Genomic DNA, 41,463 nt, shown 5'->3' on the forward strand with positions numbered 1-41,463 from the left:
TCCTGTCCAAGGACGAAGGCGGTCGTCATACACCATTCTTCAACAACTACCGTCCACAATTCTACTTCCGTACAACGGACGTGACTGGTTCGATCGAGTTGCCGAAAGACAAAGAAATGGTCATGCCAGGCGACAACGTCTCCATCACAGTCAAGCTGATCAACCCGATCGCGATGGAAGAAGGTCTCCGCTTCGCGATCCGTGAAGGTGGTCGTACTGTTGGTGCTGGTGTCGTTGCTAAAATTATTGAGTAATAGAAGTAGCAACAATTAGTTCTAAATAAATATAGCGACTTGCCAAGGTCGCTATATTCATCAAGTGGTTCTAAGCTGTAGGGGTGTAGCTCAATTGGCAGAGCGTCGGTCTCCAAAACCGAAGGTTGTAGGTTCGATTCCTACCGCCCCTGCCATCAACAAGGCCGCAGGGCGCCGAAAGTAAATAAAGTATGTCTAACCAATCTGTACAAACAGTCAGCACTTCGAATGATAAGTACAAAATCATTCTTGCGGTAGTTGCTGCGGTTGCTGGTGTTGCTGCTTTTTATGTTCTTGTTAGTCAGCCAGCTTATATACGTGCTGCTGCATTGATTGCAGGTTTGTTGGTGGCAGTTGCTTTGATCTCGGTGTCTGAAACAGGTCGTAACTTCGTTTTGTTTGCTAAAGAAGCTGTGCGTGAAACGAAGAAAGTAGTTTGGCCGACTCGTAAAGAGGCTGGTCAGATCACTGCTGTGGTATTCGGTTTTGTGTTGGTGATGGCTATTTTCCTCTGGGGCACTGACAAGTTTCTCGAGTTTCTGCTGTATGACGTAATTCTTGGATGGAAAAAATAATGACTGAGCACATTCAGGAAAATCAAGAAGGTACGGAGCCAGCGGTTTCTGTGCCTAAAAGCGCTAAAAGATGGTACGCAGTTCATGCCTATTCTGGCATGGAAAAAAGTGTACAGCGCGCATTGACTGAGCGTATTGAGCGCGCAGAAATGCAAGACAAGTTCGGTCAGATTCTGGTGCCCACCGAAGAAGTGATTGAAGTAAAAAATGGTAAAAAAGCGGTAACTGAGCGTCGTTTGTTTCCTAGTTATGTATTCGTTGAAATGGAAATGACAGACGACACTTGGCATCTGGTAAAAAATACTAGCAAGGTTACGGGCTTTATCGGTGGTAAGTCTAATAAGCCGTCGCCAATTCCTCAGCACGAAGTCGATAAGATTTTGCAGCAGATGCAAGATGGCGTTGAAAAGCCAAGGCCAAAAGTACTGTATGAAGTAGGTGAGGTTGTTCGTATTAAAGACGGTCCATTTACTGATTTTAACGGCAATGTTGAAGAAGTGAATTACGAAAAATCAAAAGTTCGCGTGACGGTCACTATTTTCGGTCGTGCGACTCCGGTTGAGCTTGAGTTTGCTCAAGTCGAAAAGGTATAAAGAATTAGCGCTTTTCAGTGCGTGATGCCATTGTAGGTGGGTGTTTAAACTGAAGTGAAGTAACAGAGGAGCCCAGTAAAGCAGAAATGCCTTGTTGGGCGCTACTACTCAATTAATGAAGGAGCCATCATGGCAAAGAAAATCATCGGTTTTATCAAGCTGCAAGTCCCAGCTGGTAAAGCAAATCCATCCCCACCTATCGGTCCAGCATTGGGTCAACGTGGTCTGAACATCATGGAATTCTGCAAAGCGTTTAACGCACAGACGCAAGGTGTTGAGCCAGGTATGCCTATCCCTGTTGTGATCACTGCGTTTGCGGATAAGTCTTTCACGTTTGTGATGAAGACACCTCCAGCAACTTATCTGATCAAAAAAGCCGCTGCGATCACTAAAGGATCCGCTAAGCCGCATACAGATAAAGTCGGTAAATTGACACGTAAGCAAGCAGAAGAAATCGCGACTTTGAAGCGTCCTGATTTGACAGCCGCTGATATGGACGCAGCAGTGCGTACGATCGCTGGTTCTGCTCGCTCCATGGGTATCACGGTAGAGGGATTGTAATGGCTAAGTTATCCAAAAAAGCAAAATTGCTTAAAACCAAAGTAGATCGTCTGAAAGTATATTCTTTCGATAACGCGATTGCTTTGATCAAAGAATGCGCTACTGCGAAATTCAATGAATCCATCGACGTTTCCGTGCAACTGGGCGTAGATCCTAAAAAATCTGACCAGGTTGTTCGTGGTTCTGTTGTGTTGCCTGCCGGTACAGGTAAAACTGTTCGCGTAGCGGTATTCGCACAAGGTGCTAAAGCTGAGGAAGCTAAAGCGGCAGGTGCTGATATCGTTGGTATGGAAGATTTGGCAGAGCGCATCAAAGCTGGCGATATGCCATTTGATATCGTTATCGCATCCCCGGACACAATGCGTATCGTTGGTACGTTGGGTCAGGTTCTCGGCCCACGTGGTCTGATGCCAAATCCAAAAGTTGGTACGGTCACGCCTGATGTTGCTACTGCAGTTAAAAATGCAAAAGCTGGTCAAGTGCAATATCGTACTGATAAAGCCGGTATCATTCATTCGACAATCGGTCGCAAATCTTTTGCTGATGCTGATTTGAAAGCGAACTTGTTGGCATTGGTTGAAGCTTTGAATAAAGCAAAGCCAGCTTCCAGCAAAGGTGTGTATCTGCGTAAAGTATCTCTGTCGTCCACAATGGGCGCTGGCGTACGTGTAGATCACGGCAACTTGGCTGCGTAATAAAGAATTAAGTCCATACATTTAAAAATGTATGGCGAATCTTTGGGCTGTCCGACCAAGTAATTAGGTGGGCAGAGAGTCAAAGACCGTTGGGCTTTATGTGTTGAATTCGTACTAAGGCATAAAGTTAAATCGCAAGAGAGTTATCTTAAGTACCCAACGCAGATGGTGTACCCGATCAAGTTTTGTAGTTACATACTGGCCTTCCAGTAAAACTCCTAACTTCGGACGCCGTGTTCGAAACGATATGAGGGCTTTACTTCATCCTGATGTAAAGACTGAATATCATAATTGGAGGTTGACCGTGAGTCTCAATCTGAATGATAAAAAAGCTGTCGTCGCTGAAGTCTCTGCAAAAGTTGCAACTGCACAGACTATCGTCGTAGCTGAATATCGTGGTATCCAGGTCGGTCATTTGACGCAATTACGTGCTAACGCACGTGCTCAGGGCGTGTACATGCGCGTGTTGAAAAACACACTCGCACGTCGTGCTGTCGAGGGAACTGCATTTGCAAGCCTCGCTTCTGAAATGACTGGCCCGTTGATCTATGCGATCTCGGAAGATGCTGTTGCTGCTGCTAAAGTTGTACAAGACTTCGCAAAAAGCAATGACAAGCTGGTTGTCAAAGCAGGTAACTATGCTGGTAAATCGCTGGATAAAGCTGGCGTTATCGCATTGGCAAGCATTCCTAGCCGTGAAGTATTGTTGGCGCAAGTGTTGGGTATGATGCAGGCTCCTGTATCTGGCTTCGCACGTGCTCTGGCAGCTCTCGCCGCAAAGAAAGAATCTGATTCACCTGCAGCGCCGGTAGCGGAAGTTACTGAAGCAGTTGCTGAATAAGATTTTTCGTCAAATACCGTATTAATGTAATTTATAAATTGGAGTTTCAAATGGCAATTAGCAAAGACGATATCCTGGAAGCCGTAGGCGCGATGTCCGTAATGGACTTGAACGACTTGGTTAAGGCATTCGAAGAAAAATTCGGCGTTTCCGCTGCTGCAATGTCTGCTGGTCCAGCTGCTGGTGCTGCTGCCGCTGCTGTTGAAGAGCAAACAGAATTCAACGTAATTCTGTCTGAAGTTGGCGCAAACAAAGTTGGCGTTATTAAAGCAGTTCGCGAAATCACTGGTCTGGGCTTGAAAGAAGCTAAAGATCTGGTTGATGGTGCACCAAAAGCTGTTAAAGAAGCTGTTGCAAAAGCTGATGCTGAAGCAGCTAAAAAGAAATTGGAAGATGCTGGCGCGAAAGCTGACATCAAGTAATTTCGCGGTATTATGGCAGGTCTCAGGATTTGCCTAAGTCAAAGACAGGAATCCTCTCGGAAGAGAAGGTTCCTCTTTGGCTTCTTTGTCGTTCATATTTTGTTGTTTCGGTAATACTTTTTGCCGGTTTTGAAGTTCCCGAGGTTAAGGGCTGAGACTTGAGGTTTCTTTTTGTAATGTTGAATTACCATTGGAATCCTGAATTCTCCATCCTTCCTTGTCACTAACGGAGTGTCCATGCACTACTCATTTACTGAGAAGAAGCGCATTCGTAAGTCTTTTGCGAAACGCGCTAACGTTCACAACGTTCCGTTCCTGCTGGCGACCCAGCTCGAGTCATATTTGGGCTTTTTGCAAGCCGACAAAATAGCGTCGGCACGTAAAAATGAGGGCTTGCAGTCAGCCTTCACGTCCATTTTTCCGATCGTGTCGCATAACGGGTTCGCACGTCTCGAATTTCTATCCTATGTTTTAGGTGATCCTGCTTTTGACGTCAAGGAATGTCAACAGCGTGGTCTCACTTTCGCATCTCCTTTACGTGCCAAGGTGCGTTTGGTGATTTTGGATAAAGAATCTCCAACCAAACCTGTCGTCAAAGAAATGAAAGAGCAAGAAGTCTATATGGGTGAATTGCCGCTCATGACGACAACCGGTTCTTTCGTAATTAACGGGACTGAACGCGTTATCGTGTCTCAGTTGCATCGTTCCCCGGGCGTGTTTTTTGAACATGACCGCGGCAAGACACATTCTTCCGGTAAATTGCTGTTCTCAGCACGGATTATTCCTTACCGTGGTTCTTGGCTCGACTTTGAATTCGATCCAAAAGACATTTTATTCTTCCGTATTGACCGTCGTCGCAAGATGCCAGTCACTATTTTGTTGCGTGCTATTGGCATGAATAATGAGCAGATTCTTGCTAATTTCTTCGTGTTTGATAATTTCACCCTGCATAACGATGGCGCTGAAATGGAATTCGTTTCTGAGCGTTTGCGTGGTGAAGTTGCACGTTTTGATATCGCTGATAAAGCTGGCAAAGTGATTGTCGCCAAAGATAAGCGTATCAATGCAAAGCATGTGCGTGAAATTGATGCTGCAGGGATCAAGCATATTTCTGTACCTGAAGACTACCTGCTTGGTCGCGTTATTGCGAAAAACATTATTGATGGCGACACTGGTGAAGTGATTGCGAACGCTAATGATGAGTTGACCGAAGAGTTGTTGGGTCGTCTGCGCGATGCAAAAGTCAGCACGATTCAAACTCTGTACACAAATGATCTGGATCAAGGCTCATACATTTCCCAGACTTTACGTACGGATGACACCTCAGACCAGATGGCTGCCCGTGTCGCGATTTACCGTATGATGCGTCCTGGCGAACCACCAACAGAAGATTCTGTTGAAGCCCTGTTCAATGGCTTGTTCTACAGCGAAGAGCGTTACGACTTGTCCGCAGTAGGCCGTATGAAGTTCAATCGCCGTATTGGTCGCGATGAACTGACAGGCGCAATGACTCTGTCGAACGAAGACGTATTGGCTGTGATTAAGATTCTGGTTGAGTTGCGCAATGGTCGCGGCGAAGTCGATGATATCGATCACTTGGGTAATCGTCGTGTACGTTGCGTCGGCGAATTGGCTGAGAACCAATTCCGTGCTGGTCTGGTACGTGTAGAGCGTGCTGTCAAAGAGCGTCTGGGTCAGGCTGAAGCCGACAACCTGATGCCGCATGACCTGATCAACTCCAAGCCTATCTCTGCTGCGATTCGTGAGTTCTTCGGTTCTTCCCAGTTGTCCCAGTTTATGGATCAGACCAACCCATTGTCAGAAATCACGCATAAGCGTCGTATTTCCGCGCTGGGACCTGGTGGTTTGACACGTGAGCGCGCTGGCTTTGAAGTCCGTGACGTTCATCCAACCCATTATGGCCGCGTCTGCCCGATTGAAACACCAGAGGGACCAAACATTGGTCTGATCAACTCACTGGCCTTGTATGCGCGTCTGAACGAATATGGCTTCTTAGAAACGCCATACCGTAAAGTGGTTGACAGTAAAATCACTCAGCAAATCGATTATCTGTCCGCTATCGAAGAAGGTCGTTACATCATCGCTCAGGCAAATGCAACAATTGACGGCAACGGCACACTGGTTGATGAACTGGTCTCCGCGCGTGAAGCTGGCGAAACGATTCTGGTTTCTCCGGAACGTATCCAGTACATGGACGTTGCAACTGGCCAGGTGGTTTCTGTTGCGGCATCGTTGATTCCATTCCTTGAACACGATGATGCGAACCGTGCGTTGATGGGTGCCAACATGCAACGTCAGGCAGTTCCTTGCCTACGTCCAGAGAAAGCATTTGTCGGTACTGGTATTGAGCGTACCGTTGCAGTCGACTCCGGTACGACGGTACAAGCATTGCGTGGTGGTAAAGTAGATTACATCGATGCTGGCCGTATCGTGATTCGCGTGAATGACGTTGAAGCACAAGCCGGTGAAGTCGGTGTTGATATCTACAATTTGATCAAGTACACACGTTCCAACCAAAATACCAATATCAACCAACGTCCTATCGTTAAGGTTGGTGACATGGTTGCGAAGGGTGACGTATTGGCTGACGGCGCTTCCACCGATCTGGGTGAGTTGGCGCTGGGTCAAAACATGCTCGTTGCGTTCATGCCTTGGAATGGTTACAACTTCGAAGATTCGATCCTGATCTCTGAAAAAGTAGTCGCTGATGACCGGTACACCTCGATTCATATCGAAGAATTGTCGGTTGTTGCCCGTGATACTAAATTAGGTGCAGAAGAAATCACACGTGATATCTCTAATCTGGCTGAGAATCAATTAGCACGCCTGGATGAAGCAGGTATCGTCTACATCGGTGCCGAAGTCACTGCTGGTGATACTCTGGTGGGTAAAGTGACGCCAAAAGGCGAAACCCAACTTACACCAGAAGAAAAACTGCTGCGCGCGATTTTCGGTGAAAAAGCTTCTGACGTTAAAGACACATCTTTGCGCGTACCATCCGGCATGGTCGGTACTGTCATCGATGTGCAAGTGTTCACTCGCGAAGGCATACAGCGCGACAAACGTGCTCAACAAATTATTGATGATGAGCTGAAGCGCTATCGTCTTGATTTGAATGATCAGTTACGTATTGTTGAAGGCGATGCATTTGAGCGTCTGGAACGTATGTTGATCGGTAAAGTCGCTAATGGTGGCCCGGCTAAATTGGCTAAGGGTAGCAAGATCACTAAGGAATATTTAGCTGATCTGGATAAATATCACTGGTTTGATATTCGTCCGGCGGATGATGATGCAGCTAAAGCTTTGGAAGCGATTAAAGATTCCATCGCTGAAAAACGTCATCAGTTCGACCTCGCTTTTGAAGAAAAACGTACTAAGCTGACACAGGGCGATGAACTGCCGCCAGGCGTGCAAAAAATGGTCAAGGTCTACCTTGCTGTTAAGCGTCGTCTGCAACCTGGTGACAAAATGGCGGGTCGCCATGGTAACAAGGGTGTGGTTTCCCGTATCGTTCCTATCGAAGACATGCCTTATATGGCTGACGGTACACCAGCCGACATCGTGTTGAACCCATTGGGTGTTCCGTCACGGATGAACGTTGGTCAGGTTTTGGAAGTGCATCTGGGTTGGGCGGCTAAAGGTCTGGGCTTGCGTATCGGCGAGATGCTGAAAGCAAAGGCTAAGGTTGAAGAGTTGCGCGGTTTCCTGAAGCAGATCTATAACGAGTCCGGCAAGACAGAGGATATCGATGGCTTGTCCGATGCGGATATTCTGGCGTTGACTGCCAACCTGAAAAACGGTGTGCCTTTCGCGACGCCGGTATTTGACGGCGCGCATGAGTCTGAAATTCGCCGCATGCTGGATCTTGCTTATCCTGACCATATCGCTAAACAACTCGGCATGACGCCATCGAAAAATCAGGTCACCCTGTACGATGGTCGCACTGGCGAAGCGTTTGAGCGTAGTGTCACCGTTGGCTACATGCACGTACTGAAATTGCACCATCTGGTTGATGACAAGATGCATGCGCGTTCTACAGGCCCTTACTCACTCGTTACACAACAACCACTCGGCGGTAAAGCTCAGTTCGGTGGTCAGCGTTTCGGTGAGATGGAGGTCTGGGCTCTTGAAGCGTACGGCGCGTCTTATGTGTTGCAAGAGATGCTGACAGTGAAGTCCGATGACGTGAATGGACGTACCAAAGTGTACGAAAATCTCGTCAAGGGTGATCACGTTATCGATGCAGGCATGCCGGAATCCTTTAACGTTCTCGTTAAAGAAATCCGCTCACTGGGTATCGACATCGATCTGGAACGCGAATAAGCGAGTATGCGGTAGGAAAAAATCAACCACGGGTTTGATCGTGGTTGATTTGTAAGCCTGGTTCAGTAACAAATTTTTCACACCAACTGGAGTGATACATGAAAGCCCTGCTCGATTTATTCAAGCAAGTTCAGCCAAATGAACAATTCGACGCGATCAAAATTGGTCTTGCGTCACCAGAAAAAATCCGTTCATGGTCCTACGGCGAAGTTAAAAAGCCGGAAACCATCAACTATCGTACTTTCAAGCCAGAACGTGACGGTTTGTTCTGCGCCAAAATTTTTGGCCCGATCAAAGATTACGAATGCCTTTGCGGTAAATACAAACGACTGAAGCATCGTGGCGTGATCTGCGAAAAATGCGGCGTTGAAGTGACTCTGGCGAAAGTGCGTCGTGAACGCATGGGTCATATCGAACTGGCTTCGCCTACAGCGCATATCTGGTTTCTGAAATCTCTGCCATCCCGTCTGGGTATGGTACTGGACATGACGTTGCGTGATATCGAACGCGTTCTGTATTTTGAAGCCTATGTTGTGACCGATCCAGGCATGACTCCGCTGAAAAAATGCCAGATCATGTCGGAAGACGATTACGCTGCAAAATACGAAGAACACGGTGATGAATTCACCGCATTCATGGGTGCTGAAGGTATTCGTGAGTTGCTGCGCTCCATCGACATTGACCGTGATGCAGAAACCCTGCGTACCGAGTTGAAAGAATCGAAATCTGAAGCCAAGATCAAGAAATACGCGAAACGCCTGAAAGTACTGGAAGCATTCCAGCGCTCCGGTATCAAGCCAGACTGGATGATCATGGAAGTGCTGCCGGTTCTGCCGCCAGAGTTACGTCCATTGGTTCCGCTCGATGGCGGTCGTTTTGCGACTTCCGATCTGAATGATCTGTATCGCCGTGTTATTAACCGTAATAACCGTCTGAAGCGTTTGATGGAATTGCGCGCTCCGGAAATCATTACGCGTAACGAAAAACGTATGCTGCAAGAAGCGGTCGATTCATTGTTAGACAATGGTCGTCGCGGTAAGGCAATGACAGGCGCGAATAAACGTCCTCTGAAATCTTTGGCAGAAATGATCAAAGGTAAGGGCGGTCGTTTCCGTCAAAACTTGCTGGGTAAGCGCGTCGATTACTCCGGTCGTTCCGTTATCGTGGTCGGCCCGCAACTGAAATTGCATCAGTGCGGTTTGCCAAAATTGATGGCTTTGGAATTGTTCAAACCATTCATTTTCAATAAATTGGAATTGATGGGTTTAGCGACAACGATCAAGGCAGCGAAAAAACTCGTTGAAATTCAAGAACCAGTGGTTTGGGATATCTTGGAAGAAGTGATTCGTGAACATCCAATCATGTTGAACCGTGCACCAACGCTGCATCGTCTTGGTATTCAGGCGTTTGAACCAGTCCTGATCGAAGGTAAAGCGATCCAATTGCATCCACTCGTCTGCGCAGCTTTCAATGCCGACTTTGACGGTGACCAGATGGCGGTTCACGTACCTTTGTCTATCGAAGCACAGATGGAAGCCCGCACATTGATGCTCGCTTCTAACAATATTCTGTTCCCATCCAATGGCGAACCGTCTATCGTGCCTTCGCAGGATATCGTTTTGGGTCTGTACTACGCGTCTCGCGAAGCTATTAACGGCAAAGGCGAAGGCATGATGTTCCCTGACGTTTCAGAAGCGATCCGCGCCTGGGACAACAAGGAAGTCGAGCTGGCAACACGTATTACTGTTCGTATCACTGAATATCCAAAAGACCTGGCAACTGGCGAATTCGTTAAAACGATCAAACGTTACGAAACCACAGTTGGCCGCGCGATTTTGTCAGAAATTCTGCCAAAAGGTTTGCCATTCACCGTGCTGAACCGCGCGTTGAAGAAAAAGGAAATTTCCAAACTGATCGATACATCGTTCCGTAAATGTGGCTTGCGTGCAACGGTCGTTTTTGCTGATCAACTGATGCAGATGGGTTTCCGACTCGCGACACGTGCAGGTATCTCGATTTGTATCGATGACATGCTGGTACCACCGCAAAAAGTCACATTGTTGGCAACAGCTGAACATGAAGTCAAACAAATCGAACAGCAATACGCTTCCGGTTTGGTCACTGCTGGCGAACGTTACAACAAAGTGGTCGATATTTGGGGTAAGACCGGTGATGAAGTCGGTAAGGCGATGATGGAACAACTCAAAGTTGAACCAGTCACCCGTCGTGATGGCACTGTCGGTACTCAGGAATCTTTCAACGCGATTTATATGATGGCCGACTCCGGTGCGCGTGGTTCTGCCGCCCAGATTCGTCAGTTGGCAGGTATGCGTGGTCTGATGGCGAAACCGGATGGTTCTATTATCGAAACACCGATTACCGCGAACTTCCGCGAAGGTCTGAACGTTCTCCAGTACTTTATTTCTACTCACGGTGCGCGTAAAGGTCTGGCCGATACGGCCTTGAAAACAGCGAACTCCGGTTACCTGACACGTCGTCTGGTTGACGTAACCCAAGATCTGGTCGTAATCGAAGATGATTGCGGTACAGCGAATGGCGCGTCCATGAAAGCGATTGTTGAAGGCGGTGAAGTGAATGTGCCTTTGCGTGATCTGATCTTGGGTCGTGTAGCTGCCAACGATATCGTCAATCCGGAAACACAAGCGAATCTGTACGATGCAGGCACTCTGCTCGACGAAAACGCGGTGGAAGAAATCGAACGCCTCGGTATCGACGAAGTCAAAGTCCGTACACCATTGACATGCGACACACGCTACGGGTTGTGCGCAATGTGTTACGGTCGTGATCTGGGTCGTGGTTCTCTGGTCAATGCGGGTGAAGCAGTCGGTGTTATCGCTGCTCAGTCGATTGGTGAGCCGGGTACTCAGTTGACGATGCGTACGTTCCACATCGGTGGTGCGGCATCCCGTGCAGCGATTGCTTCTTCTGTTGAAGCTAAGTCTAACGGGACGATTCGTTTCACAGCAACGATGCGTTACGTCACGAACGGTAAAGGTGACCAGATCGTTATTTCCCGGTCAGGCGAAGTCTTGATCACGGATGACCACGGTCGTGAACGTGAACGTCATAAAGTACCTTACGGTGCAACCCTGATCGTCAAGGACGGCCTGGTGATCAAAGCTGGTACAGCCTTGGCAACCTGGGATCCGTTGACACGTCCGATTATCACTGAGTACACAGGTACCGTGAAATTCGAAAACGTCGAAGAAGGCGTCACTGTTGCGAAGCAGGTTGATGAAGTAACCGGTTTGTCTACTCTGGTGGCGATCGATGCGAAACGTCGTGGTAGTGCAGCAGGTAAAACACTTCGTCCACAAGTCAAGCTGTTGAACGAGCAAGGTGAAGAGGTCAAGATCTCTGGCACTGAGCACGCAGTAACAATCGGCTTCCAGGTAGGTGCGCTGATTACCGTCAAAGACGGCCAGCAAGTACACGTGGGTGAAGTATTGGCGCGTATTCCGACTGAATCACAAAAGACTCGTGATATTACCGGTGGTCTGCCACGCGTTGCTGAATTGTTCGAAGCACGTTCACCAAAAGATGCAGGTATGTTGGCTGAAGTCACTGGTACGGTTGCGTTTGGTAAAGAAACCAAAGGTAAGCAACGCCTGGAAATCACCGACATGGACGGCGAGAAGCATGAGTTCCTGATCACCAAAGACAAACAAGTCTTGGTACACGACGGTCAAGTCGTGAACAAAGGTGAGATGATTGTTGACGGCCCGGCCGATCCACAAGATATCCTGCGTTTGTTAGGCATCGAAGCGCTGGCACGCTACATCGTCGATGAAGTACAGGACGTGTACCGTTTGCAAGGCGTTAAGATCAATGACAAGCACATCGAAGTGATCGTGCGTCAGATGTTGCGTCGTGTTGTTGTGGTTAATCCGGGCGATGCGAATTACATCGTCGGTGAACAAGTTGAGCGTTCTGATCTGTTGGGTGAAAACGATCGTGTGGCTGCTGCTGGCGGTATTCCTGCAACGTATGAAAATATCTTGCTGGGTATTACTAAAGCGTCTCTGTCGACAGATTCCTTCATTTCGGCAGCGTCCTTCCAGGAAACAACACGCGTCCTGACAGAAGCAGCGATCATGGGCAAGAAAGACACCCTGCGCGGTCTGAAAGAAAACGTCATCGTTGGTCGTCTGATCCCGGCTGGTACAGGTCTGGCGTTCCACCGCGCTCGCAAGTTGAAAGAAACTTGGGAAGCCGATGAACGTACAGCCCTGCTGCAAGCTGAAAAAGCGGCATTCGCGCCTGCACCGGAAGTTGCCTCTTCCGATGTGGCAGACGGTGACGCGTAACATCGGTTGACGAGATAATCGTCAGCAAAACGGCACCGCAGCTAGTCTCCGGTGCCGTTTTTTTATATTTATCCAGCAAATTAAAAACTCAATGAACCGTATTTTTAATACCAGCCAAATTCTGTTACTGCGTGATCACTGTGGATCGCAAGTGGATGTCGAAGTCGTGCAGGAAACAGGGTCGACCAATGCGGATCTGTTGGCTAGGATTGACCATTTATATGCACCTGTCCTGCGTGTCGCTGAGAGTCAGACCGCAGGACGCGGTCGCGCTGGACGCGTCTGGCATTCAGTACCGGGTGGCATGCTCACCTTTTCCCTGGCGTGGCGTTTTACCAAAAGCGCACAAGCTTTGTCTGGCCTGCCGCTGGCGATAGGTGTGGTCATCGCCGAAGTGCTGATCAGCTTAGGCGTACTGGTGCAATTAAAATGGCCTAACGATGTTCTCAAAGAGAATAAAAAGCTTGCCGGGATCCTAATCGAGACCGCAGCTGACCATGTGGATAACGATGCGATGTGGGCGGTCATCGGAATAGGTTTAAATTTACGCGTACCAGATGTTTTAGAGGTGGAAATCGGACAGGCGGTAGCAGACGCGCCATGGCTGGCGCAAATGGACCGGAATCTCCTGTTAGCACACTTGTTAAATGCCTTAGCAAGAGCGCTCGGTGAATTTCAGCAGCAAGGATTTGCCGCGTTTATGTTGCGTTGGAATGCTTTGCATGCTTATGCAGGGCAGGCTGTCAAAATAGTCGATAGAGGCGTGGTTTTGCACGAAGGAACGGCGCTTGGCGTCGATGAGTCAGGATGCCTGTTGCTGAAAACAGAAGGTGGTCAAGTCACTGTGCTTGCCGGTGATGTATCCTTACGTCCGCTTAGTTGAGTACGTTTTTTAGATACACAAATATGAATACGTAGGCTGGATGCGGCTTTCAGAGGCATTTCGTGCTAACAGGCTCGCCTGGATTGCGGATTCCTTTTTGGCACTTATAAAAAACCTCCACATTGAAATATTACATTGGTAGGGCTGACACGAGAACCAAGACCAAAACCTCTCACCACAGAGAGACGGAGGCAAAGGGAAAAGACAGGACTAAGTGGTTTCATCAACTATCGACCAAAGGGTTTTTAGAAGCTCCCTTTTGAACATTTCTGTTGATAAGGCTGAGTTTGCCTATCTGAGTGATCGATAGAAATTGTTCACTTTCTCGTTCCCCTCCGGAGTAAAGAAATTTTGGTTTATGTGTGAGTCCTGATAATGACAACATACTTAAAGGTCATGCCACCATGCTGTTATTGATTGATGCCGGCAACACCCGCATTAAATGGGGGATACCGGAGCTGTCCGGCACACCGGTGGCGTTGCCGCCGGTATGGCAGCATCAGGGTTCTGTCAGCCATGCCGAACTCGACAATCTTGCCGAGATTTTGCGCCAGTTTGTCATTACACAGATCCTCATTTCCAATGTCGCAGGAGCTGAGGTCAAAAGCCGTATCGCCGACCAGTTAGCCTTAGCCGCTCCCGCGGTACAACCCGAATGGTTCGCGTCATCCGGTTATGCAGCGGGTCTTCACAATGCCTATCTTCAGCCTGCTCAGTTGGGGGCAGACAGGTTTGCCGCCGCAATTGCCTCACACGCCTTATATCCAGGTCACAATCTCATCGTGGCGACCTGTGGTACAGCGACCACGATTGATGCAATCAGTGCCGACGGCATATTTCATGGCGGGATGATTTTGCCCGGTCTGAAACTTATGGCGATGTCGCTGGCAAAAAATACCGCACAGTTACCGCAAGTAGCAGAAAGCATCAACCTGGACAATCTGTTTGCCAACCACACTGAGAACGCGATTGTCAGCGGCTGCATCAATGCGCAGACCGGTGCGATTGAGAGAGCGGTGGCGAGATGGGCAATTCAGCGCAAGCAAGACGTGATCTGTCTCATTTCTGGTGGCGCGGCAACATATCTGCTGCCCCATCTTGGCATCACCTGCCAGCATGTGGATAATCTGGTCTTGACCGGATTGGCGCTTGTCGCCTCATCAACGAACGCACCTGGCGACGTGCCTGCTAATGCTGCGCTCCCTAACAAGAACAGATAAACCTATGCTGAGATTTTTTTTCTGGAGTTTGCTGGTACTCAACGCAGCTCTGCTGGCGTTCAATTTAGGTTATCTCGGTACCTGGGAGATGGATACGCACGAGCCACAGCGCATGACGAAGCAGCTTCAGAGCGACCAATTGCAACTGATCTCGGCCAGTCTCGCCATGGCGCCTTCCGAAGTTCCGGCGGAGAAAAAGAATGATATCGTCGCCTGCCTCGAGATCGGTAATTTCCCGCAAGCAGATGCCCCAAAAGTGGAAGAAAAACTGAAGACTCTCGCTTTAGGTGAGCGTCAATCGCGTATTAATGTGATGGATGTCGCTACCAATATGGTGTTCATTCCATCGCAAGGCAGTAAAGAAGGAGCAGAGAAAAAAGCCGGCGAATTACGTCGTCTTGGCATTACCGACTTTTTCATCGTACAAGATCAGTCAAACCTGCGATTTGGTATTTCGCTAGGCGTGTTTAAAACGGAAGAAGCAGCCAAAGCACATCTCGCCAATTTAAATAACAAAGGCGTACACAGCGCCCGTATCGGCCCGCGCACCATTACTACTAACAAGTTCGCCTACCAGCTGCGTGCCCTCAATGCCGATGAAAAATCCCGCTTTGACGTCATCAAACTCGATTTCGCAGCACAAGAAGTCCGCAACTGCCAGGCCACACCATATAGTCGGAATTAAGCCCTGACAGGATCGTGAGATTGTTTAAGGTACGAATAGTTAATCATGCGCTTAATTTATTGCAATGTTCTTGATTTTTTGCAGTTGTACAGAGCTAGGACGTCATTCGTTTTAGATAAATTAGCGTACGCGCTGTATTTCGTTTAGCGTCACTAGCCACCTCGGGCTGAGATTCTGGCATCAGTTTTGCTTCATAGTATTTTTTCTGATTACGATTGATTTTGGTATGTGCAATCCCAGACATTTTTCACTCGCATGTCGTAGGGCTTGTCTGACCATTTGTGTTTCAATTTACATCGCCAAAAAATCTGTAAAAATATCACCTTTAAGTGTTGCTGGAATGGTTAGCTTCAGTAATACTTTATTGCGCCTAAAAAATAGTTATTTTTGTGCCCCCCTAGACTGTCCTGATGTCATAGCGCGATTCTGGATTTGCTGAAGAAACATTCCAATAATGTAAGGTAAGTAAGATGAACAAACTCCTTTCGCAAAAAAGCCGGATGAAGCATTTTTCCAAACAGTTTCAACAAGCTGTAAAGGGTGAGATCAGACTGGACCGGACGCAGCTAATTGAGGTCGGCGGACGCTTAACGCCGGTGTTGCAACATGGTTCTACCGTCATTAACATGGATTTTTCTCTGGTAGATGGATTTTTCAGGCAGACGGGCACAGCCGCTACTGTTTTCGTCAAAGATGGCGACGATTTTGTGCGAATTTCTACTTCAATCAAAAAAGAAAACGGAGATCGGGCGATCGGCACACCGCTGGACCGCGCCCATCCGGGCTACAAACGGTTGATCCAGGGAGAGTCATACATTGGTTATGCGACTTTGTTTGGAATTCAGTACATCACACAATACAACCCGGTCAAAGACGCTTCTGGCGCGATCATTGGGATTCTATTTGTCGGTATCAATGTCAGTAATCAGGCGCAGATGGGTATTAGTACCAAGGTGTCCCTGACGGTGTTTGGCCTAGTCAGCTTATTAGTCCTAATTTTTATCGCTGTTCTGAGTGGTAATCTGCAAGAACTAGCACCTCAGCAAAGCGAAAAAGTTGCCAGCCTGCGTAATTGGGCAATGCTGACAGCCATCGTTGCCGTCGGCGTATTGTCAGTGCTGATGAATAGCTTGATTAAGGCGATGGTAAGTCGTCCGTTGCAGGATGCGATGAGGGGAGCGCAAAAATTAGCTGCTGGTGATTTAACGATGTTATTGCATATTGGCCGTCGCGACGAGATTGGTCAATTGATGCAATCGATCAATGGCATAGGTACAGGATTGACCGGCGTTGTCGGAAGCGTTCGCAGCGGTACTGATCAGTTGACGGTCGTGACGAGCGAAATCGCCAGTGGTAACAATGATCTTTCGGCCCGTACCGAATCACAGGCCAGTTCACTTGAAGAAACCGTTTCCACCATGGAACAACTGACAATGACGGTGAAGCAGAATGCGACCAACGCACAGCGAGCCAATCAACTGGTGTCGTCCGCATCGCAAGTCGCTACGCAAGGGCAGCAAGTAGTATCGCAGGTGGTCGATATGATGAGCACGATTCAGCAGAGTTCCCGCAAAATCGGCGACATCATCGGGACAATTGAGAGTATCGCATTTCAGACGAATATTCTGGCCTTGAACGCCGCCGTAGAGGCAGCCCGCGCCGGTGAGCAAGGTCGAGGTTTTGCCGTTGTCGCGTCAGAGGTCAGGAATCTGGCGCAGCGCTCATCTGGCGCCGCGAAGGAAATTAAAACGCTGATTGGCGAATCGGTGAGCCAGGTAAACACAGGAAACCAGCTGGTAGAAAAAGCAGGAAAAACCATGGGCGATATCGTCGTGTCGGTACAGGACGTAGCGGAGATCATGACCCAAATTACAGAGGCCGGCAACGAACAGAGCGTGAGTATCAGCGAGATCAATCTCGCCATCGTACACATCGATGAGATGACGCAGCAAAATGCGGCTCTTGTAGAGCAAGCCGCCGCGGCAGCCTCCAGCCTGCATGAACAAGCTGCCAAATTATCACAAGTGGTGGGCACCTTTAAACTTGCGCACGCAGTCCGCTAAGCGACTTTTCTGCTGCGCTGATCTACCTGCCGTTGCTTCAATTATCTGTGGTCTGCCTTCCTGACAGACCTGATATCTTATGTTCTTTGTATCTCCTCTGGGGTAACCTCCTCATACCCTGACTTGTGGGCATTGAGCTACATTGCGAGAAGAAATCAGAAGAAGTTTGTATCCCTGCCGACAATAGATTATGCTAAAACCGCCAGCAAATAACGGCGATTATCCAGAACGATAAAAAGGAGACAACATGAAAATAGCATACAGATATATTTTTACAGTTTTACTCAGCTTACTCTTCACCCACACCACGTTCGCCTCTGAACATGGCTCCGCTCAGGAAGCAACGGATCTGGTGAAAAAAGTCATCACGTATTACAAAGCAAACGGTAAGGACAAAACTTTTGCGGAGATCAATGACCCTAAGGGACAATTTATCGTCAAGGATTTATATATTTTTGCCGGTGCGTTAAAGAGCGGCGGACCAACCATGGCACACGGTGCAAATCCTAAGCTGATCGGCAAATCGCTGGGCGATCTGAAAGATGTTGACGGTGTCTATTTTGTCCGAAAAATGAATGAGGTCGCCAACAGCAAAGAAGGCAAAGGCTGGGTCGACTATAAATGGCCGAACCCGACTACCAAAGAGCTGGAAAAGAAAAGTACTTATGTAGAGCGGATCGATGATCTGTACTTTGCTTGCGGTATTTATAAGTGATTCCGCAATAGCGACACGGCTTCCAGGCTGAAATGCCTTGGGAAGCCGCGTCAATGCTGCGATGAAGGCTTATCAATTCCTCATTGATATTGCTTAATGAAAAAAAACGTCCGTTCTTTGATCTTTTACTGCCCTCACGGTCCTGTCTTTCATGGCGATTACTTGGTTGAAATCAACGGCGTTTTCTTTATCCATTGAAACCAGTTTGCGCAGCATATCTACTTTGTTTTTTTCACAGGCATCGAAATAGTAGCAAGACGATTGAACTTCAACGTCTTGTTCATTGCATGTCATACCTAAATCGCAGCCAACCAGACGCCAAGCCAAGCCAAGCCATAGGCGTTTTCGTCAGTTGGAGACGGTGGCTTTCCCCCATTGATTGTGTTTGTCAGTCCCATTTGATTTCCCCATTGAGTGATCAAAAATTGATCACCCGTGATCAAAACTGCTTTTGAAGCACTTTCCCTTTGAGCTACGCTTTTTGCTTCACTCAACTTTTTATTGATCTGTAATAGAGGATCGAGTGACACATTCGGATTTTTTCCTAAACTTACCAGCTCAGCTCAGCTCTAGCTTCGCTTGGCGATATGCCGGAACATCGATCCTGAAGAAATGAGAGCGCCTTTTGCTTGTCAGAAGCTAATTGATGGCTTTCAAATTGATCATATTTCAAGGTTGAGGAGGTCTCCAATTCTTTAGTCAACGGCATTTTTAGGCATTCAACAAGCGCTATCTTGGTTAAAAATAAACCGCCTTCTGATGGTTTTGTTTTGGCAATCGCAATAAAAGCTCTCAAGTTCCTGGATTGACCAAACTGCGCTAGAAGTTTTTGAGATTCTGATTTATCTGTCGTTGAGATTGCTTTCCCCGGCGGCTCTGGAATGACTTCGGCAAACCATTTATTTGGTTTTACACTTGTTTGAGAGTGTGAATCATCCAGCGTGAACATTGGCGTGATGCGCGCCTCCTCATTAAAAATAAAATGATAGGCAAATACACCGCCTAGAACGACCAGGGCAAAGAAAGCAATTTTTTTCATGATACCTTCAACCTAAAACTGATTAACCATTGGCGCAGGCTTTCGGTTTTACAACGCCATCACTACGCGTAATGTTTTCAGTTGGAGACATTACAATTTCAGGCACATTTGATGCAGACATAAATCCCCTCCAAATCCAAGTTTCCGTACCACCATCAGCGTAAGTGACGTTAAATTTTGTTCCATTCGGCACTTTAGTACCCGCGCCTGCAGCTAAATTAGCTTGTCTAAATTTTTTTCGGTAGCCAACCGGCGCTCAACGAAAAAGCCACAAGGTTCACACCCTGTGGCTTTAATTAAACTACTTGATGAAATTAAACAGCGACTGCTTAGGTTTTCGGTTTAAACGCAGTGAATTCGCCATTTTGAACAATTTCAGTTAAGCGCTTCTGTAACTGCAAAACCTGTTGAAATTGTTTTCCGTCCTTATCTCCAGACCTCTCTAAATTTTGGCGAAATAAATCGGAGAGAGAGTTAGCGCAAATATCTTGGTTCAAACAAGTAATTGAAACATAATGATTTGTTTCATCGCACACCAAACCAAGTGAGCAGGGAACTAGACGCCATGCATATTGCATTATATTGGTTTCTTCACTTGTCCCGTTGTAGGGCTTACCATCTAGCCAGTAAGTATCGAATTTTTGATTAACTGGTTCACTTAATAAAGAGCTGAAATTATCGATAAGCAAAGGGTCTTTGCTTGCCATCACCTTTTCTTTAATTACACGCATACTTTCTAGCCTTTGAGTAATATCGGCTGTGGCGGCTGCTTGTAACTGATCACTTATTATTTTTGAGAAAATATCGTTCTTTTCTATGCTCTGCTTGTGCGTTTTTGCAAGGGCATCTTGTGTTATTTCATCGGGTAAAAAGCTTTGGCATAAAGTTTTTAATGACTCAAAGGCTTGTTGGCGCTTGGCATAAATTTCTGGTGACCGTTTAGCGTCATAATTAAGTGTGGGCTTTCCTTGAACAATATAATCTTTAACGACCAAACATTCGCCCATTCCTATTGCGGCATAATACCCGCCGCCTAACTCTGGATGCTGTTTTGCGTACTCAACAAATGCACGCATATCACGAGTAGTTGAATATTTTATTGCCAGTTCAAAAGTTGATGATTTCTTTTCTATTTTTGGTGGAAAATTGGTGCCTACTCGAGCAAGGTCGTTGGCAGCGTTTAGTACAGTGGCTTCGGATGTGGGGGCACTGACTTGTGTTAAGGGGCGCTCTGGGTTTTGCGTATAGAAATAGGCAGCTATCGCAACAACACTTAATGTAATGATGCTTATTAGCATTTTGAATGTTGTCAGGGTTTTCATTTGAAAATCTCCAGTTAAGTATTTTTAGGGCAATTAGCGCTAGGCTCAGCGTTACCAGTACCTGGAACTAAGGTCCCAGGTACTGGTTGTTGCAATACTGAAATTGACGATATTGCGGGATTGACTATCCAATCCTCAGTTCCATTGTCGGCGTAGGTAACTGTGTGTATAGTTTTATTCCCAACAATTTTATAAATCAAGCTTCCCAAAATTCGCGCCCCTGGGCCTTGATAAAGCTTAATATTTGCTTCTTATTGATTGGTAGCTTTGCTAGTTGGAGAATAGTCAGCAAGCAGCAATGCAGGTATTTATAATGATTATCTAAATAATCATTTTTTACTACTTAACAATATTTAATAAGCAATTATTTAGCAACATGAATTCATTAATCATTGATGAAATGCTTACATTTGTTTCGAAATAGCAACTATCAATAACTTTGTTTCTTGGGGAATGTAGAGAAGCACTGTGAGAGATGGATGATTTTAATAATTCGCGTTGGAAGAGTGTGGTTGACGGGCTTTCAAGTGCGCCTACTGTGTCAGATCATCTCTGCGATCTCGCTGCGGTAAATATTAATTCGTTCTAAATTCTCATATTGTGGGAATCGACCCTTGAAATTCTGGAATACGCTGTTAGGATGAGATCTTCATCTGGCGTGTAATCCTATGAGCGTTCATCCTATTCATCAGGCGGTATTGAGTGCGATCCCATCAAGCGAGCGGGTGTTGCAGGTGCTGGTTTGTATTGCCCGTGCGGGGCAGAGTATGGCGGCACGTGACATCGCGGCGCAGACAGGTATTCCGTTGAGCACGGTGTATCGCCAGCTCGCGCCGCTGAAAAAATGGGGGCTGGTGCAAGAACATGGACAGAGTGGTTTGTATGAGCCGGGTCCGCTGGCAATGCAGCTTGCCTGGGGTTTTGATCATCATTCGTATCTGATGGCGGAGGCGCGCTCAGAAATCGAGCAACTGGTGCAGCGTTCAGGTGAAAGTGTCGGTTTATTAGTGCATGTGAACGGTCAGTTGATTTGCCTCGATATGCAAGAAAGTCAGCAAGCCCTGCGCTGTTCATTTACGAAAGGCAGTGCAAATTCACTGCTGCGTGGGGCATCCGCCAAAGCCTTGCTGGCCTATTTGCCGCAAGCGGTTCAGGATGATCAGATGCGCTCGCTCCCGGAAAAAGAGCGGGAAGTATTGCAAGCGCAATTACTGGCAATACGCCAGCAACATTACGCCATCACTGAGAACGAAATCGATGAGGGTGTCTGGGGTGTCAGCGTACCGGTTTTTTCATCGAAAGATAAACTGGAAGCGAGTCTGTCTTTGATGGCACCTGTCAGCCGAGCCCAGCAACGCCATGCTGACTATATCCAGATGACCATGGCAGCGGCAGCGCGCATTGGTCAAAAACTACGTGATCACTAACCGGCATGAGATGAAAAGGAACTGCTGCAAACCCTTGAATCGATATTTGATGGCAACCTTACTCCTGCTTTTCTCAGTGTCTCCGTGTTTCTATGTTTCTGTGTTTCTGTTGTGAGAGGTCTTGATTTTTGCATCTGTCCTATCGGCAGGGATTTTCAATTTAGAGATGTTGAAGAGTTTCCAAAACAGAATCCGCAAGCAGGATGCGCCTGTTAGCATGAAATGCCTTGGAAAGCCGCATGCAGTCTGCGGATTCTGTTTTTGGGTGTTAGAGAAATTTTTCGTCAGTCCTAGCTAATGTATGGATAAAAACCTAACAATAAATCTAGCAACGAATCTGGCAACAAGTAGCGATAACAAACGCAATACGATTTTTTTAGAGAGCATGACATCATGAATCCAGTTTTTCATTTTCATCAGGGCAGTGTGCCTTTATTGATTTCTATGCCGCATGCGGGGACAAATATCCCACCTGAGGTCAGCGCGCAATTGCAGCCGGTCGCATTTGAGAAGGCGGATACGGACTGGCATCTGCCCTTGCTGTACAACATGGTACAAGCGCTCGGAGCATCGGTGATTCATGCCGAATATTCGCGTTACGTGATTGATCTGAATCGTTCCCCTGACGATAGCAATCTGTATCCGGGACAAGATACGACGGGCTTGTGTCCGGTCGATACCTTCGACAAACAAGCTTTATATCCGGCGGGTCAGACGCCCGATACTGCTGAGGTGCAGCGCCGCATTGCACGCTACTGGCAGCCGTACCATCAGCAATTGCAGCAAGAACTGGCGCGGCTCAGAGCGCAGCATGGCATTGCTATTTTGTGGGATGCCCATTCGATTGCTTCGCAGGTACCGCGTTTCTTTGAAGGGAAATTGCCGGATCTGAATTTCGGTACCGCCGATCAGCGTTCTTGTCATATCGGTTTGCAAGATGCGCTGGCAGATTGCCTGAATCAGTCCACGTCAGCACAAGCCTACAGCCATGTATTTAATGGACGATTTAAAGGCGGCTACATCACACGGCAGTATGGCCGGCCCGATGATCATATTCATGCAGTGCAACTCGAAATGAGCCAGTGCATTTATATGGATGAGCATGCGCCTTTTGCCTACCGGCCTGATCTTGCGGCGCAGATACAACCCACGCTGAAGCAATTGCTCACCACCTGCGTTGACTGGGCTGCACAACAGGCAGGAGCGGGCGTATGAGCGGAAGCATCTTTGCCCGGAATGCCTATCTGCCTGACGGTTGGGCACAGAATGTGCGCTTGTCCTGGAATGATGCGGGTGATCTGACCGGGGTCAACGCGGATGTGCAGGCCGGGCCGTATGATGTTCAGGAAGACTATGTCGTGCCCGGTATGATTAATCTTCACTCGCATGCATTTCAGCGTGCCATGGCGGGGATGACAGAAATCGCGGGAGAGGGGCCGGATAGTTTCTGGACCTGGCGCGACCTGATGTACCGGACTGCATTGCGCATTACGCCGGAGCAGATGCAGGCGATTGCGGCGCAACTGTATGCCGAATGTCTGCGTCATGGCTATACCTCGGTATGTGAATTCCATTATCTGCATCGCGCACCTGATGGCGCTTTTTACTCAAACATGGCGGAGACGGCAGAGCGCGTGATCGCTGCGGCAAATGAGACGGGTATGGGTATCACCATGTTGCCGGTGCTGTATAGCTATGCTGATTTTGGTGAGACGGCATTGCGTGATGACCAGCGCCGTTTTTCGACCAATCCCGAACAGATTTTGCAATTGGTGCAGCAGCTTGAATCTGCGCGTAACGCTCAGGTGGAAGTTGGTGTGGCACCGCATTCTTTGCGCGCTGCCAGCACGACGCAGATACGGGAACTGGTTGCGGCCTTACCCGTCAATCGCCCGGTGCATATTCATATCGCCGAACAACAAAAAGAAGTAGATGCCTGCCTCGCATATAGCGGTAAGCGTCCGGTGCAGTTATTGCTCGATACGCAGAATCTCGATCAGCGCTGGTGCCTGGTACACGCGACGCATCTGGATAAGGCAGAATTAGCAGCAGTAGCCGCGAGCCGGGCAGTCGCGGGTATTTGCACGACCACCGAGGGAAATCTCGGAGACGGGTTTTTTGATCTGCCAGATTTTATTGCTGCCAATGGACGCTTCGGTATTGGCAGTGATAGCCATGTATCACAAAGTCCGATCGAGGAGTTGCGCTGGCTGGAGTACGGGCAGCGTTTACGTCTTCAAGGCCGCAATATCGCCAGTCAGCTTGGACAACGACGTGTCGGCGATTATTTATGGCAAGCTTGTTTGCAAGGGGGGGCGCAAGCGGCGGGTCGTCGTGTCGGGCAACTGTCATGTGGTATGCGGGCCGATTTTCTGGTGCTGGATCATCTGCATCCGAATTTGCACGGTTTGCCCGCCACGGAGGTATTGAATACCTGGATTTTTGCGGGCAACGACAATCTGGTCAGGGATGTGCGTGTTGGTGGTCGTCTGGTGGTGGAGCATGGACACCATGTGCTTCAGGAATCGATACAGGCTGCGTATCTCGATTGCATGCGCACCTTGAGATCTGTGTAGATTGTAATTTCAGATCAAATGTAGTACGGGTGAGGATTGCGTTACCGCCACCCGTACTACCAATTACGCTGCCGTATCCGGAGTTTGTGCAGGCGTCTGTTCTGATGCAGTTGATGTTGCTGTCATTGCTTGCATTGGCGGCGTTGCAGGTACATTGAATTGCGCCAGATACGTCGATTTCAGCGAGCCCGTTAAGCCCATTTGCAATAATTCAAACGGCTGTACAGATTGTGGTGCCGGTAGCAGGCGCTGCATGCTAATCGCTTGTCCCGGAGTCGCTTTGATAGAAAAGCCGCGATGAATCAAACAGGCGGCAATCCACTCTTCTAAAATCTCCAGTACATGATTACGCTTGCCTTGTGGCGATAAGAAACTGACGCCCTCAGGCTTGAGTCTCTCCCAGGAATCTTCGGGACGTAAGGCCATTTGTACCAGTTCGGTGAACGCTAATTTTTCAGGATCCATCCAGCTACCGGCAAAGCGTTGCTTGATCTGGGGTTGCATAACGGTTTCACCAAAAGTATCCCAGTCTGCCGGACTTAATTTGCTCTGATCGAACAGAAGATACCAGGCGTCCTCGGTCGCTTTTTCTCCGCCAATCAGATGCATACATTGGGACAGTGGCGGATAGCTTGGTTTTGCGCTAGGTACCAATGCGCTGACCCGTTCTGCTAATGACGGATGCGTGTCAAATTCAGAGCTCTTATGCGACTCTGCGTGCCTGATTGCGTTTTGAACCGCCGCACGTTTTACCCCGGGGCGGCAAAAGCGGCGGAAACCTTCAAAAATCGGCATCCGTGCGCCGCGATTAATAGCTGGACCGAGCTCATGATCGAGATAGGTCGACCACATTGGGTCAATCAGATGGACTTTTTCCAGCGCGCTGCGGGTTGCCGCCGTGCCGAAATATTGCGCTGCCTGCGCATCGGCGGCATATTCTTGTTCACGCGATACGCTGGCGGATAAACGCAAAAACCATTTGCCGTAATAGCGAAACAGCAGATCCAGAAAAAACAGCGAATCGTCAAGATCGGTCACTGTATTCGCAATCGACATGCGGGTTCGGTATACCCATGGACCCAGGGACAAATCACCGCCGACAAAGTGACCGAATTCATGCGCAATGACGGATCCCAGTTCTTGCTCAGACAGCGTGCCCAGTAACGGTAAGCCTAGGCCGACTTCCAGCGATTTTATTTTGCCTTGCCAGTTACGCTTGCCGCTGATGAATGCGCTGGCAGCGCCGATCAGATGGATATTCACCGGTGCCTGGATGTGCAGTTTTGTCGCGATGTGTTCAACCATGGCATACAAGTCGGCTGCGGTGTCACGTGACAAAGGTTTGACGCTGGAGGCACACTCTTTGGCACGCCGGCGCGGACGCAGTGAGTAGGCCAGACTCAGTCCGGCGATGCCCGCCACAATGCCGGTAAATTGCAGCGACGAGCGATACGATAACTGGGCGAACGGTATCCACAGCAAGCCGCAGACCAAGCCGATCGCGAGTAGCCAGAAACCTAACCACAGGGCCAGAACCAGGCTCGCACGCTGTGCGATATTGGCGCGGCCGGAAGAAATTTTTTCACTTTTTTTCATAGACTTGGATGCTGTAACGATCATTTAATCTGGGATTTGCAGGGCTTCCGTCAAACATGACCGGTTGCCTTGCAGTTCCTCGCTGGAACAAATTTTTTGTATGCCGCATTGATCTGAATCGGTTTCATTGATCTAAACAACAAACACGACATACGTTCAGATAAGCGTTCATCACACATTAGCCTGGCCATTGGTTTAATGCCGTACTGACGGTGCCATGCAGAAGATCGGTTCTTGCTGCACGTGCACGCAGAGCCGACCGTTCTGCCGCAGGTAACTGCGAATTGCGTGAACGGATCAGGTATGCCGCTGCCTGCACATCCAGGTCGATATCCGCCTCATCGAGCGATACCGCATCACCACGCATAAACTGGCGCAACAAGTCATCTTCGGATTTTGGCAGGCGTAACAAGCCCTTGATTTTATCGAGAACGATTTTGTCGTCGGTACGGACGGCTTCTCCGTACAGTAAAGTCAGCTGGTCTGTACCCAGTGAGCCGATCTGATAACGGGTGACGTCATGCGCTGCCAGCAAAGCTTTGGCCGGTGCATTGCGCAAAGCAAGCGCCAGTTTGACCGTCGGCGCCAGCGTGTTTTGCGGCAATATCGGTGCCAGTCCTGCGCGTACCCGGTAAAAATCTAAGGCGACAGAATTCTTTTCGTCACCCGGCAAAACTTTGAGATACAGCTCAGGGTCGGCACCAAAATATTTAGCGACCAGACCAAAGTCCGCGGCATGGCCAGCACGATTATTCGCGGTCTTGTCGCGTACCGCTGCATTGAGCAAATTCATGGCATCGAATCCCTTACGCTGTGCTACCAGTAAGCGTACTTCCAGATCGATTAAACGGTCTGCGTCAATGGCTGAAATCTGCCGCAGGCGAGCCATGTCGCGGATCGCATTCGGATAGTCGCCGTGGACTGCCCGGCGCCAGATCAGGCTACGCAGGATGTTCGGATCTTTTGGGAATCTTTGTGCCAGTGCCTGCATTGCGCTGATACCTTGGGCTCCGGACATTAGCGAGGCGTACAGATATTGTTCCCTTGCTGAATCCGGCTGCAGTCGGGCGCGCTCCGCATATTCTGCCAGCAAGGTATCATGCTGGCCGGCTTCGTCGCGCATGTCTTGTACCATCCGCTCATAGATTACCTGGCCGGGTTTGGCTTGCATGACGCGCTGTGCAACACGCATGCCTTCTTTGCTTGATACGGCCTCCGCAGCAAGGATCGCGGTACTCGCATAACGCATGTCCCAGTCGTGCAATTGCGCCAGCGCTTCTGCCGCTTTCGCCATGTCTTTTTCGTGTCCCTGATCAAACGCATAGCTCATGCAGGCCATCACGCCGGGCGTATCGCCGCTATGAATGATCGTCAGATGATTCACGCTGACACTGGTCTGGTGCTTGCTCATGCTGATGGTATTAGGTGGTTCTTCAAACGCATATTTGATGTTGTCCAGCTCCAGAAAATGCTTACCGCAATAGACGGTTTGCGCGCCACCCGTATCGGGACTGGCGGGCGCAGTTTTGCTGTAGACGATTGTGTTTTGGACTAAGGGAGCGGCACCGGCAATATTCCAGATCGTATAGCGCTCGCTGCTGTTGAGGGTTTCGTCCAGCGTATCGATAACACCTGAGGGACCTGCGGTGGCGACACCGTGAACCCGTCCGGCCTTAAGGTTAATCGTGGCTTTTGCCTGTGGTGCCAGGTTCATTGTCTGCCGGTCAAAACTCACGCTCACCGGGACGTCGAAACCATTCAGTATCATCAAATCCTGGGTATTCGATTCATGATAACTATGCGCTGCGCCGGATAACACTAGAACGACAGCCAGCAATGCGAGTCCGCGTGTGTATAGCCAGCCGAGAATGCCCAGAGGGGCGCGCGCATAAATTTGCCACTGACGGGTGCCGGTACTTTTCACCACATACGCCCCCAGTGGCACCAGCGGAATTGCGAACAGAATGACGAAGGCATGCAGTGCGATATAACTGTCGTCCAGGTCTTTTTCCGCCTTGCCGATAAAGCCAAATCCGACGGAATTAATACTGCCCAGCGAGGGTTTGCCTTTCAGCGGTTTAGCAAACAGGCGACGCTCGCTCGTTAGCAGGCGCAAGACATCATTGTGCTGCGGCAGGCGACGGAATAGTTTTGCCAATACCAGCGCCCGATAGACTTTAAAAGTGTCGCCGGACTCGATGGCGCGACTGATTTTGGGATCGTCAATCAGGGCGTTTAGTTCTGGAACACGTTGTAGTAATTGGGCAGGATCTGCTATCGACATGGACTTGATCGGTAATGAAGCGTTGGAAAAACCTTAAAAATACCCCTTGAACGTCACACGCGCCTCGCTTGGTCAGGGAGATCTGGTATCAGCAGTACGATGTGGAGGGGTAACGGAGTTATTGCTCATGATGCAAGCTGTAACAAAGTATCAGCAAGGTACCAACAAGCAACAATTTACACAATAGGCCAGCACCACGATTGCTGCCCAGATACGGTTTTTTGATGTTGCAAAGCGATAAGATATTTCGCCGCTGAGTGCGGCATGCCTTATTGATCTGCTCCTGGTTGCATCAGATGGGCGGGATAAATAGCCGCTATCTGCCGGATAAACCTTGCCAGTAATGCAAAGTGGTTCTATCGCTACGCCTGCCGCTACGATTTCGGTGGGGACGCGTATGGAGCTATTTCAATGATTTTGCGTATCAATATTTATGTAGATTAGTTACATTATATTGCGCTATTTCCTGTAATTTTTCGCACGTGCAGCATGGAAAGTTCGTTTCAGTCAATAGAATTTATTTGTAGTTATGCTACATTAATCTAAGGAAGTTGCTAATTTTCTTACGGATAATCCCTCCGCCATCTTCCTTGACGATCATGCTGGCCTCATCCGCGCCACGCATTTCTTCGTTCTCACTGTTGCATCCCGCAATCTGCACACCGCAAAGACGGCTGGCAGCTTACGGTGCTTTATTTGTATTTTCCACACATTGATAAAAATTTTGGAGTAGACATGAGAATCGATACAACTGCAACATCCCGCCGTCCACTAGTCAGGCGTACTTTGCTTGCCAGCGCTTTGGCAATGAGTAGCCTCAGCGCGTCTTTGCCTGTTCAGGCGGCGATTTTTAATGCTAAGGACACGTCCGTACAGATGTTCCGCTGGAAATGGAATGACATTGCCAAGGAGTGTACGAATTTTTTGGGACCGCAAGGTTACGGTGCGGTGCAAGTATCGCCCCCACATGCCTCGGCGAGCCTGGGTACTTGGTACGATGTGTATCAACCGGTGAACTTCACTTCACTGAAAAGTAATATGGGCACCGAGGCCGAGTTCCAGAGTATGGTCAATACCTGTCATACCGCTAAAGTCCGCGTCTATGCGGACGTGGTAGTGAATCACATGGCGGCCGGATCCGGTACAGCAACCGACGGATCGACTTGGAATTCGACTACGCTGCAATATCCTAATTTCAGCAGCAGCGATTTTCATCCTGCCTGCGACATCCAGGGGAGTGACTACGATAGCAATCGCAACAATGTCATCGTATGTCGCTTGGTTGGCTTGCCGGATCTGAAGACTGACGGTACCTATGTGCGTGGTCAGGTAAAAAATTATCTGAATAAATTACTCGCCATGGGGGTTGACGGTTTCCGTTTCGATGCGGCGAAGCACATGCAGCCAGCCGACGTGCAAGCCTTTGTCACCAGCGTGGCCAGCACGACCAGCTCCGGTGAGCCGGTCTGGGTAACGCAGGAAATTATTTCTGACGGCACCGTGAATCGTGGTGATTACTTCTCGGCTGGAACAATCAACGAATTCAAATTCGCCGCGGCGATGCGCGAAACCTTCCGCTCGACAAACGGTAACCAGTTGTCGCAAATTCGTACCTATATGGGGACGCCGGGCAATTGGGGTGGAACCTGGGGATTTGTCGATAGTGCCAAGGCGACTGTGTTCGTGAACAACTGGGACACCGAGCGCAACGGCGACTCGATGAATGCCAGCAATTTTACTGGCGTGACCAACGATACGCAGGGAACGAAGCGCTATGATCTGGCGAATATTTTCATGCTTGCCTGGCCTTATGGACATGCTCAGGTTCACTCTGGTTTCCGCTTCAGTAATAAAGACCAGAACGCGCCATCTGCCAGCCCCTACGGTGCAAGCGGCAATCCTAAGATCAACGTCGACTGGGACTTTATCCATCGCTGGTCTGACATCGCGAATATGGTTGCATTCCGTACTGCGACTTCCGGGCAAGGGGTTGGTAATTTCACTAATGGCACGATCAACCAGATCGCGTTCAGCCGCGGTGCTAACGGATTTGTCGCGATAAATAATGAGGCCTCTGCATGGAATCCGTCGCTGCAAACAGGCTTGCCAGCAGGGACTTATTGCAATGTCGTGCACGGTCAGCTGAATGCCGCGAAAACAGCGTGTACCAGCGATAGTGTAACGGTTGGCAGCAACGGTATTGCGGCACTGAGTATTGCCGCCAACGGCGGAGCAACTGTACCTGCGGTGGCTTTGCACATCAACCAGAAAGTCACCGGAAGTGGGACTGGCGGTGGTAGCGGTGGTGGCACGGCGTGCACGACGGTGGATGTCAAATTCCGCGTAGCGAATGCGAATACGGTAGTCGGTCAAAATGTGTATGTCGTCGGCAACCGCAATGAGCTCAACAACTGGACGCCGGTTACCAGCATGACGATAGAGGGCAGCGGCGCTAACGTTCCTTGGTCACGCACCGTACAGTTGCCGCCGTCGACCGCCATACAATATAAGTTCGTGAAGCATGGCGCTGTCGCTGATGTATGGGAAAGCAATCAGACCACAAACAGCGGCAATCGTGAGGCCGTAACCCCTGCCTGCGGTGCAGCGACGCTGGTGCTGGACGCCGGTAATTTTAAATTCTAAGTAGCAGATTATTTCAGATTATTTCCAGTTTACAGTCACTGCCTTAATGCATGCCAAGTTTGGATTTAAGGTCGTGACTGTTTTTTTCTCAGGCTTACCTGCGCTTCAATCGCCTGGCATTGTGGCCCGGAGAACTGGGTCTCCAGCGCATCCAGAAATACACGGGTTCTGGCCGGCATCAGGCGACGCCCGGGGAACACGGCAGACACCGTGACCGAGGGTAAGGTCCAGTCTCCTAATACCTGTACCAGCTCACCGGTTTTGACAAGTTGTTCTGCAAAATAATCCGATAGCATCGTAATGCCCACACCTGAGCGTGCCAGACGGATTAAGGTCTCTGGCGAGTTAGCTGTGGCACGAGCCGGTGGCGAACCACGCCAGTTTTCTTCTCCACGGCTCAGCGACCAGATTTCCGGCTCGCCGGTGCGCGTCAGAATACGCAGACTATCGTGCTCCATCAGTGCTTCTGGTTCGTAGGGCGTACCGCGTTTTTGCAGGTAAGCTGGCGCCGCATACAGGCCGACCGTAAATACGGCGAGTCGTCGCGCTGCCAGCGTTGCATCATCTGTCAGTTCACCTACCCGTATCGCCAGATCAAAATTCTCACCGATCAGATCAACGCGTCGTGCCGACAGATCAAGCTCTAAAGAAATCGCCGGATACCGGCCGACAAATTCCGCCAGTAAGTTTGCCAGTACATCATTCGCAAAATCATTCGGCATAGAGATGCGCAAGCGACCGCTGGGCTGAATTTGCCGGTGCTGCGCCAGAGCCATGGCTGATTCGACTTCGGCGGTAACCTGATGCGCATGTAATAACACCGCATGACCAAAATCTGTCACGCTGAGTTTGCGTGTTGTCCGCAAGAGCAGGCGCTCACCTAACTGAGATTCCAGCTCGGTAATCCGGCGCGATAAGGTCGATTTCGGCAAGCCCAGCCGCTCCGCCGCACGGCTAAAACTGCCCTCATCCACGACGCGGGCGAACAGCAATAAATCATTGGCTTCAAGTTGCATGGGCTCTCCAAAGTACGTAGATATCGACGCTATTGTGCCATCAGTGGGACAATCATATCCATTTTATGGTCTTCTGCTTTGATCTCGGAACGTATAAAGTGAATCCATCGCATCACCGCGACTAAATCACCGAACGAACATACTGACAAACGAACTCAGCGTATTCACCGAAAAGGATCACATCATGAACATCTTGCAAATAAACTCCAGCGTCCGCGCTTCTGCTTCCCACTCCAGCAATCTGGCGAATTCGGTCGTTGAGCGCTTGCGTGCTGCTGCGCCTGACGCCGTACTGACTGTGCGTGATCTTGGCAGCAACCCGCATCCGACATTGGACGGTGCTGCACTAGGCGCCTTGTTTACACCGGCTGATCAACGGACAGCGGAGCAAGCTGCCCGCGTTGCGCTGGATGATGCACTGATTGCCGAAATACAGGCTGCCGATACCATTGTCCTCGCCGTACCCATGTACAACTTTGGCGTATCCGCCCAATTGAAGAACTGGATCGATGCCATTTCTCGTGCACAGGTTACGTTTCGCTACACAGCAAACGGCCCTGAAGGCATGCTGACGGGTAAAAAAGTAATTGTGGTGTTAACCCGTGGCGGCTTGTATCGCAACACGCCGAATGATACGCAAACACCGTATTTAAAAACCTTCCTCGGCTTTTTGGGCATGAGCGATGTACAGTTCATTTTTGCCGAAGGTCTGGCGATGGGGCCAGATGCGGAGCAGGCAGCACTGACATCTGCCCGTGAACAGATTGCAGAAATTGACTTAGCCGTAGCGGCATAAATCAGCCTGGCGCGACGTCAGAGGCGGCACTCATCATCAAACGTCGCGCCGACCACATACAAAGGACATCATCATGACATCAGCAACAATCGATACAGTAACAAGTAACACACTACAGCCAGAGATCGTGACGCAGGCGCGTGCGGTCGAGCAATTAGTGTTGGGACAAGCGACATCGGATGGTGATGGTGTCAAGCTGACTCGCGTATTGACACAAGGTTTGCAATACCGGCTGGACCCCTACCTGATGTTAGATGCCTTTGGTACCGATGATCCTCAGGACTATATCGGCGGCTTTCCTGATCATCCGCATCGCGGCTTCGAGACCATCACTTACATGCTGACAGGTCTCATGCGTCATCATGACAGTGCCGGTAACGAAGGCCTGCTGCAAAACGGTGGTGTGCAATGGATGACCGCAGGTCGCGGCGTGATCCATTCTGAATTGCCTGAGCAGGAAGATGGCCGCATGGAAGGATTTCAGCTTTGGCTCAACCTGAGTGCAAAAGACAAGATGATCGCACCCTGGTACAAAGATATTCAGAGTGACAGTATTCCGCAATTCATCACACCTGACGGCGCGACAGTCAGGGTGATTGCCGGTGCCAGTCATGGCGTCAAGGGGGCGATGCAGCGCGATATCACTGAGCCGCTGTATCTGGATTTACATCTGGAAGATGGCGCAGTATTTTCGCAGGCAATGGCGGCCAGTATGAACGCTTTTGTCTATGTGTATCGCGGCGAATTGCAGATTGGTGAAAAGGCCGTGCCACAGCAACGTATGGCAATTTTGCGTAATGAAGCTCATAGCGATGGTGTGATTTTGCGCGCAAATGGAGCTAGCCGTGCTTTACTGATTGCCGGCCAGCCCTTAAAAGAAACCATCGTCCAGTACGGGCCGTTTGTGATGAATAGCCAGGCGGAGATTTTTCAGGCGATCAATGATTTCAGGGCAGGGAAACTGGCTGCTTAATTTGATTGCTTGATCTGATTACATAATCTGACTGCGTAATCTAATTGTGTAATCTAATTACTGTCAGCTAAAGAAATTTCTATCCATTTTTTTGAAAGTAATAAAAATATGAACACATTACATCGTTTTGGCCCCTTGCTTGGACGTATCCTGATCGCCCTGATTTTTGTTGCATCAGGTGCTGGCAAGATCGCCGGTTTCGACGGGACAGTGGCTTATATCGCTAGCAAAGGTCTGCCTCTGCCACAACTGGCAGCGATCGCTGCCATTATTGTTGAACTGGGTGGCGGTATCGCCGTGATCGTAGGATGGAAGGCGCGTTGGTCCGCTGCTGCGATGCTGGTATTTACGGCATCTGCTGCGGTAATTTTCCATAATTTCTGGGGTGTGCCGGCAGACCAGGCACAGAATCAAATGATTCACTTCATGAAAAATATCTCGATGATGGGCGGACTCTTATTTATCATCATCCACGGCAGCGGTGCGTTGAGTCTGGATGGTAGTGGCAAAAAATAAGACGATCAATCTTAGTAAGTAAGAAATAAAAATCCCTTGAAGAGCATTGGCTGTTCAAGGGATTTTTGCTTTATTGGACAGAACGGCTTATTGTTTGATTTTCTTCCGCCATCAGAGTCAACAGCATGCCCATTACCTACCGAGAAGCCACCGTCGACGACATCCCTGTCATTATGGAAATTCGCTTCGCTGTCAAAGAAAATGTCTTGTCTAATCCAAGCGCCGTTACGCCAGCGATGTGTATTGATTATCTGGATAAACTGGGACGTGGCTGGGTAGCAGAGATCGATCAGCAGGTAGTTGGATTTTCTTACGCCGCGTCTGAGGATAATTCCATTTGGGCGCTATTTGTTTTACCTGAATTTGAAGGCCGGGGTATCGGTAAGAACTTACTCACGCTTGCTACCGGCTGGTTATTTCAGCGTGGTGCAGATCACATCAAATTAGGTACGCAACCAAATACCCGCGCAGATCGCTTTTATGGATTACAAGCTTGGGTACGCGGTGAAATGAAAAATCACAGTGAAGTCAATTACACGCTCAACAGACCAGTAATATTTCTTGAGTGATTAATTATCCTAATCGTCCTAATCGCTTCAATCGACTTAGATATTCCGGAGTGTTTATGAACCTGAAAGAACGGGCAATTCATTTTCTGACTCTGGCGGCAACTGGTGATGTACATCAAGCGTATGCGCTATATGTCAGCGATCAGCTGATTCACCATAATCCCGTCTTTCCTGCAGGTGCTACGGCATTGATGGATGCAATGGTTCAGAATTCGGTAAGCCATCCACATAAGACAGTTGAGGTGCAGAGAGCGCTGCAGGATGGGGATCTGGTCGCTGTTCATTCAAAAATTAAAATGCATGACCTACACTCCGGGGTTGCGGTTATGCATCTATTCAGATTTGCAGATCAGCGTATTGTCGAGCTATGGGATATAGGGCAAGCCGTACCCGAGACGTCGCCGAACCTACATGGTATGTTTTGACCTCTTCTTCCGATATCAAACTTAAACAATGTTATGACTGAACGTACGATGAAAACCTATCAGGGCAGCTGTCACTGCGGCGCAGTGCGCTTTGAAATCACCACAGATTTTCCGGAGTTAACCCAGTGCGATTGCTCTATCTGCCGCAAGAAAAATGCACTCATGGTGAAAGTGCATGAGAGCCAGTTCACGCTACTTGCAGGTGAAGACTATCTGACTGAATATCAGTTTCACACCAAGACGGCACGACACTTTTTTTGTAAAACCTGCGGTATTTATCCCTTCCACCGCAAGCGCGTCACGCCTGACAATCTGGGCATCAATGTGTTTTGTCTTGACGGCTTTGATCCAGACGCGATACCGGTACGCAGGGCTAAGGGTGCGGCGATGCTTTGATAACTCAGCCTTGGTAATCGTTTGGATAAGCTGATGAGATGAACTACTACAATACATTTATTGCTGTCGCCACGGATACCAAAGCATCTCATGGAATGCTGCCACCAGTCAGTTCCGGAAAAAAATCGATTGCGGTTCTGGAATATGAATTGGTTTTCTCTCAACCATATCTGCTCACCCAAGAAGACGTACAGTTTGCTGTGTACGTGCAAAGGCATGGTCTGGCAGATGAGGTGCTCAAAGAAAAACGCGGGCAACTCTGGCAAGATTTTTTTGCCAAACCGATGGCATGTATGCGCACCTCTCCGCTTGCTAAGAGCTATGGTTGGGGTTTGCATTTCAATCCGGCAGGTAAGCTGGCGCTGGTGCCTGTGGAAAGTGCGGAGTATCAAAAACTTATCGCCGATCAGTCGATAATGCAGACGCGTGCGATGCGTAGTAAGCGTGAATAATACTTACGAATAAATAGTTGAACTAAGGTGGAAACGCTGAATGAACACAGAGTTACGCAGAAAAATTATTGCGATATGTGAAGCAAAAATTGCAGCCAAAGGAGCTCATGTCGGATTGTCTTTTTACGCTTTTTTTGCGAATAAAAACGATAATCCGGCTTTGTTAATGGAGGTTGCCGAGTGGTGGATCAAGACGCATCAGCTTGATCATTTTGAGAAAGCAATCAAAATCAAGCAGATGGTCGAGATGATGAAATAATCGCCTGATGATAAAAAAAACGGCACATACGGGCCGTCTTTTTATAGATCGATCAATGAGTTCTGATTGTTTTATGCTTTACGCGCACGCAGTTTTTCTGCGGCCTCGCGTATCATCGTTTCGGTAGTCGCCCAGTCTACGCAGGCATCGGTGACCGAGCAGCCGTATTTGAGTTGCGACAGATCGTCGGGGATCGCCTGATTGCCCGCCACGATATTTGATTCAATCATCACACCGACCAGCGCTTTGTTACCGTTCACTACCTGATTGATGACGTCGGCCATGACCAGTGGTTGCAGCTCCGGCTTTTTGTAGCTGTTTGCATGTGAGCAGTCGACGACCACGTTCGCAGGTAGTTTTGCTTTGGTCAGAGCTTGTTCGGCCATAGCGACCGAGACCGTATCGTAGTTCGGCCTACCATCGCCGCCGCGCAGGACAACATGGCCATGCGGATTGCCGCTGGTGCGTACGATGGAGACACGACCCTGACCGTTCAGGCCAAGGAACGAGTGGGGATGCGATGCAGATAAAATCGCATTAATCGCGATACTGATATCGCCATCGGTTCCATTCTTAAAACCGACCGGGGTTGATAAACCGGATGACATTTCTCGGTGGGTTTGTGATTCCGTAGTTCGTGCGCCGATGGCGGTCCAGGCAATCAGGTCACCCAGATATTGCGGAGAGATTGGGTCCAATGCTTCGGTGCCGGTTGGTAAACCAAGTTCGCAGACATCGAGTAAAAATTGACGCGCTTTTTCCATGCCCTGATCAACGCGGAAAGAGTCATCCATGTAGGGATCATTGATGTAGCCTTTCCAGCCTGTCGTTGTACGTGGTTTTTCAAAATACACACGCATCACCAGCAGTAACTGGTCTTTCACTTCATCTTGTAAAGCTTTCAGGCGACGGGCGTAATCGAGTCCAGCGACCGGATCGTGGATGGAACAGGGCCCAACAACGACGAACAGACGCGGATCTTTACGCTCCAGAATGTTGCGCAATTGCTCGCGACCTTCATTCACGACGCTGGCGGCGAGTTCTGTCAGGGGCAGACGGGCATGCAGATCCTCCGGTGTCGGCATCGCATCAAAGGAGGTAACGTTAATATTTTCTAAATCTTGGCTGTTCATAGGTGTCAATGGGGAAATAAATAAGCAATGGTTAGCCCTATTATCGCCCATGTTTTGTGCAAGGCACAAATTGCCTCAGTATGATCCCGTCAGATGTGGTGTCCGGTGCACGGGTTTCAGGCAATTCTTTGAGGAGGGTCCTCATGCGTCAGCCCTAAGACTCTGTTATCTCCCAAGATTATCACGGTCGTAAATCAGAGACGCACTGAAAAATAGACTTGGCAGATCCATGTGTGATGGAATGTGATACCACCTAGCGTTGTAGGACCTGCAATAGGAAAAAATGGCTGCAAACGCAGGTTGAAGGCTATATTATCGACTACTCGTAAAGACGAATAGCGGAGAAATATATCGTGAAATACATGGTGAAATATGTCCGCGACTATTTCACCCAATCCCTGTAAGTCTGACCGATCAATCACTGGAACTGAGCACATGATGACAAAACCTGGACGCTTGCCTGCTATTGATGTATTGCGCGGTTTGGTAATCGCTTTGATGGCGCTTGATCATGTGCGCGACTTCTTTGCGCCGACACCGTTTAATCCTCTGGATCTGACGCAGACCTCGGTCGGCTGGTTTTTTACCCGCTGGATTACGCATTTATGCGCGCCGACCTTTGTCCTGCTGGCAGGGGTATCCGGATTTTTACGGGCACAAAAATTTGATCGGCCAGCGATGGCGCGTTATCTTTTGAACCGCGGGGCGATGCTGGTTGTGCTGGAGCTGACATGGATTAATTTCAGCTGGCAATTTGGATTCGAGAGCATCATGTTGCAAGTGATCTGGGTTCTCGGTGTCGGGATGATGAGTCTCGCTGGCCTGATTTTTTTGCCGCGGCCCTTGATTCTGCTGGTCGCCGCTGCTTTGCTGTTACCGCATAATTTACTCGATCAGTTTCATCATCCTGATCCGAGTTTGTGGATGAAGCTGTGGCACCAGGGCGGATGGATACCGTTGGGCGAACATTTTGGTATCTTTGTTCTTTATCCTCTGATGCCATGGATAGGTTTGATGGCTGCGGGTTATGGCATAGGCCCTTTGTTTTTGAAATCGCCTGCCGAACGTCAGCGTGGCTTATGGGTTGCCGCCATCGGCTTATTGTTGCTGTTCGTTGCTCTGCGCAGCGGCAACTGGTACGGCGATCCCGAGCCATGGACGATGCAGGCGGATGGCTGGGTGCTGAGCCTGATGTCTTTTTTAAAGGTGCAAAAATATCCACCGTCAGTGCTATATCTTTGTGTGACTTTGAGCATCAGTTTTGCGCTGCTGGCCTTCATGGATCGGCGAGTCAAAGGGGAAGTGCCTGTTCTGTCTTTATTCGGTAGCCATCCGCTGTTTTTTTATTGCGTGCATGTGGCATTGATACATGCTCTGGGCTGGATCACGATGCAGACTTTGTATGGCGGACAGGTTCAGTTTGAGGCCGGCAAGCAGATTGTCCCTAACGGTTACCATGCCTCGCTGCTGATGTGCTACGCGGCCTGGTTTGTTGTCCTGGTGTTGATGTATGGGATTACGCACCGCTGGGCGATCTGGCGTCGTCAGCCAGGTTAATCCTGCTGCCAGCGACTACGCTTTCCAGGTTCTTTGTAAGCCGGTATCCGTGTGAATCCAGCCGCCTTTTGCGCTGGGACGGTAGTAGAAGCCGACGCCGCCCTGACGGAAACTGCGTATCAATTCTCCCAGCGCCTCTTCATGCAATTTGGCGATACGGATATCGGCGGCCCGGCCTTCCAGATGAAGGGATTTTCTTGCGGCCGGTATGCCTTCCTCGATCAGGCGCTGATTGGATTCCGGGGTGCGATATCCTGACAAGACTTCGAGCGGATTTGTCATCCCAAAGCGGGCGATAAAAGCCTGAGTTGCCCACAAGGTTTCAATTAATTTGGGATCAATAGGCGCGGTTTTTTTGCCATTCACGTCACGCAGGATATGGCAGAGTTGTTCATACGCAGATGACTGAACCTCGCCATCTTTCCAGTACAGCAGTTTGGTACGCTCACCGCTAGCTGGTCGGATCAGGTCAATTGTCCGTGGCTTGACCCAAAATTCAATGTCCAGCGCCTGCGAGTCAAACAGATCTGGCGGCGGTTCCATTTCATGCGACTTTTCCTTCGGTTTGTCCTCTGCTAATCCAATCAGCGGGCGGGTGCCGATCATCACACCGGCAGCGGTCAGCATAAGGGTTTTTTTTAATAGGTTACGTCGGGATTGCATAGAGTTTTTATATGAATATGGACCGGGAATAACACGCAGTGAGCAATATGCTACGAGTGTCAACGAGTTATGGGACTAGATAAGTTTTTTATTTAATATTTTATCGACCTTACTACAACGCAGCCGGAACGCGTCTGGCATTCCTGAACCGAGTAAAGGGCGTAAATACAGCCGGAACGCATCAGTCACATCAGTCCCCTCCGGCGTAATGAATTCATCGTCCATGACCCGTGTTTTACCTGCGACGGCCTCCAGCGGGAGCAGCTCATAATCAACGGAATAAAAGCCAGTACGTTTGATCGCGACAGAGCCGTCACGCTGACCCCACATCGCAAACTGCACAGCTTTTTCTCCTACTTCGCGGGCTTCACGCTGATCAACATCCGAGACGCAGCCGATAAACGAGCGTTGCAGATAGCCAAAAGTGTCACCACGGACGCGTTTGATATTCAATTTGGATTTGATTTCTTCGCAGAGCAAATCTGCCAGTGCGCCTGTGCCGGATAACTGCACGTTGCCATGCGCATCATGCTCCAGTTCTTTAGCGAGCAGACTTAATATCGGTGTACCTGAGGTATCGTGAATGCCTTCTGAGACGGCAACTACACAGCGACCGTGATGAGCATAAGTGTGTTTGACGTCGGATAAGAATTTGTCGATGCTGAAGTCACGCTCTGGCAAATAAATCAAATGTGGACCGTCGTCCGGGAATTTTTTCCCCAACGCCGAGGCGGCAGTTAAGAAGCCCGCGTGCCGTCCCATGACTACACCGACATACACACCGGGCAGCGCCGCATTATCCAGATTCGCGCCGGCAAATGCCTGCGCGACAAAGCGCGCCGCTGAAGGGAAGCCAGGAGTATGGTCATTGCCAACCAGATCGTTATCAATTGTCTTGGGAATATGGATGCAGCGCAGCGGATAACCTGCTTTTTGCGCTTCGAGGCTGACGATGCGCACCGTATCGGAAGAGTCATTGCCACCGATATAAAAGAAGTGCTCGATCTCATGTGCCTGCAAGACTTTAAAAATTTTCTGGCAGTACTCTGCATCCGGTTTATCTCGGGTAGAGCCCAAGGCAGAGGACGGCGTACCGGCAACCAGTTCCAGATTATGGCTCGTCTCCTGGGTCAGATCGATAAAGTCCTCATCGATAATCCCGCGCACACCGTGAAGTGCACCGTAGATGCGCTCGACCTGCTTGAAGCGCCGGGCTTCCAGCACAACACCGACCAGCGATTGGTTAATGACCGCAGTCGGGCCGCCGCCCTGTGCCACCAGAATCTTGCCTGACGCCATGAGATACCTCTTCGCTAGTTGTGTTTATTGTAAATATACTTATTAATCTTGCCACTAGGGCTGGGTGGAGGCAAGGGGTTTTGTCTTTGCTTGAATTACGTTCGTTCAGACATTATCGATACTTCAATATGAGACAGCCATTAGTATCTCGACATAGCTATCCTCTGGAAGGATAATTTTGAAGTCCTTCCTCAGAATTTCTCGGTATTCAAACTCACTGGACTTCCCCTAATTCAGTAGACATTTAATAATGTCAAAAACTGAGAAGGAAGTACATCATGAGAAAGAGTCGATTCACTGAAGAATTCAAAGCAGAAGCGATTAAACAAGTCACTGAACGTGG

35 protein-coding genes, 1 tRNA gene and 1 pseudogene are annotated in these 41,463 nt (G+C 49.1%); 28 read left to right on the top strand and 9 right to left on the bottom strand.

Translation table 11 applies throughout. From position 1 onward, the window contains the following. The 15 genes and pseudogenes from tuf to ACO0LE_RS18320 form a co-directional block, all read left to right on the top strand. Window positions 1-254: pseudogene (gene tuf, locus ACO0LE_RS18250) on the top strand (elongation factor Tu); the annotation flags it as partial. A gap of 79 nt (window positions 255-333) precedes the next feature. Then, window positions 334-409 (top strand) — tRNA-Trp (locus ACO0LE_RS18255). A 36-nt stretch (window positions 410-445) separates the two neighbouring features. Next, complete coding sequence (gene secE / locus ACO0LE_RS18260; RefSeq protein WP_422961765.1) at window positions 446-829, top strand: preprotein translocase subunit SecE; 384 nt, start codon at window positions 446-448, stop codon at window positions 827-829. Continuing rightward, window positions 829-1,422 carry a transcription termination/antitermination protein NusG gene (nusG, locus tag ACO0LE_RS18265; RefSeq protein WP_422961795.1) on the top strand — a complete coding sequence of 198 codons (594 nt, stop codon included), beginning with the start codon at window positions 829-831 and terminating at the stop codon, window positions 1,420-1,422. The genes secE and nusG overlap by 1 nt, the downstream gene beginning before the upstream one ends. A gap of 129 nt (window positions 1,423-1,551) precedes the next feature. Continuing rightward, complete coding sequence (gene rplK, locus ACO0LE_RS18270; protein WP_262838750.1) at window positions 1,552-1,983, top strand: 50S ribosomal protein L11; 432 nt, start codon at window positions 1,552-1,554, stop codon at window positions 1,981-1,983. Then, window positions 1,983-2,678: a 50S ribosomal protein L1 gene (rplA, locus tag ACO0LE_RS18275; RefSeq protein WP_422954807.1), complete on the top strand. Its 696-nt coding sequence runs from the start codon at window positions 1,983-1,985 to the stop codon at window positions 2,676-2,678. The genes rplK and rplA overlap by 1 nt, the downstream gene beginning before the upstream one ends. A 304-nt stretch (window positions 2,679-2,982) precedes the next feature. Next, a complete protein-coding gene (gene rplJ / locus ACO0LE_RS18280; protein WP_422961766.1) occupies window positions 2,983-3,519 on the top strand; it encodes a 50S ribosomal protein L10 in 537 nt (178 codons plus the stop codon). Window positions 3,520-3,569: 50 nt separating this feature from the next. After that, window positions 3,570-3,941, top strand: coding sequence for a 50S ribosomal protein L7/L12 (gene rplL, locus ACO0LE_RS18285; RefSeq protein ID WP_262838747.1), 372 nt, complete (start codon window positions 3,570-3,572; stop codon window positions 3,939-3,941). A gap of 237 nt (window positions 3,942-4,178) precedes the next feature. Further along, complete coding sequence (gene rpoB, locus ACO0LE_RS18290; RefSeq protein ID WP_422961767.1) at window positions 4,179-8,285, top strand: DNA-directed RNA polymerase subunit beta; 4,107 nt, start codon at window positions 4,179-4,181, stop codon at window positions 8,283-8,285. A gap of 98 nt (window positions 8,286-8,383) precedes the next feature. Beyond that, the gene (rpoC, locus tag ACO0LE_RS18295) at window positions 8,384-12,613 is read left to right on the top strand and encodes a DNA-directed RNA polymerase subunit beta' (protein WP_422961768.1); all 4,230 of its coding nucleotides are present in this window, start codon (window positions 8,384-8,386) and stop codon (window positions 12,611-12,613) included. A gap of 91 nt (window positions 12,614-12,704) precedes the next feature. Next, on the top strand, window positions 12,705-13,496 hold the full coding sequence (locus ACO0LE_RS18300; protein WP_422961769.1) for a biotin--[acetyl-CoA-carboxylase] ligase: 792 nt from the start codon (window positions 12,705-12,707) through the stop codon (window positions 13,494-13,496). A 404-nt stretch (window positions 13,497-13,900) separates the two neighbouring features. Continuing rightward, window positions 13,901-14,716 (top strand): type III pantothenate kinase, encoded by an 816-nt coding sequence (locus ACO0LE_RS18305; protein WP_422961770.1) that lies wholly within the window; start codon window positions 13,901-13,903, stop codon window positions 14,714-14,716. A gap of 4 nt (window positions 14,717-14,720) precedes the next feature. Beyond that, complete coding sequence (locus ACO0LE_RS18310; protein WP_422961771.1) at window positions 14,721-15,401, top strand: SPOR domain-containing protein; 681 nt, start codon at window positions 14,721-14,723, stop codon at window positions 15,399-15,401. A gap of 470 nt (window positions 15,402-15,871) precedes the next feature. Continuing rightward, window positions 15,872-17,464, top strand: a complete 1,593-nt coding sequence (locus ACO0LE_RS18315; RefSeq protein WP_422961772.1) for a methyl-accepting chemotaxis protein — start codon at window positions 15,872-15,874, stop codon at window positions 17,462-17,464. 247 nt (window positions 17,465-17,711) lie between these two features. Continuing rightward, window positions 17,712-18,179 (top strand): cache domain-containing protein, encoded by a 468-nt coding sequence (locus ACO0LE_RS18320; RefSeq protein ID WP_422961773.1) that lies wholly within the window; start codon window positions 17,712-17,714, stop codon window positions 18,177-18,179. Window positions 18,180-18,475: 296 nt separating this feature from the next. On the opposite strand, the gene ACO0LE_RS18325 is transcribed toward ACO0LE_RS18320, so the two are convergent. From ACO0LE_RS18325 to ACO0LE_RS18335, 3 genes are all read right to left on the bottom strand, one after another. Continuing rightward, the gene (locus ACO0LE_RS18325; RefSeq protein WP_422961774.1) at window positions 18,476-18,709 is read right to left on the bottom strand and encodes a hypothetical protein; all 234 of its coding nucleotides are present in this window, start codon (window positions 18,707-18,709) and stop codon (window positions 18,476-18,478) included. Between the two features lie 20 nt (window positions 18,710-18,729). Next, a complete protein-coding gene (locus tag ACO0LE_RS18330) occupies window positions 18,730-19,218 on the bottom strand; it encodes a hypothetical protein (protein WP_422961775.1) in 489 nt (162 codons plus the stop codon). A 329-nt stretch (window positions 19,219-19,547) separates the two neighbouring features. Continuing rightward, on the bottom strand, window positions 19,548-20,540 hold the full coding sequence (locus tag ACO0LE_RS18335) for a hypothetical protein (protein WP_422961776.1): 993 nt from the start codon (window positions 20,538-20,540) through the stop codon (window positions 19,548-19,550). Window positions 20,541-21,208: 668 nt separating this feature from the next. On the opposite strand from ACO0LE_RS18335, the gene ACO0LE_RS18340 reads away from it, so the two are divergent. The 3 genes from ACO0LE_RS18340 to ACO0LE_RS18350 all read left to right on the top strand — a co-directional run bounded on the left by ACO0LE_RS18340 (window position 21,209) and on the right by ACO0LE_RS18350 (window position 24,543). Then, window positions 21,209-21,967 (top strand): IclR family transcriptional regulator, encoded by a 759-nt coding sequence (locus tag ACO0LE_RS18340; RefSeq protein ID WP_422961777.1) that lies wholly within the window; start codon window positions 21,209-21,211, stop codon window positions 21,965-21,967. Between the two features lie 393 nt (window positions 21,968-22,360). Further along, window positions 22,361-23,182, top strand: coding sequence for an N-formylglutamate deformylase (gene hutG / locus ACO0LE_RS18345; RefSeq protein ID WP_422961778.1), 822 nt, complete (start codon window positions 22,361-22,363; stop codon window positions 23,180-23,182). Next, window positions 23,179-24,543, top strand: coding sequence for a formimidoylglutamate deiminase (locus ACO0LE_RS18350; protein WP_422961779.1), 1,365 nt, complete (start codon window positions 23,179-23,181; stop codon window positions 24,541-24,543). The genes hutG and ACO0LE_RS18350 overlap by 4 nt, the downstream gene beginning before the upstream one ends. A 63-nt stretch (window positions 24,544-24,606) precedes the next feature. Here the strand turns inward: ACO0LE_RS18350 and ACO0LE_RS18355 are convergent, their stop codons facing one another. Together ACO0LE_RS18355 and ACO0LE_RS18360 are read right to left on the bottom strand one after the other, a co-directional pair. Next, window positions 24,607-26,139, bottom strand: a complete 1,533-nt coding sequence (locus tag ACO0LE_RS18355; RefSeq protein WP_422961780.1) for a M48 family metalloprotease — start codon at window positions 26,137-26,139, stop codon at window positions 24,607-24,609. Window positions 26,140-26,317: 178 nt separating this feature from the next. After that, the gene (locus ACO0LE_RS18360) at window positions 26,318-28,423 is read right to left on the bottom strand and encodes a hypothetical protein (RefSeq protein ID WP_422961781.1); all 2,106 of its coding nucleotides are present in this window, start codon (window positions 28,421-28,423) and stop codon (window positions 26,318-26,320) included. A 735-nt stretch (window positions 28,424-29,158) separates the two neighbouring features. On the opposite strand from ACO0LE_RS18360, the gene ACO0LE_RS18365 reads away from it, so the two are divergent. Then, window positions 29,159-31,066: an alpha-amylase family glycosyl hydrolase gene (locus tag ACO0LE_RS18365; protein ID WP_422961782.1), complete on the top strand. Its 1,908-nt coding sequence runs from the start codon at window positions 29,159-29,161 to the stop codon at window positions 31,064-31,066. A 65-nt stretch (window positions 31,067-31,131) separates the two neighbouring features. Here ACO0LE_RS18365 and ACO0LE_RS18370 read toward each other — a convergent pair whose 3' ends face one another. Beyond that, a complete protein-coding gene (locus ACO0LE_RS18370) occupies window positions 31,132-32,082 on the bottom strand; it encodes a LysR family transcriptional regulator (protein ID WP_422961783.1) in 951 nt (316 codons plus the stop codon). Window positions 32,083-32,266: 184 nt separating this feature from the next. Between ACO0LE_RS18370 and ACO0LE_RS18375 the strand changes: the two genes are divergently transcribed. From ACO0LE_RS18375 to ACO0LE_RS18410, 8 genes are all read left to right on the top strand, one after another. Continuing rightward, complete coding sequence (locus ACO0LE_RS18375; RefSeq protein WP_422961784.1) at window positions 32,267-32,878, top strand: FMN-dependent NADH-azoreductase; 612 nt, start codon at window positions 32,267-32,269, stop codon at window positions 32,876-32,878. Window positions 32,879-32,951: 73 nt separating this feature from the next. After that, window positions 32,952-33,851 carry a pirin family protein gene (locus tag ACO0LE_RS18380; protein ID WP_422961785.1) on the top strand — a complete coding sequence of 300 codons (900 nt, stop codon included), beginning with the start codon at window positions 32,952-32,954 and terminating at the stop codon, window positions 33,849-33,851. Between the two features lie 108 nt (window positions 33,852-33,959). Further along, window positions 33,960-34,367, top strand: coding sequence for a DoxX family protein (locus tag ACO0LE_RS18385; RefSeq protein ID WP_422961786.1), 408 nt, complete (start codon window positions 33,960-33,962; stop codon window positions 34,365-34,367). 125 nt (window positions 34,368-34,492) lie between these two features. Beyond that, window positions 34,493-34,936 (top strand): GNAT family N-acetyltransferase, encoded by a 444-nt coding sequence (locus ACO0LE_RS18390; RefSeq protein WP_422961787.1) that lies wholly within the window; start codon window positions 34,493-34,495, stop codon window positions 34,934-34,936. Window positions 34,937-34,992: 56 nt separating this feature from the next. Then, window positions 34,993-35,361 (top strand): nuclear transport factor 2 family protein, encoded by a 369-nt coding sequence (locus ACO0LE_RS18395; RefSeq protein WP_422961788.1) that lies wholly within the window; start codon window positions 34,993-34,995, stop codon window positions 35,359-35,361. A gap of 33 nt (window positions 35,362-35,394) precedes the next feature. Continuing rightward, on the top strand, window positions 35,395-35,757 hold the full coding sequence (locus ACO0LE_RS18400) for a GFA family protein (RefSeq protein WP_422961789.1): 363 nt from the start codon (window positions 35,395-35,397) through the stop codon (window positions 35,755-35,757). 38 nt (window positions 35,758-35,795) lie between these two features. Further along, a complete protein-coding gene (locus ACO0LE_RS18405; RefSeq protein WP_422961790.1) occupies window positions 35,796-36,209 on the top strand; it encodes a DUF6157 family protein in 414 nt (137 codons plus the stop codon). A gap of 40 nt (window positions 36,210-36,249) precedes the next feature. Next, window positions 36,250-36,468, top strand: a complete 219-nt coding sequence (locus tag ACO0LE_RS18410; RefSeq protein WP_422961791.1) for a DUF6500 family protein — start codon at window positions 36,250-36,252, stop codon at window positions 36,466-36,468. Window positions 36,469-36,539: 71 nt separating this feature from the next. Here the strand turns inward: ACO0LE_RS18410 and ACO0LE_RS18415 are convergent, their stop codons facing one another. After that, window positions 36,540-37,601 (bottom strand): 3-deoxy-7-phosphoheptulonate synthase, encoded by a 1,062-nt coding sequence (locus tag ACO0LE_RS18415; RefSeq protein WP_422961792.1) that lies wholly within the window; start codon window positions 37,599-37,601, stop codon window positions 36,540-36,542. Window positions 37,602-38,039: 438 nt separating this feature from the next. On the opposite strand from ACO0LE_RS18415, the gene ACO0LE_RS18420 reads away from it, so the two are divergent. Then, complete coding sequence (locus ACO0LE_RS18420) at window positions 38,040-39,158, top strand: DUF1624 domain-containing protein (RefSeq protein ID WP_422961793.1); 1,119 nt, start codon at window positions 38,040-38,042, stop codon at window positions 39,156-39,158. A gap of 15 nt (window positions 39,159-39,173) precedes the next feature. Here ACO0LE_RS18420 and ACO0LE_RS18425 read toward each other — a convergent pair whose 3' ends face one another. After that, the gene (locus ACO0LE_RS18425; protein WP_422961796.1) at window positions 39,174-39,701 is read right to left on the bottom strand and encodes a YcbK family protein; all 528 of its coding nucleotides are present in this window, start codon (window positions 39,699-39,701) and stop codon (window positions 39,174-39,176) included. Window positions 39,702-39,896: 195 nt separating this feature from the next. Beyond that, window positions 39,897-41,120, bottom strand: coding sequence for a 6-phosphofructokinase (locus ACO0LE_RS18430; protein ID WP_422961794.1), 1,224 nt, complete (start codon window positions 41,118-41,120; stop codon window positions 39,897-39,899). Window positions 41,121-41,463 lie beyond the last annotated feature (343 nt).

The sequence above is a fragment of the Undibacterium sp. Xuan67W genome (assembly GCF_049340165.1).
Classification (GTDB): Bacteria; Pseudomonadota; Gammaproteobacteria; order Burkholderiales; family Burkholderiaceae_D; genus Undibacterium.

Bases quoted from the DNA above. Each gene is read 5' to 3' on its own strand.
- secE (WP_422961765.1), top strand. From the start codon at position 446: ATGTCTAACCAATCTGTACAAACAGTCAGCACTTCGAATGATAAGTAC.
- nusG (WP_422961795.1), top strand. From the start codon at position 829: ATGACTGAGCACATTCAGGAAAATCAAGAAGGTACGGAGCCAGCGGTT.
- rplK (WP_262838750.1), top strand. From the start codon at position 1,552: ATGGCAAAGAAAATCATCGGTTTTATCAAGCTGCAAGTCCCAGCTGGT.
- rplA (WP_422954807.1), top strand. From the start codon at position 1,983: ATGGCTAAGTTATCCAAAAAAGCAAAATTGCTTAAAACCAAAGTAGAT.
- rplL (WP_262838747.1), top strand. From the start codon at position 3,570: ATGGCAATTAGCAAAGACGATATCCTGGAAGCCGTAGGCGCGATGTCC.
- rpoB (WP_422961767.1), top strand. From the start codon at position 4,179: ATGCACTACTCATTTACTGAGAAGAAGCGCATTCGTAAGTCTTTTGCG.
- rpoC (WP_422961768.1), top strand. From the start codon at position 8,384: ATGAAAGCCCTGCTCGATTTATTCAAGCAAGTTCAGCCAAATGAACAA.
- ACO0LE_RS18300 (WP_422961769.1), top strand. From the start codon at position 12,705: ATGAACCGTATTTTTAATACCAGCCAAATTCTGTTACTGCGTGATCAC.
- ACO0LE_RS18305 (WP_422961770.1), top strand. From the start codon at position 13,901: ATGCTGTTATTGATTGATGCCGGCAACACCCGCATTAAATGGGGGATA.
- ACO0LE_RS18310 (WP_422961771.1), top strand. From the start codon at position 14,721: ATGCTGAGATTTTTTTTCTGGAGTTTGCTGGTACTCAACGCAGCTCTG.
- ACO0LE_RS18315 (WP_422961772.1), top strand. From the start codon at position 15,872: ATGAACAAACTCCTTTCGCAAAAAAGCCGGATGAAGCATTTTTCCAAA.
- ACO0LE_RS18320 (WP_422961773.1), top strand. From the start codon at position 17,712: ATGAAAATAGCATACAGATATATTTTTACAGTTTTACTCAGCTTACTC.
- ACO0LE_RS18330 (WP_422961775.1), bottom strand. From the start codon at position 19,218: ATGAAAAAAATTGCTTTCTTTGCCCTGGTCGTTCTAGGCGGTGTATTT.
- ACO0LE_RS18335 (WP_422961776.1), bottom strand. From the start codon at position 20,540: ATGAAAACCCTGACAACATTCAAAATGCTAATAAGCATCATTACATTA.
- ACO0LE_RS18340 (WP_422961777.1), top strand. From the start codon at position 21,209: ATGAGCGTTCATCCTATTCATCAGGCGGTATTGAGTGCGATCCCATCA.
- hutG (WP_422961778.1), top strand. From the start codon at position 22,361: ATGAATCCAGTTTTTCATTTTCATCAGGGCAGTGTGCCTTTATTGATT.
- ACO0LE_RS18350 (WP_422961779.1), top strand. From the start codon at position 23,179: ATGAGCGGAAGCATCTTTGCCCGGAATGCCTATCTGCCTGACGGTTGG.
- ACO0LE_RS18355 (WP_422961780.1), bottom strand. From the start codon at position 26,139: ATGAAAAAAAGTGAAAAAATTTCTTCCGGCCGCGCCAATATCGCACAG.
- ACO0LE_RS18360 (WP_422961781.1), bottom strand. From the start codon at position 28,423: ATGTCGATAGCAGATCCTGCCCAATTACTACAACGTGTTCCAGAACTA.
- ACO0LE_RS18365 (WP_422961782.1), top strand. From the start codon at position 29,159: ATGAGAATCGATACAACTGCAACATCCCGCCGTCCACTAGTCAGGCGT.
- ACO0LE_RS18370 (WP_422961783.1), bottom strand. From the start codon at position 32,082: ATGCAACTTGAAGCCAATGATTTATTGCTGTTCGCCCGCGTCGTGGAT.
- ACO0LE_RS18375 (WP_422961784.1), top strand. From the start codon at position 32,267: ATGAACATCTTGCAAATAAACTCCAGCGTCCGCGCTTCTGCTTCCCAC.
- ACO0LE_RS18380 (WP_422961785.1), top strand. From the start codon at position 32,952: ATGACATCAGCAACAATCGATACAGTAACAAGTAACACACTACAGCCA.
- ACO0LE_RS18385 (WP_422961786.1), top strand. From the start codon at position 33,960: ATGAACACATTACATCGTTTTGGCCCCTTGCTTGGACGTATCCTGATC.
- ACO0LE_RS18390 (WP_422961787.1), top strand. From the start codon at position 34,493: ATGCCCATTACCTACCGAGAAGCCACCGTCGACGACATCCCTGTCATT.
- ACO0LE_RS18395 (WP_422961788.1), top strand. From the start codon at position 34,993: ATGAACCTGAAAGAACGGGCAATTCATTTTCTGACTCTGGCGGCAACT.
- ACO0LE_RS18400 (WP_422961789.1), top strand. From the start codon at position 35,395: ATGACTGAACGTACGATGAAAACCTATCAGGGCAGCTGTCACTGCGGC.
- ACO0LE_RS18405 (WP_422961790.1), top strand. From the start codon at position 35,796: ATGAACTACTACAATACATTTATTGCTGTCGCCACGGATACCAAAGCA.
- ACO0LE_RS18410 (WP_422961791.1), top strand. From the start codon at position 36,250: ATGAACACAGAGTTACGCAGAAAAATTATTGCGATATGTGAAGCAAAA.
- ACO0LE_RS18415 (WP_422961792.1), bottom strand. From the start codon at position 37,601: ATGAACAGCCAAGATTTAGAAAATATTAACGTTACCTCCTTTGATGCG.
- ACO0LE_RS18420 (WP_422961793.1), top strand. From the start codon at position 38,040: ATGACAAAACCTGGACGCTTGCCTGCTATTGATGTATTGCGCGGTTTG.
- ACO0LE_RS18425 (WP_422961796.1), bottom strand. From the start codon at position 39,701: ATGGAACCGCCGCCAGATCTGTTTGACTCGCAGGCGCTGGACATTGAA.
- ACO0LE_RS18430 (WP_422961794.1), bottom strand. From the start codon at position 41,120: ATGGCGTCAGGCAAGATTCTGGTGGCACAGGGCGGCGGCCCGACTGCG.